The organism is Pleionea sp. WD8-19 (assembly GCF_055326765.1).
In genome coordinates, this window is record NZ_JBUZOU010000002.1 from 230687 (window position 1) to 288357 (window position 57671).

General features: G+C 40.0%; 49 protein-coding genes and 3 tRNA genes (1 of these 52 cut by a window edge). 4 read left to right on the forward strand and 48 right to left on the reverse strand.

All coding sequences use genetic code 11. The annotated features are described in order from the left end of the window. A protein-coding gene (locus tag ACTUJY_RS03580) for a nitrilase-related carbon-nitrogen hydrolase (protein WP_463614686.1) crosses the window boundary here: on the forward strand, positions 1-378 show its end. 1149 nt of this gene lie to the left of the window's left edge; 378 of the gene's 1527 nt are visible here — the last part of the coding sequence; its start codon lies off the left edge, out of view; its stop codon occupies positions 376-378. Positions 379-465: 87 nt separating this feature from the next. Beyond that, a complete protein-coding gene (locus tag ACTUJY_RS03585) occupies positions 466-1203 on the forward strand; it encodes a lysostaphin resistance A-like protein (RefSeq protein WP_463614687.1) in 738 nt (245 codons plus the stop codon). Between the two features lie 62 nt (positions 1204-1265). Here the strand turns inward: ACTUJY_RS03585 and ACTUJY_RS03590 are convergent. The 48 genes from ACTUJY_RS03590 to uvrB all read right to left on the reverse strand — a co-directional run bounded on the left by ACTUJY_RS03590 (position 1266) and on the right by uvrB (position 56340). Continuing rightward, positions 1266-1342: transfer RNA gene (locus tag ACTUJY_RS03590), tRNA-Pro, on the reverse strand. Positions 1343-1462: 120 nt separating this feature from the next. Then, positions 1463-1822 (reverse strand): MerR family transcriptional regulator, encoded by a 360-nt coding sequence (locus ACTUJY_RS03595; RefSeq protein ID WP_463614688.1) that lies wholly within the window; start codon positions 1820-1822, stop codon positions 1463-1465. Beyond that, positions 1803-2102 (reverse strand): integration host factor subunit alpha, encoded by a 300-nt coding sequence (gene ihfA, locus ACTUJY_RS03600; protein WP_463614689.1) that lies wholly within the window; start codon positions 2100-2102, stop codon positions 1803-1805. Before ihfA ends, ACTUJY_RS03595 begins: the two co-directional genes overlap by 20 nt. Positions 2103-2122: 20 nt before the next feature. Further along, positions 2123-4501, reverse strand: a complete 2379-nt coding sequence (gene pheT, locus ACTUJY_RS03605; protein ID WP_463614690.1) for a phenylalanine--tRNA ligase subunit beta — start codon at positions 4499-4501, stop codon at positions 2123-2125. 267 nt (positions 4502-4768) lie between these two features. Beyond that, a complete protein-coding gene (gene pheS, locus ACTUJY_RS03610) occupies positions 4769-5785 on the reverse strand; it encodes a phenylalanine--tRNA ligase subunit alpha (RefSeq protein ID WP_463614691.1) in 1017 nt (338 codons plus the stop codon). A gap of 403 nt (positions 5786-6188) precedes the next feature. Continuing rightward, the gene (gene rplT / locus ACTUJY_RS03615; RefSeq protein WP_463614692.1) at positions 6189-6548 is read right to left on the reverse strand and encodes a 50S ribosomal protein L20; all 360 of its coding nucleotides are present in this window, start codon (positions 6546-6548) and stop codon (positions 6189-6191) included. 15 nt (positions 6549-6563) lie between these two features. Continuing rightward, the gene (gene rpmI / locus ACTUJY_RS03620; RefSeq protein WP_463614693.1) at positions 6564-6761 is read right to left on the reverse strand and encodes a 50S ribosomal protein L35; all 198 of its coding nucleotides are present in this window, start codon (positions 6759-6761) and stop codon (positions 6564-6566) included. Between the two features lie 385 nt (positions 6762-7146). Further along, complete coding sequence (infC, locus tag ACTUJY_RS03625; protein ID WP_463614815.1) at positions 7147-7698, reverse strand: translation initiation factor IF-3; 552 nt, start codon at positions 7696-7698, stop codon at positions 7147-7149. Position 7699: 1 nt separating this feature from the next. Continuing rightward, on the reverse strand, positions 7700-9625 hold the full coding sequence (gene thrS / locus ACTUJY_RS03630) for a threonine--tRNA ligase (RefSeq protein WP_463614694.1): 1926 nt from the start codon (positions 9623-9625) through the stop codon (positions 7700-7702). 195 nt (positions 9626-9820) lie between these two features. Beyond that, the gene (locus ACTUJY_RS03635) at positions 9821-11209 is read right to left on the reverse strand and encodes a phosphohexomutase domain-containing protein (RefSeq protein ID WP_463614695.1); all 1389 of its coding nucleotides are present in this window, start codon (positions 11207-11209) and stop codon (positions 9821-9823) included. A gap of 88 nt (positions 11210-11297) precedes the next feature. Beyond that, positions 11298-13067, reverse strand: a complete 1770-nt coding sequence (locus tag ACTUJY_RS03640; RefSeq protein ID WP_463614696.1) for an SLC13 family permease — start codon at positions 13065-13067, stop codon at positions 11298-11300. Positions 13068-13198: 131 nt separating this feature from the next. Next, on the reverse strand, positions 13199-14911 hold the full coding sequence (locus tag ACTUJY_RS03645) for a bifunctional sulfate adenylyltransferase/adenylylsulfate kinase (RefSeq protein ID WP_463614697.1): 1713 nt from the start codon (positions 14909-14911) through the stop codon (positions 13199-13201). Positions 14912-15049: 138 nt separating this feature from the next. After that, on the reverse strand, positions 15050-16999 hold the full coding sequence (locus ACTUJY_RS03650; protein ID WP_463614698.1) for a polysaccharide biosynthesis protein: 1950 nt from the start codon (positions 16997-16999) through the stop codon (positions 15050-15052). 207 nt (positions 17000-17206) lie between these two features. Continuing rightward, positions 17207-18373: a nucleotide sugar dehydrogenase gene (locus ACTUJY_RS03655; RefSeq protein WP_463614699.1), complete on the reverse strand. Its 1167-nt coding sequence runs from the start codon at positions 18371-18373 to the stop codon at positions 17207-17209. Positions 18374-18388: 15 nt separating this feature from the next. Continuing rightward, a complete protein-coding gene (gene galU / locus ACTUJY_RS03660; protein WP_463614700.1) occupies positions 18389-19303 on the reverse strand; it encodes a UTP--glucose-1-phosphate uridylyltransferase GalU in 915 nt (304 codons plus the stop codon). Between the two features lie 293 nt (positions 19304-19596). Further along, positions 19597-20778: a DegT/DnrJ/EryC1/StrS family aminotransferase gene (locus tag ACTUJY_RS03665; protein WP_463614701.1), complete on the reverse strand. Its 1182-nt coding sequence runs from the start codon at positions 20776-20778 to the stop codon at positions 19597-19599. Between the two features lie 2 nt (positions 20779-20780). Then, positions 20781-21398 (reverse strand): acetyltransferase, encoded by a 618-nt coding sequence (locus ACTUJY_RS03670; protein ID WP_463614702.1) that lies wholly within the window; start codon positions 21396-21398, stop codon positions 20781-20783. After that, entirely contained in the window at positions 21395-21976 is a 582-nt protein-coding gene (locus tag ACTUJY_RS03675) for a sugar transferase (protein WP_463614703.1), read from the reverse strand. Before ACTUJY_RS03675 ends, ACTUJY_RS03670 begins: the two co-directional genes overlap by 4 nt. 23 nt (positions 21977-21999) lie before the next feature. Beyond that, a complete protein-coding gene (locus tag ACTUJY_RS03680) occupies positions 22000-23217 on the reverse strand; it encodes a glycosyltransferase family 4 protein (RefSeq protein WP_463614704.1) in 1218 nt (405 codons plus the stop codon). A 31-nt stretch (positions 23218-23248) separates the two neighbouring features. Next, positions 23249-25114, reverse strand: coding sequence for an asparagine synthase (glutamine-hydrolyzing) (gene asnB / locus ACTUJY_RS03685; protein WP_463614705.1), 1866 nt, complete (start codon positions 25112-25114; stop codon positions 23249-23251). 61 nt (positions 25115-25175) lie between these two features. Continuing rightward, complete coding sequence (locus ACTUJY_RS03690; protein ID WP_463614706.1) at positions 25176-26252, reverse strand: glycosyltransferase; 1077 nt, start codon at positions 26250-26252, stop codon at positions 25176-25178. 152 nt (positions 26253-26404) lie between these two features. After that, positions 26405-27403 (reverse strand): D-glucuronyl C5-epimerase family protein, encoded by a 999-nt coding sequence (locus ACTUJY_RS03695; protein ID WP_463614707.1) that lies wholly within the window; start codon positions 27401-27403, stop codon positions 26405-26407. A 31-nt stretch (positions 27404-27434) separates the two neighbouring features. After that, positions 27435-28328, reverse strand: coding sequence for a glycosyltransferase family 2 protein (locus ACTUJY_RS03700; protein ID WP_463614708.1), 894 nt, complete (start codon positions 28326-28328; stop codon positions 27435-27437). Further along, positions 28328-29611, reverse strand: coding sequence for an O-antigen ligase family protein (locus ACTUJY_RS03705; protein WP_463614709.1), 1284 nt, complete (start codon positions 29609-29611; stop codon positions 28328-28330). Before ACTUJY_RS03705 ends, ACTUJY_RS03700 begins: the two co-directional genes overlap by 1 nt. A gap of 6 nt (positions 29612-29617) precedes the next feature. After that, entirely contained in the window at positions 29618-30694 is a 1077-nt protein-coding gene (locus ACTUJY_RS03710) for a hypothetical protein (protein WP_463614710.1), read from the reverse strand. A 1-nt stretch (position 30695) separates the two neighbouring features. Beyond that, on the reverse strand, positions 30696-32657 hold the full coding sequence (gene asnB, locus ACTUJY_RS03715) for an asparagine synthase (glutamine-hydrolyzing) (RefSeq protein WP_463614711.1): 1962 nt from the start codon (positions 32655-32657) through the stop codon (positions 30696-30698). A gap of 171 nt (positions 32658-32828) precedes the next feature. Beyond that, on the reverse strand, positions 32829-33749 hold the full coding sequence (locus ACTUJY_RS03720; protein ID WP_463614712.1) for a glycosyltransferase family 2 protein: 921 nt from the start codon (positions 33747-33749) through the stop codon (positions 32829-32831). A 147-nt stretch (positions 33750-33896) separates the two neighbouring features. Continuing rightward, the gene (locus ACTUJY_RS03725) at positions 33897-35228 is read right to left on the reverse strand and encodes an oligosaccharide flippase family protein (RefSeq protein WP_463614713.1); all 1332 of its coding nucleotides are present in this window, start codon (positions 35226-35228) and stop codon (positions 33897-33899) included. A gap of 192 nt (positions 35229-35420) precedes the next feature. Then, on the reverse strand, positions 35421-36494 hold the full coding sequence (locus ACTUJY_RS03730; protein WP_463614714.1) for a glycosyltransferase family 61 protein: 1074 nt from the start codon (positions 36492-36494) through the stop codon (positions 35421-35423). A 191-nt stretch (positions 36495-36685) separates the two neighbouring features. Then, complete coding sequence (locus tag ACTUJY_RS03735) at positions 36686-37558, reverse strand: NAD-dependent epimerase/dehydratase family protein (protein ID WP_463614715.1); 873 nt, start codon at positions 37556-37558, stop codon at positions 36686-36688. A gap of 108 nt (positions 37559-37666) precedes the next feature. Further along, complete coding sequence (rfbH, locus tag ACTUJY_RS03740) at positions 37667-38980, reverse strand: lipopolysaccharide biosynthesis protein RfbH (protein WP_463614716.1); 1314 nt, start codon at positions 38978-38980, stop codon at positions 37667-37669. 25 nt (positions 38981-39005) lie between these two features. Continuing rightward, the gene (rfbG, locus tag ACTUJY_RS03745) at positions 39006-40079 is read right to left on the reverse strand and encodes a CDP-glucose 4,6-dehydratase (RefSeq protein WP_463614717.1); all 1074 of its coding nucleotides are present in this window, start codon (positions 40077-40079) and stop codon (positions 39006-39008) included. Positions 40080-40083: 4 nt separating this feature from the next. Then, the gene (gene rfbF / locus ACTUJY_RS03750; protein ID WP_463614718.1) at positions 40084-40857 is read right to left on the reverse strand and encodes a glucose-1-phosphate cytidylyltransferase; all 774 of its coding nucleotides are present in this window, start codon (positions 40855-40857) and stop codon (positions 40084-40086) included. 24 nt (positions 40858-40881) lie between these two features. Further along, the gene (locus tag ACTUJY_RS03755) at positions 40882-41850 is read right to left on the reverse strand and encodes an FAD-binding oxidoreductase (protein WP_463614719.1); all 969 of its coding nucleotides are present in this window, start codon (positions 41848-41850) and stop codon (positions 40882-40884) included. Positions 41851-41992: 142 nt separating this feature from the next. After that, on the reverse strand, positions 41993-43156 hold the full coding sequence (locus tag ACTUJY_RS03760) for a DegT/DnrJ/EryC1/StrS family aminotransferase (protein ID WP_463614720.1): 1164 nt from the start codon (positions 43154-43156) through the stop codon (positions 41993-41995). Next, entirely contained in the window at positions 43156-44073 is a 918-nt protein-coding gene (locus tag ACTUJY_RS03765) for a GDP-L-fucose synthase family protein (RefSeq protein ID WP_463614721.1), read from the reverse strand. The genes ACTUJY_RS03760 and ACTUJY_RS03765 overlap by 1 nt, the downstream gene beginning before the upstream one ends. Before the next feature lie 8 nt (positions 44074-44081). Beyond that, a complete protein-coding gene (gmd, locus tag ACTUJY_RS03770) occupies positions 44082-45212 on the reverse strand; it encodes a GDP-mannose 4,6-dehydratase (protein ID WP_463614722.1) in 1131 nt (376 codons plus the stop codon). 66 nt (positions 45213-45278) lie between these two features. Then, positions 45279-46340: a Wzz/FepE/Etk N-terminal domain-containing protein gene (locus ACTUJY_RS03775; RefSeq protein WP_463614723.1), complete on the reverse strand. Its 1062-nt coding sequence runs from the start codon at positions 46338-46340 to the stop codon at positions 45279-45281. A gap of 107 nt (positions 46341-46447) precedes the next feature. Beyond that, positions 46448-47956 (reverse strand): capsule assembly Wzi family protein, encoded by a 1509-nt coding sequence (locus tag ACTUJY_RS03780; RefSeq protein ID WP_463614724.1) that lies wholly within the window; start codon positions 47954-47956, stop codon positions 46448-46450. Between the two features lie 51 nt (positions 47957-48007). After that, entirely contained in the window at positions 48008-48358 is a 351-nt protein-coding gene (locus ACTUJY_RS03785) for a four helix bundle protein (RefSeq protein ID WP_463614725.1), read from the reverse strand. Positions 48359-48402: 44 nt separating this feature from the next. Further along, complete coding sequence (locus ACTUJY_RS03790) at positions 48403-50799, reverse strand: SLBB domain-containing protein (RefSeq protein ID WP_463614726.1); 2397 nt, start codon at positions 50797-50799, stop codon at positions 48403-48405. 245 nt (positions 50800-51044) lie between these two features. Next, the gene (gene rfaH, locus ACTUJY_RS03795; RefSeq protein WP_463614727.1) at positions 51045-51545 is read right to left on the reverse strand and encodes a transcription/translation regulatory transformer protein RfaH; all 501 of its coding nucleotides are present in this window, start codon (positions 51543-51545) and stop codon (positions 51045-51047) included. After that, positions 51542-52180, reverse strand: a complete 639-nt coding sequence (locus ACTUJY_RS03800) for an MlaC/ttg2D family ABC transporter substrate-binding protein (RefSeq protein WP_463614728.1) — start codon at positions 52178-52180, stop codon at positions 51542-51544. The genes rfaH and ACTUJY_RS03800 overlap by 4 nt, the downstream gene beginning before the upstream one ends. A gap of 273 nt (positions 52181-52453) precedes the next feature. After that, positions 52454-52530 (reverse strand) — tRNA-Val (locus ACTUJY_RS03805). 194 nt (positions 52531-52724) lie between these two features. Then, positions 52725-53735, reverse strand: coding sequence for a UDP-glucose 4-epimerase GalE (galE, locus tag ACTUJY_RS03810; protein WP_463614729.1), 1011 nt, complete (start codon positions 53733-53735; stop codon positions 52725-52727). A 12-nt stretch (positions 53736-53747) separates the two neighbouring features. Further along, entirely contained in the window at positions 53748-54050 is a 303-nt protein-coding gene (locus tag ACTUJY_RS03815; RefSeq protein WP_463614730.1) for a type II toxin-antitoxin system RelE/ParE family toxin, read from the reverse strand. Next, on the reverse strand, positions 54040-54234 hold the full coding sequence (locus ACTUJY_RS03820; protein WP_463614731.1) for an addiction module protein: 195 nt from the start codon (positions 54232-54234) through the stop codon (positions 54040-54042). Before ACTUJY_RS03820 ends, ACTUJY_RS03815 begins: the two co-directional genes overlap by 11 nt. Positions 54235-54336: 102 nt before the next feature. After that, positions 54337-56340 carry an excinuclease ABC subunit UvrB gene (uvrB, locus tag ACTUJY_RS03825; RefSeq protein ID WP_463614732.1) on the reverse strand — a complete coding sequence of 668 codons (2004 nt, stop codon included), beginning with the start codon at positions 56338-56340 and terminating at the stop codon, positions 54337-54339. A 334-nt stretch (positions 56341-56674) separates the two neighbouring features. On the opposite strand from uvrB, the gene ACTUJY_RS03830 reads away from it, so the two are divergent. Further along, positions 56675-56751, forward strand: a tRNA-Asn gene (locus tag ACTUJY_RS03830). Between the two features lie 306 nt (positions 56752-57057). Next, positions 57058-57645 carry a rhombosortase gene (rrtA, locus tag ACTUJY_RS03835; RefSeq protein ID WP_463614733.1) on the forward strand — a complete coding sequence of 196 codons (588 nt, stop codon included), beginning with the start codon at positions 57058-57060 and terminating at the stop codon, positions 57643-57645. Positions 57646-57671: the final 26 nt, after the last annotated feature.

The window sequence follows — 57671 nt, forward strand, 5'->3', positions numbered from 1 at the left end:
GCACGGTTGCTTGCAGAACAAGGGGTTCAAATTTTGTTTGTGCCTTTTTGGGTAGACACCAAAAATGGTTATTTGCGGGTACGACTTTGTGCACAAGCGCGCGCCATTGAAAATGAATGTTATGTGGCTATTGCCGGTAGTGTTGGTAACCTCCCTCGTGTCGATAATGTTGCTATTCAGTATGCTCAATCTGCTGTATTTTCTCCGAGCGATGTTTATTTTCCCCACGACGCGGTCATCGCCGAAGCCACTGCCAACGCCGAAATGATGATTTACGCCGATGTCGATTTGGATAAACTTAAATTGTTAAGTACTGAGGGTTCTGTGAATAACCTGAAAGACAGGCGGCTGGATCTTTACCGTATTGAAAAGAAGTAAAATCGTTTGGGTTGTGTAACAAAACAAATATCTCATATACTAAATACCGCATAAATTCACTCCATTTACACTCAGGTATTTTTTCAAATGGAACTCACACAAAATAACGCATTCGCTAAGTCCTTCACTTTCTGGTCGGCTATCGGTTGGTCAGCCTTAATTTTATTTGCCTTTTTGTCCGGTCAAGTTATCGCGGGTTTGATTTACGTTATATCCATCGCTATCGCCAACCCTGAGCAAGCCTTGCAGCTCACTCAAGAGCTAGTCATCAACTCAACGTTTCTTACCTTATCGATCCTCTCTGGTGGGATCGCGGGATTGATTTGCTTGAAGTTAGTCAGTCAATCGCAAAAACTCTCATTTAAGGAACATTTGGGCTATCAATCGGTTTCATTTAAGGCCCTTACAAGCTTTACAATTGCAGCAGTCCTATTAAACCTCATTGCTATTTTTATCTTTCAAGCGACAGGCTGGCAACCTGAAGAATCGATGGTAGCACTGATGAAGGAAGGTGCTCGCAACCCACTTACTTGGTTTGCCATTATTCTGGTCGCCCCCATTTTTGAAGAAGTGTTTTTTCGCGGCTATATGTACCATGCACTGCGACATACGCGTGCGGGTATCACCGGCGCCATTATCATAGCGAACGTGGTTTGGCTGTGTTTACACTTGGGGCAATACAACGTTTATGGAATGGGTTTAATTTTTATCGCTGGGCTACTTTTTGGAATTGCACGTTGGAAAACCAACAGTTTACTCACACCAATAATAATGCATATCGCGTTTAACTGTGTGGCGATGATTGCGAATCTTATCGTCGAATAATCAGGCTTAGATGGCGCTATTTGGAAATAAAAAAGCCGACAATAATGTCGGCTTTTTTAATTTGGTCGGAGCGAGAGGATTTGAACCTCCGACCACTTGCACCCCATGCAAGTGCGCTACCAGGCTGCGCCACGCTCCGAATATATCTTTTCGACCCGTCGGTCGATGGGAGGCGAAATAATACCGATTTATAAAAAAAAAGCAATCCTTTTACTGGATTGCTCTTATGTTTTATGGGATCGCTTAAGCTTTAATCGACTTAAGCTTTTAGAATACGAACCACGTCTTCCAGCTCGTGGATCAGTAAGCTTAGGGTTTCATTATTCAGACTAGATTGCGTACCGGAGTCCTCTTCCGACTCCAGTTGTTGACGGGCCCCACCAATGGTAAACCCTTTGTCGTACAGCAGTTCACGAATCTGTCTTATCACCATAACGTCTTCACGTTGATAGTAACGACGATTGCCGCGCCTTTTGATGGGATGCAACTGCGGAAACTCTTGCTCCCAGTAACGCAACACATGCGGTTTTACCTGACACAAATCACTCACTTCACCAATAGTAAAGTAACGCTTTGCCGGTATGGGTTTAAGTTCGTTATTATTGCTCGCTTCCAGCATACGCCTCTACCCGGGCCTTAAGTTTCTGTCCTGGTCTAAAAGTCACCACACGACGCGCGGAAATGGGTATTTCTTCTCCCGTTTTTGGATTCCGCCCCGGACGTTGATTCTTGTCACGTAAGTCGAAATTACCAAAACCTGAAAGTTTCACCTGTTCTCCCTTTTCCAGTGCGCTACGCACCTCTTCAAAAAACGTTTCTACCATTTCTTTGGCTTCTCGTTTATTCAAACCTAACTCTTCGAACAAACGTTCTGCCATGTCCGCTTTGGTCAATGCCATAAAAAAGTAACCTCTTAAGGTCAGTCTCGTAACACTGCTCCTAATTGTGTTTCGAGCTGTTTTACGGTTCGCTCTACAATCGCGCTGACTTCGGCATCTTTCAGTGTACGCGTAGCATGCTGTAAAATCATAGCCAGCGCAACACTTTTTCTACCAGAATCAACACCTTCGCCACGATAGATGTCGAATACATTAATATGTTTTAGTAGATTTCCAGCCGTTTGTCTAATTAAATCAATAAGTTGCGCAACTTCCATTTGCTCATCCATAACAAGAGCAAGATCTCGACGAATCGACGGAAATCTCGACAAATCGGCGAATTTTGGTAACTTTCGCTCTATTATCGCTTCGAGATCGATTTCGAAAAGGAACAGTTCTTGCTCTAATCCTAATGACTTCTTCGTATTAGGATGCAGTTTACCAATCCAGCCAACCGCTCGATCACCTTGATAAATACGCGCCGATTGCCCTGGATGCAAACTTGGATGACTTTCTAATTTAAACAGATAACTGTCTGAATTTACAGTTAATTTTAACAATGCTTCCAAATCGCCTTTAAGATCGTAAAAATCAACCGGCCGCGACTTGCCTTCCCAACTTTCATCCAACAAATCACCACCAATTACTGCAGACAGGGTAGGTGTTTGCTGAAGTCCGGACTCAAAGTTCTCAAACCGTAAGCCTATTTCAAACAGACGTACGCGCTCTTGCTGACGATTGAAGTTATACTCAGCGGCTTTGATTAATGCCGGCCATTGCGATGTACGCATCACCGATAATTCGGACGAAATGGGATTTAACAATGAAATGGAAGGTACGTCTGGATTAATAGCCTGTTGCAGTTCTGGCTCAACAAAACTGTAAGTGATAGCTTCCTGATAACCTCGCGCTACCAACAAATTACGAATCTGCGATTTCCGTATTTTATGTTCAGGCCGGGCTACCATTTGCATTTCGTTTTGTGGTACTCGACTGGGAACCTTGTTGTAACCGTAAATACGTACCAACTCTTCGATCAGATCTTCTTCAATTGCGATGTCGAAGCGGAAACTCGGCACTTCAACTTGCCAACCTTCTTCAAAAGACGATAACGACATTCCCAATCGAGTTAAAATGTCTTCTACTTGTTGCTTTTCGAGGTTGATCCCGAGTAATCGCTCAATACGCTGAAAGCGCAACCGTATAGGCTGCTTTTGCGGCATGTGCACTTCATCGGTTTGATCGATAATCGGCCCAGGCTCGCCGCCACAAATGTCAATCAGTAATTGCGTTGCTCTTTCCATAGCTTTCACTTGCAGTGTGTAATCGACACCTCGTTCAAAGCGAAAAGATGCATCGGTATGCAAGCCATAACTGCGCGCTCTTCCGGCCAAATGGAGCGGTTGGAAAAACGCAGCTTCCAGAAAAACATCTTTGGTACTACTGTTAATTCCAGAATGCTCTCCCCCCATTATGCCAGCAATCGCCAGAGGCTTTTTATGATCGGAAATTAACAAAGTATCAGGTTTGAGCTCAACTTCCTTTCCATCCAACAACACCAGTTTTTCATTTTCTTTTGCCCAACGAACTTGAATACCTCCTTCCAACTCATTCAGATCGAAGGCGTGCATAGGATGACCTAACTCCAATAACACGTAATTCGTTATATCGACGGATGGTTCTATGGCACGCACACCCGCGCGCTCCAATCGTTGTTTCATCCAGTCCGGCGTTTTCGCACTCAGATTAATATTGCGAACAACCCGACCAACATAACGAGGACAAGCTTCTGGTGCTTGCAATTCAATTGGAAAAGTATCATCGATTTTTGGCGCAACCGGATCACAAGTAACTTCAGTGACATCACATCCATTAAGCACACCGACTTCTCTGGCAATTCCCCGCATGCCCAAACAATCGCCACGATTGGGTGTTAAATCGACTTCAATAACGGTATCTTTTAACTTTAAAAATTCGACCAGTGACTTTCCGACTGGCGCATCCTCAGCCAACTCCATGATGCCATCGCTTTCTTCTGACAACTGCAACTCTTTTTCTGAGCACAACATGCCAAAAGAAGCGACGCCCCTCAACTTGGCCTTTTTAATTTTAAAGTCACCGGGTAAAACGGTACCAATGGTTGCGACAGCCACTTTCAACCCATCACGCGCGTTCGGTGCACCGCAAATGATTTGAAGGTTTTCAGCTGCTCCAACATTCACTTCGCATACGCGAAGCTTGTCGGCATCGGGGTGTTGTTCCGCTTTAACAATTTCGCCAACAACAACACCATTGAGTTCATCACCAAAATTTTCGACGGCATCCACTTCAAGACCTGCCATCGTCAATTGTACCGCTAATTCGTCGGTAGAAACTGAAGGGTTAACCCACTCTCTTAACCACTTTTCGCTGATTCTCATATGTTCTTTCCAAGGTTTTGTAGGATGGGTTTTCACCCATCTTTTCAATTATTGATGGGTTTCGCTTCGCTTCACCACATCCTACGAAAAAGTCTAAGTTCTAAGTTCTAAGTTCTAAGTTCTAAGTTCTAAGTTCTAAGTTCTAAGAATATTCTTTATCACATTGAAACGTTTCAACTCATTTCATTTAATGCTTAGCACTTAAAAAATTTGTTTTTTAAATCACGACTCGTAGCGTTCAACTCGTAACTCTAACGATGTAGTTGGTTAATTAAATTGCTTTAAAAAACTTAAATCGTTTTCAAAAAACAATCGTAAGTCATTCACACCATAACGCAGCATAGTCAATCGTTCGACACCCATCCCAAACGCATAGCCACTGTACTTTTCACTATCGATACCTACCGATTGCAACACGTTTGGATGAACCATACCGCACCCTAAAATTTCAAGCCAACCGGTTTGACTGCACACGCGGCAGCCATCGCCATTACACATGACACATTGAATATCCACTTCGGCAGAAGGTTCAGTAAATGGGAAATACGACGGTCGAAAACGCACTGCCAAATCTTTTTCAAAAAAGTGTTTTAAAAACTCATCGAGCACACCTTTTAGATCGGCAAAACTGGTTTTTTCATCCACTAATAACCCTTCGACCTGATGAAACATAGGTGTATGCGTTAAATCAGAATCACAGCGATAAACGCGACCGGGTGCAATAATACGTACCGGTGGCTTTTGTTGCTCCAGGGTTCGGATTTGAACGGGGGAAGTGTGCGTTCTTAACAGCATAGACTCGCTAAAATAAAACGTATCGTGCATTGCTCGCGCGGGATGATGGCCGGGAATGTTGAGTGCTTCGAAGTTGTGGTAGTCATCTTCAATTTCCGGTCCTTCCTCAACACTGAAACCAATTTGCGCGAAGTACTCTTCGATACGCTCCAACGTACGATTGACCGGATGAATACCACCGACTTCGGTATTGCGTCCTGGCAAAGTAACATCAATGGTTTCTTTTGCCAGTTGCTCTGCTATACGCGCATTTTCAAGCGCTTCTTTTTTCAAATCCAACGCGTGTTGCACTGCTTGTTTTGCAACATTCACTTGCTGGCCAAATGCCGGGCGCTCTTCTTTAGGAAGGTTACCCAGCTGTTTCATTTGCTGAGTGATAACCCCTTTTTTACCTAAGTACTCTACTTTGACCTGCTCTAATGCGTGTAAGTCTGCCGCATTTGCAACGGCTTTTTTACCTTCAATTACCAATGCTTCTAAAGATGACATATATTTCTTACCTACTCTGTAGGATGGGTGTTAACCCATCGATTTTTGATGGGTTAACACCCATCCTACAAACTGAATTCCCTTTTCAATCGAGACATCGAATTTCGAGCCGAAACGTCGGACCGTTCGAGTTTCGAGTTTCGAGTTTCGAGTTTCGAGTTTCGAGTTTCGAGTTTCGAGTTTCGAGTTTCGAGTTTCGAGTTTCGAGTTTCGAGTTAAAAATATTACGATTAGCGCTTCAATTGAAAAGAATTATTCGTAATATTTTTAACGTGATTAAGTTTTAAAACATGACAGCTTTAAAATAAACCTTTTAGCTTTCAAACCAAATAAAAAAAGGGGAAGGACGATAAGCCCTTCCCCTCGTAAGGTATCCAAAATAGTTTTTGGAGAAGTGTCTTACTTACGCAGACAGGGCAGCTTTAGCTTTTTCGGCTAGCGCTGCAAAAGCGGCTTTGTCGTAAACCGCAATATCCGCGAGGATTTTACGATCCACTTCTACTGACGCTTTTTTCAAGCCATTGATAAAACGGCTGTAAGACAATCCACACTCACGGCTGGCAGCATTAATTCGCTGGATCCACAGAGCACGGAATTGACGCTTACGTTGACGACGGTCACGGTACGCGTACTGGCCTGCTTTGATTACGGACTGCTTGGCAACACGAAAAACGCGACTGCGCGCTCCGTAATAACCTTTAGCGGCTTTTAAAATTTTCTTATGACGTTTGTGTGCGGTGACACCACGTTTAACTCTTGGCATGGTTCAACCCTCCACTTATAAGTACGGTAACTGACGATTAAGTTGAGCAACATCGGCTGCTGCGACCATCTTCAGATGACGAAGTTGACGCTTACGCTTAGAGCTCTTCTTAGTCAGTATATGACGTAAGTGAGATTGGCCATGCTTATAGCCACCTTTGCCTGTTTTTTTAAAGCGCTTGGCTGCGCCGCGATCGGTTTTGATCTTTGGCATGGTAATAACTCCGCATTCGTTACCATTGTTCTTGGTCGGAAACTGTATTTAAAGTAACACCGACTTCAAACGATTCTGTTGGCCGACTAAGAAAACCTTGGTTTTCCAGACTGTTCAACTGCGCACAACAGCGTTTAGTTATTGGAAGTAAAAGGTCAAAACCTTTGCACTTCCCCGTTTTTATCCCAGGTCGGTTGCGAATAGACCGCAAGGGACAAGTACCAACTTATAGTTGGTATTGCGAGGAACGAGGGTCGAGGCATAAATACCCGGAATCATTTCCTCTTACTCAATTACGAGTAGCGAACCTCAAATGGCAAGTTTATTAACTCGCTATTCGAAACTCGTCACTCGCAACTGAAAATAACCTTCATTTTAGTGGTGGTTATTTTTTCTTCTTTTTCGGCGCGATAACCATGGTCATTTGACGACCTTGCATTACCGGGCGGGACTCAACCTCACCGTATTCGGTAAGGTCACCTTCCAGTCGCTTCAGCAACTCCATGCCAATTTCCTGGTGCGCCATTTCACGACCACGAAAACGCATCGTGATTTTGCATTTGTCACCGTGTTCCAGAAACTTAACCAAGTTTCGCAACTTAACGTTGTAATCGCCAATGTCAGTACCTGGGCGAAACTTGATTTCTTTAATCTGCATCTGCACCTGCTTCTTTTTCGCAGCGGCTGCAGCTTTCTTTTGTTCAAACAAGAATTTGCCATAATCCATAATACGGCAAACTGGAGGTTTAGCATCGGGTGAAATTTCTACCAAATCCAGCGCAGCCTCTTCAGCGACTTTTAGCGCTTCCCGGCCACTCATAACACCGACTTGCTCTCCATCGGCCCCAATTAATCGAACTTCTCTTGCAGTAATTTCATCGTTCAGTCGGGTGGTTCGCTTTTCCTGACCGCCCTTGCCTCTTGGACCTTTAATAATCCTACTCCTCCAGGTTGTTTCTACCTAAGTACGCGATGTTCTCATTTAGCAGAGCTTCAAACTCATTTATTGTAAGGCTTCCGAGATCTTTGCCGGTACGGGTTCTCACCGCAACCTTGCCCTCTTCCATCTCGCGATCACCTACGACTAATAAAAATGGAACACGCGCCAGTGTGTGCTCGCGAATTTTAAAGCCGATCTTCTCGTTTCTCAAGTCTACTTTGGCCCTAAATCCTTTATTATTCAAAGAATTTGCTACTTTGGCCGCAAAATCGCCCTGATTATCGGTAATATTCATCACAACAGCTTGGGTCGGCGCCAGCCAAGGTGGAAATTTCCCGGCGTATTCTTCAATAAGAATTCCAATAAACCGCTCCAATGAACCTAAAATGGCACGATGAATCATCACTGGTGTCTTCTTTGTGCCGTCTTCAGCAACGTATTCAGCGCCTAACCGGCTTGGCATCGAAAAATCGAGTTGAACCGTACCGCATTGCCATACGCGATCCAAGCAATCTCGTAGCGAAAACTCGATTTTGGGTCCGTAAAAAGCCCCTTCACCGGGTTGCAATTCATATTCAATGCCTTTTGATTTAAGCGCCTCAGCCAGAGCCTCTTCGGCCTTGTCCCAAATTTCATCACTACCCACACGCTTTTCAGGGCGAGTTGATAATTTGATTTCAACCTTATCGAAGCCAAAATCAGCGTAAACCTGGTAAATAATGTCAATCAGAAGAGCGACTTCATCTTGTATTTGCTCTTCTGTGCAAAACACATGGGCGTCGTCTTGCGTAAACCCGCGCACGCGCATCAGTCCATGCAAAGCCCCCGATGGCTCATTACGATGGCAAGAACCAAACTCGGCAATGCGTAAAGGAAGGTCTCGATACGACTTAAGACCTTGATTATAAATAAGAATGTGTCCAGGACAATTCATCGGTTTCACCGCATAAGTTCGATTTTCCGATTCCGTCGTGAACATATCGTCTTGAAACTTTTCCCAGTGACCGGACTTTTCCCAAAGGCTGCGATCCAATACTTGTGGCGCTTTTACTTCCTGATATTCGTTCTTCTTTAAAACGTCACGTATGTAGGCTTCAAGCGTTTTAAAGATGCTCCAACCATCATTATGCCAAAACACCATTCCGGGTGATTCTTCTTGAAAGTGGAATAACTGCTGTTGTTTGCCGAGTTTACGATGATCACGTTTTTCAGCTTCCTCCAAACGATGCAGGTATTTTTTCAAATCTTTTTTATTGGCCCAACAAGTGCCGTAAATTCGCTGCAACATCTCGTTATTGGAATCACCACGCCAATAGGCCCCTGAAACACGCATTAATTTAAACGCTTTGATTTTTCCAGTACTGGGAACGTGAGGTCCTCGGCAAAGATCGATAAAGTCACCTTGCTTGTATAGTGAAATGTCTTCATTGGTTGGAATACTGGCGATAATTTCAGCCTTATATTCTTCGCCCATGTTGCGGAAAAACTCCGCGGCCTCATCGCGTGGCATAACCGATCGCACCACTTGAAAATCGGCTTTGGTTAATTCCATCATCTTGTTTTCGATGGCGGTTAAATCTTCAGGCGTAAACGGTCGCTCATAAGCAAAATCATAGTAAAAACCGTTATCAATCACCGGACCAATGGTCACTTGCGCTTCAGGAAACAACTCTTTAACTGCTTGCGCTAATAAGTGCGCACAAGAGTGACGCAACACTTCGAGCCCCTCTTCGTCTCGTTCGGTAATGATAGCCAGCTCAACATCTTCGGAAATGGTAAAACTGGTATCCACTTCTTTACCATTCACTTTGCCAGCCAAAGCCGCTTTGGCCAGACCGGGACCGATCTCGTGGGCCACGTCATAGACAGTGACCGGATTGTCGAAAGCTCGCTGACTGCCATCAGGAAGAGTGATTACGGGCATTGTTAAACCTTTAAAAGTTCTAAGTTCTAAGTTCTAAGTTCTAAGTTCTAAGTTCTAAGACAGATTATATAGGGGATACAGTAGGTACTAAGGATTCTTGCGACTCAGAACTTCGTTCCCCTTTAACTAATGAACCGGCGATTTTATATCAATCACCACGAGTCTGGCTAGCGGCCTATAGCGGATTTGGAAATATTATTGTCGGATTAGCGTCAATAACTCAGAAGTCTTCTTCTCCATCAGTGTTTTATCGCCCCGAGTTTCGAGGTTTAACCGAATCACCGGTTCTGTATTAGACTTACGAAGGTTAAAACGCCAGTTTTCAAACGTAACCCCGATACCGTCGGTATAATCGATCGATAGAGCATCATTCTGATAGGTCGAAAGCACGCGCTCAATCGTAGCGTCCGCATCTTCTACTTTACTGTTGATTTCACCCGGCGATGGATAAGCTGCCATTCTTTCACAGACCATCGTCGATAAAGGCTGTTGTCGACGACTCATCAACTCAATCACCAAAAGCCATGGGATCATCCCACTATCACAATAGGCAAAATCACGGAAATAATGATGCGCGCTCATTTCACCGCCGTACACGGCGTCTTCCTTACGCATGCGTTCTTTAATAAACGCGTGGCCCGTTTTTGACATCACCGGCGTCCCTCCATTATCACGGATAATGTCTTCGGTATTCCAAGTGAGTCGAGGATCGTAAATGACTTTTTGGTTAGCGTCTTTTTGTAAAAAGGCTTCGGCTAACAATCCGACAATATAATACCCTTCGATAAATTCCGCATTTTCATCAAACAGAAAACAGCGATCGAAATCGCCATCCCAAGCGATACCCAAATCGGCATTGTGTTCTTTAATGGCTGCAACCGTGTCGGCACGGTTTTCCGGTAACAAAGGGTTCGGTATGCCATTAGGAAACGTCGCATCGGGCTCATGATGCACTTTAATAAACTCAACGGGAATATTGCGTAGCTGGAAGACCGCTTCAATTGCGTCTATTACGTGCCCTGCAGCGCCATTACCACTGTTAACCACCAGCTTCATTGGACGCAGTAATTTTAAATCGATATAAGACAAGACATGCTCAACATAATCATCCAGCACCGATTTTTGGGTTAACTTTCCTTTCTCGAAACTCGCACGGTCCGAAGTCTCGGCTCGTAACTCGAAACGATTTTGTTCTACCAACTCTTTTATCGCATTAAGACCACTATCGCCACTGATAGGCTGTGCACCGGCTTTGACCAACTTCATACCATTGTAATCAATGGGATTGTGACTCGCCGTCACTTCAATTCCACCATCAACACCCAGGTGCCAAGTTGCAAAATAAATTTCTTCCGTACCGGTCATGCCAATATCAACAACGTCGACGCCCTCATCACGTAAACCTTCAGCTAATGACAACTTGAGTGCTTCAGAAGTCGCACGAACATCGCCGCCAATCACCATAGTTTTAGGTTTTAAATATTGGCCATAAGCACGACCAATGCGATAGGCGATGTCTTCATTGAGTTCTTCGCCGAGTTTTCCACGAATGTCGTAGGCTTTAAAGCAGGTTAGTTTATTCATGTTCGATTCGATTCAAGGTTAAAGTGGCAACGATAAAGGGATAGTCACCAAACTTCAACTTAGTATTCTTAAGAGCGCGTTTTTGAGTTCAAACTTTGAGCTCCCAAAAAATGGGTATAAGAACAAGGCTCAAGATCGATACAATAATACTCAACGGTAACCCAAACTTTAGATAATCACTGAACCGATAGCCTCCGACGCTGTAAACCATCAAATTGGTTTGATACCCCAAAGGGGAAATAAAACTGGCAGATGCAGCGATCATTATGGCAATTGCGTAAGGAACAAGGTTATACCCCAAAGACTCCACAATGCCTGTAACCAAAGAAAACGAAATTACTGCAGCCGCATTATTTGTGACCATTTCCGTCAATAATAAAGTCATTAAATAGACAGCAATTAAAAGTGCCATAGGTGAGTCTCCGAAAACGGAGAGGATTGATTGCGCCAATAAGCGGGCACCGCCCGACTCATTTAAAGCGCCTCCAATACCAAACGCAAGCCCAATCGTCAGCAACACTTGCAAGTCCAAACTTTGTTTGGCTTGATTCACATTGAGACAGCCACTCACGAACATTATTGCAGCAGCACTCATTGCGGCCAGTACAACAGGAACCAAACCACTCATAACCAAACCCAACAGAGCCCCCAAAGACAACCAGGCCCATATTGCTTTTTTGCCATTGGAAAAATTGAAATCATGGAGTCCATTAATTAATAAAAAGTCTCTAGAGTATCGAAACTGCTCAACAAAACTGCGCCTGGCAAGTAATAAAAGCGTATCACCGGTACGAAGTTGAATATCACCTGTTTTCTGCCGAACGCGCTGTCCATAGCGAACAACCGCAATTATCGCTGCGTTGTATTTTTTTCGGAACTGTCCCTGCTTTACCGTTTTACCGACCAGAGGATTATGATTACCAATCACCGCCTCTATCAAACGCGCTTTGCCGGTATTGCCAGTAAGCTTGAATACTTGCTTTTCGGCCAGAATTAACCCGGGAATATCAACGAGCTCTCCGATCGACTCCACTAATCCAGTGAACACCAGCCGATCATTCGCTTCGAGGTGTGTACCTGGACCAACTGCCGCTAATACGAGTTTACCGCGAATGATCTCGATAAGGTAAAGGCCATGCAAGTTACGTAGCCCTGCTTGCTCGATGGACTTACCGACCAACGGACTGTTCGCATCGACCAACATTTCTACACAATATTCGCGCGTTTTACCCAACGAAGCCTGAATAGAATCTCGTGGCTTTAATAACCGTTTCGAAAAAAAAGTAAGGTATAAAAGACCAACAATCGTAATGGGTAAACCAATATACCCGATATCGAAAAATCCAATCGCATCGGCAAATTGGGTTTGCTGAATAAAGCCATAAACAATCAAATTGGTACTGGTTCCGATAAGGGTGCAAGTGCCCCCCAAAATTGCCGCATAACTCAATGGCAACAAAAACTGGCTCGAGCTCCATCCTTTTCTTTTACACCACTTGGTCACTTCGTGGATAAGCGCGGCGACAATCGGTGTGTTATTTAAAATAGAGCTCAAAAATGCCACGGGAATGGTTAACTTCACCATTCCGAGTTGTTGAGATGAAACACCTTGGGTTAACCAACCCATCACCGGCTTTAATGCACCGGACTCTCGAATACCAGCAGCGACAACATACAAGCAAGCTACCGTAATGAACGCAGGATTGGAAAATCCAGACAAAGCGGTACTGATGGATACCGATCCAATGAGCATTAAAAACAGCAGGCCCGCTCCAAAAATAGCTTCGGGTTCTCGACGCGTGAAGAGTAACGCAAGAAAACACGCAAGTACCGTTGCTAAGACAATTGTTGGTTCCATAAATAGACCAGTTGCGAGTTGCGAGTTGCGAGTTGCGAAAAAATCCTAGCTCTTAAGATTAAAAAAGCCGATAAAATCGGCTTTTTAGTTTTTAACTCGAAACTAGTAACTCGCAACTCGGAGCTATTTTTTTACTTGATATAACCCATATGCTCCAACTTTAATAAGATTTGCTGAGCGGCTTCATCGGGCGTGCAATCAATGGTGTCGATGCGAATTTCAGGGTTTTCCGGCTCTTCATACGGATCACTGATCCCCGTGAACTCCTTAATAATGCCTTGCCTAGCTTTGGCATAAAGCCCTTTACGATCGCGTTTTTCACATTCTTCCAATGATGTTGCAACGTGAACTTCAACAAAACCGCCTTCTTGCTCGATCAATTGTCGCACTTCGCGACGGGTTTGGCGGTAAGGCGCAATTGGCGCGCAAATAGCGAACCCGCCATTTTTGGTGATTTCACTGGCCACATAACCGATTCGTAAAATATTAATATTGCGATGCTCTTTGCTAAATCCCAGCTCAGACGATAAGTGCTTGCGTACTAAATCACCATCAAGCAAGGTGACGGCACGCCCGCCGAGTTCAAGCAACTTAACCATTAAAGCGTTCGCAATGGTGGACTTTCCTGCACCGGACAATCCGGTAAAGAACACCGTAACGCCTTGCTTATGACGAGGAGGCTTGGTTTTTCGCAACTCTTCCACCACATCGGGATAGGAAAACCATTCGGGAATGTCTAACCCCTCTTGCAGACGTCGTCGAACTTCGGTACCAGAAAGGTTCATTACGGTCATATTTTCGGGCACATCATCTACCGGCATATACTCCGCTTGTTCTTTCACATACACCATCATATGAAACGGCACCATTTTGATACCAACCTCATGTTCAAATTCTTTTAAAAGATCCTGAGCATCGTAGGGCCCGTAAAAATCTTCACCGTTGGAGTTTTTGCCCGGACCGGCATGATCACGTCCAACAATTAAGTGAGTACATCCGTAATTTTTACGAATAATCGCATGCCACAAAGCTTCACGCGGCCCCCCCATTCGCATCGCCAACGGCAATAAACTCAACATGGTTGTTTGCTCGGGATAGCGCGAAAGAATATGTTCATAACAGCGCACCCGGCAGTAGTGATCGATATCGCCTGGCTTAGTCATTCCCACTACTGGATGAATCAACAGGTTGGCTTCTTCTTGCTTTGCAGCACGAAACGTTAACTCCTGATGGGCTCGATGCATAGGGTTACGAGTTTGAAAAGCTACAATTTTGTTCCAACCCCACTTTTCAAACTTAGCGCGTAATTCAACAGGTGTATCGCGAAGCGATTTGTAATCGTAATGACTTGGCAATTCCAGCCCTTTAAGTGTCCCACCTATATAAAAATCACCGGCTTTATTGAACAAATAATCAACAGCGGGATGCAACTCATCCGTAGTTCCGTACACCTTTTTCGCTTCTTCAGTTTTATCAGGCAACCAAATATCTGAAACTTGAAGAATAGCAATTGCGACCCCTTCCGGATCTCGCAAGACCACTTCTTCACCGGAGTTCACCGAGTCAGCAAACTTAGCTGTCACATCCAAAGTCACTGGAATTGGCCAAAGCGTACCGTCATTCAAACGCATGGAATCCAATACCGATTGATAATCCGACGGCCCTAAAAAACCGTTTAGCGGAGAAAAACCACCGTTCAATAACAGTTCTACATCGCACAACTGCCGATGCGACAAATCCCAAGACGGTAACGAACGTGTCCGTTGTTTTATCTCTAACCGTTCCTGTTCGGAAACCAGAAGATTAACCAACTCTCCACCGTGCGGTGTAATTAAATGCGTCATTTAGCGACCTCGTAAACCAGAAGGTTTAAGGTAAATTTGGATGGGAAGTATTGTAAGGGAAGGAAATTAGAAAGGCGTATGCCGATTAGCTATTTTGGGATAACTAATCGGGATAAAGTGTTTATAGAGTCGGGTAGCTTATGAAAGGGTTTTGAAGTTAACGACTTTTTCAGACTCTACAACACGTTTGTCTCTATCGATCATCCATAATAAATCACAAACAGCATGTTGGGGATTATACCCCGTTGGCATTTTCAAAAGTAACTGAATAATTTTGTCACAGTCCATCTTCGAACAGAAACTATCGAGTATTTTGAGAGCTTTATCCATTTCCGGCCACGATAAATACTCTTCTTGGGCTGTCATAATTCGAGGGTGATCCGTTCCCTCAACATTCTCGCCTATCAAGAGCTCTTCATACAGTTTTTCACCTGGCCTTAGACCGGTATATTTAATTTCAATATCTCCATTTGGATTATTTTTAGACTTTACGGAGCGCCCCATTAAGTGAATCATTTTTTCTGCTAACTCAGTAATTTTTACTGGCTCCCCCATATCCAAAACAAAAACATCGCCGCCAACTCCCATTGCACCGGCTTGAATGACTAATTGAGCCGCTTCAGGAATGGTCATAAAGTAACGAATAATATCTTGATGAGTTACGGTTAATGGGCCACCACTTTTAATTTGCTCTCGAAATAAAGGTACAACAGAGCCAGATGAACCCAATACATTCCCGAACCGAACCATGGTGAAAATGGTTGAGACATTTCTTTGATTTATTGCTTGTAATACTAGCTCTGCAAGTCGCTTACTTGCCCCCATAACATTAGTTGGCCGAACAGCCTTGTCGGTAGAAATTAAAACAAACTTTTCAACACCCGCTTCAATAGCTGACTCTGCCGCATACCAAGTACCAAAAACATTATTCCGTACACCTTCAACAATATTATGCTCCACAATAGGTACATGTTTATAAGCAGCGGCATGATAGACAGTCTGCACTTTAAATGAACTCATTGTCGAAGTTAATCGATTTTTGTGTTGTACAGAACCAATCAAAGCAATAATTTCTGTCTCTATATCAAGCTCTTTCTTTAATTCAACCAACTCCTGTTCGATTTTATACAACCCATACTCAGATATCTCATAAAGCAACAAAGTTTTTGGGTGTAAGCTCAATATTTGCCTACTCAGCTCCGAACCAATGGAACCCCCTGCTCCAGTTACCATTACCACTTTACCAGCAATACAAGCACTTAATAATTTTGAATTTGGTTTAATAGCGTCTCTTCCCAATAAGTCATCTATATCTATTTCTTTTAACTCTTCAATTCGTACCTTTCCACTTACAATATCTTCCATTCCAGCAATAGTTTTTACTTTAACTGGAAACGATTCTAGTTGATTTAATATCTCACTGCGCCTAGCGTGCGATACCGATGGTAAAGCTAAAAATACACAAGTAACCTTGTGCTTTTTGAGAATGTCAGATAACAACAAGGGTGAATAAACTTTCAGCCCTTCAATTTCTAATTGAAAAAGTGTCGGTTCATCATCGATGAAGGCGACCGGAGAGTAACGATCCCCATACCTTAATGCCGACGCAAGTTGTCTACCTGCCGCACCAGCTCCATAAATAACGACATGACTACTCTTTTTATTCTTACTTTCAATATAGGCTTTAAAAATTAACCTAGAACCACCAATACAAATGGTAAGAAACGCCCAGTAGAACAATATCTGAGAGATAGAGAAGCTCCCATGAACATATCTATAGCTCACCCCATACACTGCAGAACTAAGAGAAACACCCAGTAAAATCAATGATATAGATGCAACCCCAATATACCTCAAAATCGCTCTATAAAAACCTAGTTTGACAAAAATAAGAATTGAGCAAACTATTGTAACAAATGCAATCAACACATCGGAAAGTTGCCATATTACTGCATAACCTTTTTCTACCCACAGAGTTAAAGCAATACAAAAAGGCAAACAGAGCGTGTCATACCCTAATGTTACAAGCCTCTTAATAGGACGCGGAGACTCGAGTAACGAGGAGGCTATTTCTGAGATTATGTTCAAAGTTGTTCCTTTTTTAAATTCTAAATTCTAAACTCTGCATAAATGATAGACTATTATATTGATTACGCTAGCGAGTAACCTGTTTTTAAGGTTAATTTACTCATCATCCACACTAAACTCTTTTAAACTCGAACAGCCATCTCTAAAAATCAAGCATTCAGAGTCACTTTGTGTAGATGTTTCAGCCGACCACACAATGAATGACCTCTAATTATTTCCAAACAAATCTCGTGTATAAACCTTATGCTCTACATCCTTTAACTCATCAACCATCCGGTTTGCAATGATTACATCACAGGTTGACTTTAACTCCTTTAAACAGTTTGTGACTTTAGAGTGGTAAAACTCTTTCTCATCAAGACCCGGTTCATAAACAATAACCTCTACACCTTTCGCTTTAATTCTTTTCATTATTCCTTGAATCGAAGAAGAACGAAAGTTATCTGATCCAGTCTTCATAACAAGCCGATAAATACCAACTTTTACAGGTGCCCGTTTTAAAATCGACTCTGCTATAAAGTCCTTTCTTGTGGAGTTGGCATCTACAATTGCTTTTATCAAATTGTTTGGTACATCTTTATAGTTTGCTAATAATTGCTTCGTATCTTTAGGTAAGCAATACCCGCCATATCCAAAAGATGGGTTATTATAATGATCACCTATCCGAGGATCTAAACTTACACCTTGTATAATATGTCGGGTGTCTAAGTTATGGGTTTCTGCGTATGTATCAAGCTCATTAAAATACGCAACTCTCATTGCTAGGTATGTATTAGAAAAAAGCTTAATTGCCTCAGCTTCAGTTGAATCAGTAAATAAAACAGGTATATCGTTCTTTTCAGCTCCTTTCACCATTAATTCAGCGAATTTCTTCGCATTCACAGAGTTATCTCCAACAATAATCCTAGAAGGGTATAAGTTATCATAAAGAGCTTTACCTTCTCGGAGAAACTCAGGTGAAAAAAGTATGCAGTTACGGATAAACTTTTTTCTAATATTTTTAGTAAAGCCCACAGGAACAGTTGACTTAATAACTACACACGCATTTTCATTTATTTTTTGAACATTTTCAATTACAGCCACAACAGAGGCTGTATTAAAATAATTAGTTTCAACATCATAATTAGTAGGTGTCGCTATAATGACAAAGTCTGCGCTTCGAATAGCTAAGTCTGGATTTGTAGTCGCAGACAAATCCAAGCTTTTTCCTTTTAAAAAAGACTCTATTTCATCGTCCTCAACTGGAGAAATTTTATCATTTATTAAATCTACCTTCCTTTGATCAATATCCAACGCAACCACTTGATTATGCTGAGCTAAGAGAACAGCATTAGCAAGCCCAACATAACCTGTACCAACTACAGCAATTTTCATTTTTACACCATGTTTTTATTTCTGGGTTAAAGAAAGTTCTTCAATAAACTTGGAAAAAACCACCCCTATACCTTTATGCTTCATGCCATATTCTACAATAGCTTTCATATAGCCTAGTTTATCTCCACAGTCGTGGGATTTTCCTGTCATATGGAAAGCTTCCACCTTTTCACTATTCATTAAAGAGTCAATGGCATCCGTCAATTGAATTTCATCACCTTTTCCTGGAACTGTTTTATCAAGTAGCTTCCAAATTTCTGCAGATAAGACATATCGACCAACAACAGCCAGGTTAGAAGGCGCATCTTCAACACTAGGCTTTTCTACAACACGAGTCATTGGAGCAGATTGTCCGGCTATCAATTTGTAGCCATTGCAATCAGCAATCCCATAATTCGACACTTTGTCTTTCGGAACTGGCTCAACTAAAACTTGTGAGGTTCCAGTTTCATTAAATCGCTTTAACATTGCAGATAGATTTTCTTCTTTCAAATTACAAGTCGACTCATCAATTAATACATCAGGGAGAACAACAACAAATGGATTTTCGCCTACAAGTGAGCGTGCAACTGAAACTGCATGACCAAGACCTTTCGCCTCACCCTGACGAACATGCATTATTGTAACGTCTTTTGGACAAATTGATTGAATTTCTTCAAGCAACTGTCTTTTAACTCGTTTTTCAAGCGTGGTTTCAAGCTCAAAAGACTTGTCAAAATGATTTTCTATAGCATTTTTTGAAGAGTGAGTAACTAAAATAATTTCTTTTATATTGGCAGCTATACATTCACTTACTATATATTGTATTAATGGCTTATCTACTATAGGAAGCATTTCTTTTGGTATAGCCTTAGTTGCGGGAAGCATTCTAGTCCCTAAACCTGCAACAGGAATTACTGCTTTTGATATTTGATAATTATTATTTGCCATTGTAGCCTCTAACAATTTACCTCAATTGTATGCCGCATAGTATAGTCACATCCGTTTAAAATGGTCAGAATTCCTAAAGCAATAAGCTTAATTATAACCGATTACTACTCAACCCAAAGCAACTCACTTATTAATTAATAAGCTCTGATCAACTAATTATATTTATTTACAATAAAATATATCTAAGTAGCACATCTTTACATTTAACATTAATTCAATTTTTCAACAAACTCATAAATCCGTTTTAAACCAGTGCGTGAAGTGTAGAACAAATTTATAATGTTGTCAGTTTGTTAAATTTTTTTAGACGCTTGAGCCAAAACTGCATCTAAAACTTCACAACTCTTCCCCATCTCTTCTTGAGTTATAGTTGGATGTACGAGCATCATAATACTCTGCTCGCCAAGAAGTTTCGCATTGTTGAGCCTTTGATGTGGTCTAAATGCTGTATTGTCGAATGCTTTTTCTAAATAAACTTCAGAGCAACTTCCTTGAAAACATGGCACTCCCAACGAGTTAATCTCCTCGACGATCCGATCACGACTCCAACCTTCAGCAAGTTTCTCCGGCCGAATAAAGAAGTAATGTTTATATTCGGCATGTTCAAAGCCATCAGGAACAATAACTGTTCGAATCAACGGATGACTATTAGCAACAACATCCAACATCAACGCATTTGACCGTCTCTTTTTACTCCACTCACCTATTTTTCGTAATTGGATACGTCCAATAACTGCTTGTATTTCCATCATACGCCAATTGGTTCCAAAGCTTTCATGTAGCCATCGAAATCCAGGCGGATGTGCTCGCTCATAAATTGCGCTCCAATTCTTACCGTGATCTTTGTATGACCACATTCTAGACCAAAGCTCCTTGTCATTGGTTGTCACCATACCGCCTTCACCACCTGTTGTCATTATTTTGTCCTGACAAAAAGACCAGGCGCCCACATGACCAATCGAGCCTACCGAACGATCTTTATATTTAGCGCCATGGGCTTGAGCGCAATCTTCAATAACATAAATATTATGCTTGTCTGCCAACTCCATAATAGGCTCCATGTCGGCTGGCATACCAGCCAAATGCACAACAATAATAGCCTTCGTATTTTTAGTAATTTGAGGCTCGATGGTATTTGCCTCTATATTTTGACTGTTAAGATCAACGTCCGCAAATACAGGTTTTGCACCAGCAATCACAACACTTGATACTGATGCTAGAAATGTCCTTGGTGTGACAATTACTTCATCTCCAACACCAACTCCTAAAGCATGTAGAGCCAAATCTAGAGCTACAGTTCCATTTGCTAACGCAATCGCGTATTCAGAGTCCGAAAATGAAGCAAACTCTTTTTCAAATTCACGACACTCTTGCCCAGTCCAATAATTCACTTTATTTGAGAGCAAAACATCACGAATAGCTATAGCTTCTTCTTCAGTGAAGCTTGGCCAAGGGGAAAAAGGAGTATTTAACATAACTATTTTTTCAGCTCTTTGGCCGGGTTGCCAACTACTGTGACTCCCGGTTGAATATTTTCAACTACGACAGAACCAGCACCAACAACCGCCCCGTCACCTATTGTAATTAGTTGCTTTGCGCAGCTACCTAAACCAAACCAAACATGCTCAGATATGCAAACCCGCCCCGCAAGACTCGCATTTGGACAAATATGTGAAAAGTCACCAATAATGCAATCATGCTCTACAACTGCAGATGAATTAACGATAACACCCCTACCAATTCGAGCGTATGAATTAATTACAGCATTTGCCATTACAACACACCCACTCTCTAAACTAGCATAACGACTAATAGTCGCCTGAGGATGTATCAAATAAGGTAATGAAGCATTCGCCTGATAAAGCAAATGAAATTTCTCAGCTCTAATTTTACTATTACCTATTCCAATCACAACACCAGCAAACTTTGTAAGAGATTCAATTAGATCATAGGTATTACCAAGAATATCCCAATGCCCCACATTTTTTTTTTCTGTGAATGCATCATCGAAAAAAACAACTTCATAACCATTTAATTCAGCAATCTCAGCCACGACTTTTCCATGACCACTAGCGCCTAATATAGCAAGTTTCATTTGGTTCCCTTAAAGCGCTCTATAGTGACATGACCTTCAGCGTTAATACCTTCTCGTTTTAATACTTTAATCGCTGTCATCATTAGAATTTTTAAATCGAGCCAAAATGTCCGATTTTCTACATACCAAACATCGAGTTGAAATTTCTCTTCCCAGCTAATGGCATTTCTACCGTTGATTTGTGCCCATCCAGTTATTCCCGGACGTACATCATGCCTTCTAGCTTGCTCGCTTGAATAAAGAGGCAAGTACTCAACAAGTAATGGTCTTGGGCCAACTAAGCTTAAATCACCCTTTAATACATTCCACAATGCAGGAAGTTCATCAAGACTAGAAGCTCGTAATTTGTTTCCAAATGGGGTTAATCGTTCATTGTCAGGTAACGACCTTCCCTGCTCATCTACTGAGTCTTTCATACTACGGAACTTGATCATTTTAAAAAGCTTCCCTTTTAGCCCAGGTCTTTCTTGAATAAAAAATATAGGCGTTCCTAGGTTAGTCGCGACTTTCCAACACACAATCAAAATTATGGGTAACAAAACAACTAGTGCAGACAAAGCCACTGTAAAGTCAAACATTCTCTTAATCATGACTACTAATTTTACCTAGCATTAAGTAAGACGGCTTCAAACTTACGCGCCAAAAATTCTCGGCTAAAATCTGTTTCTGCAAGCTGTTTTGCAGCAGCACCGGCCCGTTTTACCCAATCTTCATCTCCAATCCGATCGGCAAGAAGTCGAGCGGCTCTTTCTATATCATCTGGGTCAAGCAACAATCCTGCACCCGAATTTTCAATTATATCTTTTTGCCAACCAAGATAATTTATAGCAATTGGCGTTCCAGAAGCTAATGTATCAAAAAACTTATTTGCTGAGTTATTCCACATTTCTTTTATCGGTAAAAACAAAGACAATGAGATATCTGCTGCTTTAAAAACATTGACCAACTGTTTTTTGGGCATCGGAGAAAGCAAAAAGAAGTTATTATTATAAACTTCAACTTCCTTCGCTCTATTTATTATTTTGTCCTCTTCCATGCCAGTACCAACCACAACAACTCTAATTTCCGAATTGATCGCTTTCAATTTAGCTGCTAAGTCGACAAGATAGCTAACACCATTGATAATCCCTAACGTTCCAGCATAGAGAACCATTGGACGAGACTGCAACCAATCAAAGCTTTGCCGGAACTTAATAGCTTCTTCGTTGTTGACGTCGAAAAGTTCATTATCACAACTATTCGGAATCACAGTAACTTGCCTTGCTGGATAACCAGTAGATATAACACCTTCAGCCATACCTGGAGAAAGAGCTATTATTTGTCTAGAGTTTCGATAAGCCCATTGTTCGAACAATTTTAAAAGCTTTACCACAATTGGATTTTGGATAGCCCCAACAGCTACAGGAAGTTCCGGCCACAAATCTCTCACCTCAAATACCATCGGGACTTTATGCTTTCGAGACGAAAAGACACCTGGTAAGGCGATAGTTAAGGGTGTACTCGTCGCGAAAACCAGGTCACAAGGAATTTGACGCGACTTCTTCCAACAAGCGATCGAGAACTTTACAAACGTAAGCAACCGTTTATAAAAAGCTTGTTTGTTTGAATAAGGCAAATGTAAAATATTTAACTTAATCCCATCACGTTCAATAGTTTGCCAGCCTTCAATCAGCTTCCAGTCCTTAGGTAAAAAAGCAGATGTGGTAACCATTTCCACGGAGTGACCTTTCTTAACTAACCTCCGCGCCATTTCAAACGAGCGAGTTCCACCATTTGACTCTGGTACCGCAAAATATTGGTGTAAATATAATATTTTCATTCCTTACCTCAGGTACACAAGGAAACACAGATTAAGATATGTATTTTTCATTGTGTCTTAACCACATTTCAAGAGTAATTGGTGCAAATATATCCCTAAACCAAATTTTACCTCCATTTACAGGTTGATTACAAAACTCCTTATAAGAATTTAGCAACGCACTTCGGTCAACAAGTCCATGTTTAAATATTAAACTTTCGCTACCAAAGTACTCAAGTACACTGCTTTTAAGATCCGACTTTAGCCACTCACTTTGTGGATTGATAAAACCTTGTTTATCTTTCCTCCACGTTATTTCTGAAGGCATATAAGGCTCCATTGCCTTTCTAAAAATGCTTTTAGTCCAGCCAGATTTAAGTTTGAGATTTACTCTAAGTGGAATAAGCTTTTCCATGAGCCGATGATCTAAAAACGGTAATCGTATCTCGCGAGAGCTAGCCATAGACATCCTGTCTTCATAGTGTGTAAGCGCCGGAACTGAAAATCTCTTCACATCTAACAATTGCCTTTGTTGTACAGTCATACCTTTTGGCAATCCGACAGTTTGAGAAATAACGCTTTCTAACTTATTTCCAAGAAGAGAGACTCCAGACTTTGAAAAAAATGGTAAATATCGCTTCGCCTCAGCAAATGAAAATTGATTAATTACAGTCCCGTTACGTATAAATTCAAATAAAGTTCGGCTTAAACTTAAATAATTTTTATTCCGCACTAACTGAGTAGTATAAAAACCAAGGTATTTTTTATAACCACAAAGCAATTCATCAGCTCCTTGACCACTTTGTATTACGGTAATACCTAATTCTTTAGCCTTTTTCATTAACTGAAAGTGAGCGACAGTGGAAAAACTTGAAACAGGTGAGTCATTAAAATAAATAGCTTCATTCAGTTCGTTAAAAGAAGATATGGGATCGGATTTGAGTACAAGCTTATCGACTGGCTGCCCAATATACTCAGACATCTTGTCGATAAAGTAAGATTCATCAAATCTTTTATCTTCACTGACCGCCGATAAAAGCCTTAATGAAGAGTCTGGATTTAGTTCTTTGGCAACCGCGGCAATTGCTGATGAGTCAATCCCTCCAGAAAGTAAGACCCCTACAGGAACATCACTTCTAAATCGAATTTTAACAGAGTCAAAAAATAACTCTCTAATCTCTTCAACTAGCGTAGCCTCGTCAACTTCAGTAATTTCTTCTACAGGGCATTGCCAATAACACCACTCGTTGTATTTCAACTGAGTGCAATTTAAATCTATCGTTAACACATGAGCCGCAGCCACTTGCTCAATGCCTTTGAAAAATGTTTCTGTTGACGCGCCTAGTAAGGATTGAGACAAATACTCACCCACCGTTTGATAATTTAAACCCAATCGTTTTCCAATTAAATGGAGTAAGACCTTAACTTCAGACGCGAAATAAAATTCATCTTCCTGGCGATATATATAAAGCGGCTTCTCTCCTGCACGATCTCTACTCAAATTTAGTAGTCCAGCTTCCATATCAACGTCACAAAATGCCCACATACCATTAAAAAATGAAATTGCGTCTTCAATTCCCCAATGGTGTAACGCTGCTAACAAAACTTCCGTATCAGAATTTGATTCAAATTCCCGACCCTTTTTTAGTAGTTGCGATTTTATCTCCTTATAGTTATATAGTTCGCCGTTATATACCAACACCCGATTTTCGCCATGCCTTTCCATAGGCTGGTGGCCCGCGTCAGATAAGTCAATAATAGAAAGTCTTTGATGGGCCACTTGAACATGCCAGCCATTAACTTTTATCGACCTAATCCCTGAATCGTCTGGTCCTCTATGACCTTGTATTTTTGTTGCTTCAGCTAACACACTCTCAGATAGTGGAGTTTTTCCTACATATCCAAAAATCCCGCACATATTTTTTTCTCTTAAATGTTTATTACTTTGCGTTTAGGAAAATACTGCTACAAATAGTTAACTAAGACTTCAATGCAGTGTTATATGTGTTTAGCAATGCTTCATATTCGGCTTCCCAACTAAACTTTGACAAAACGTGATTTCTCGCAAATTGTCTCATCTTTAAATATTCATCAAAAGATGAAGTCAGTTTTAAAATTGCGCTCGCAACTTCTTTTGAGTTATCAGGCTTAACGATTATGCCGGAATGCCCGTCGACGACATATTTTCTTGTTATAGGAAAATCACTTGCAATACAAGGTAAACCTGCAAGGTTATATTCAAGCAACTTTGTTGGCAAGCTTCCTCTATAATTTGGGTCATCATGCAACGCTGAAAACCCAATGTGATAACTTGTTAAATTATCTAGTATATAACCGTATTTTTTTTGCCCTAATAGCCTTACTCTATTAGTCAGTTTGTAGCTAGAAATTTTCTGTTCCAATCTCTTTAGAAAATCAGAACAATGGACCGGACCGATGAAATCCACTTCAAAATTGACTATAGCCTTATCATTGAGAATTTTTACAGCCTCAATCAAATTAAGAGCACCTCTATCCTCTGTTATTGTTCCAACATAACACAATTTATATGATTGAACTTTTGTTCCCGCATCTATTTCCGTATATTTTATTTGTTTGCTCAATGGGTAATTACGAACAATGTTTGTGTTCTTATAGCTAAGATAGTTTTCTTGATAACTATCTTCAGCAAGAATGATACCGCTTACTAATTTCAAAGTTATTTTTTTTACTAATTTGTAACCAAACAAAAAAATGTATTTCATTACTAATGACAAATAGTGTTTCGACATCAGTTCAGACTCAAAGTCTTCATGAAAATCTATTATAACCTTCTTCTTATTAAAAGTAGCTAACAATATAGCAACAAGCATTAGCGGTGTTTCATGTACGTGGTATATTTCTGCATTCTCATTTTTCGCTGCTTTATAAACTTTCAACAACGACTTGGCCATATCTAACCTAGCTAATTTCTTTTTTGATATACTGACGATTTTTACATCATTGAATACCGTATCGTCGCTATTAGATGTTACTATCGAAACCTTATGGCCATCTTGAGCAGTCGTCGCAGCCATTTTTTCCATTATCCTCGAATCGCTGAAAACGTTATGTATTATAGCCAAATGACAAACTTTCATAAATCACAATCCTAATGTTCTTATGTCTCATTACACATGCCGATTTAATCGAAAGTAATTCGTGCTTGAATCATATTAAATCAATAGCGCTATCTTTTTTTATAGATTCTTTTATATTTAATTAAATTACACAGTACTAACTTTGCAAATAGAGCAAAAAGTCTACAGCTAGCGCTCTCAAGTTGCTTTTGAAATTTTGTGCTACTCTCTGCAAACAATCTTCGCCCAGTAACAAGCTTAAGAGAATCCAAAAAGGCAATATGCAATCTATGATAATGTATACTGCAAATATTTTGTGCCTTTTTAGGTAAATTGTATAAAGACCAGTAACCAATATCATACTCTTGAACTTTCAAAGCTAATGTTTCAATACTTTTATTCAACAAATCTTTCTTTTCTTCGACAAGCTTATCATTCAGTTCAGTTTTCTTGGCAAACTCTAGATAATCATATAGACCTAAAACCGAAGTTATCCATCCATTTAGCACATGTCTTGCAAAATGTTGGAATCTTGGATATTCCTCAAAGCACACTTGATTATCATTTCTTAGTACGAACCCATTAGGATTTTCAAAATCCACCAAATAAGAATTTGAAATCTGGATTAAAATATCATCTAATTCTTCTTCTCTATTGAGAAGAGAGTGTCGAGTAAGAAGAGATAAAAGTTGCCCTTGCCCCATCCCATGTACATAATACTGGTCCGAGTCACTAGAAATATAAGTTTCCCAATAGGCATATTTAAAGTTTCTTTCTGTGTCTTCAGCTTTTATTAGTTCGGACTTAATCAGCTCAATTACTGCCTTTCGCTCCTCAAATCTGTTTAACTCTTGCAAAGCGAAGCAGTATTCACAAAGCCCAGAAACATGAACACGTCTTTTAAGAGGCAAGTTAAGTTCTGAAGTGTATAAGCCGAGAGGTATATCATTTTCAACTTTCCACTTTTTGCCAATTAAATCCTCTGAAAAACCTTCGATCCAATAATCAACCGACAGCTCACGAGAACTAATGCTCTTATTAATAGTGTACTTATTGTGCGTCGAAAAGTACGGCCTCAAATTATGCTTTACTTTGTATAGGAAATTCATTTTTACTGCCAATTATCCTTAGTTTATTTAGTTAACCAGACTTCTGATTTTTTAATACAGTTACAATAATTTTATACCGTTGAGAGACCCCAACCCAATAACATAATTTCAGCAAGCGGCTCACTTCAACAACAGTCAACTTTTCACTCGCGAGTATTCTGAAGAAAATTCTAGCTTGATGCAGTGGAAATATTATATTAAGAAACTGTTTAATCAAAAATACAAATTTAGCGACTATATTTGAAGAAATAGCTAAGTGTATCTGACCATGACCAATACCTAACCTCTTAGACTTCTTAATATGCTCTTCAAAGTTAGCTCTAGGAGGGTGAAGAACTTTCAACTTTTCATAAAATTCAATTAGAAAACCTAATTCTTTCGCCTTTTTACAAAACCGATTGTCTCCACCGGAAGTAATTTCATCAAAGCCTCCAATCGCGTTAAACGAATCACGGGAAACAACCAGATTTGCAGTTGCCGCGTAACTATTTTCAACATAGTGTTCTTGTTTTAAGTAAGTATATTTATCAAAAATCTCATACACATTCTTATCCACATAAAATATTTCAACGCTCCCCGTAATTAATTTTGCACCAATATTTTGTTTGGAAAGCTCTTCTAACCCTTCAAAATATTCACTTGTTAAGATACAGTCGAAGTCCGTAAACACTAAAATATTGCCTTTTGCTTTAGAGGCTCCATGATTTCGAGCGGCGTAAGAACTTTGCTTTTCCGAATACGAAAGAACTCTTAAATAAGAGTACTTATCTTTTAGTGCTTGTAATTTTTGAAGTGTACTGTCTGTCGAACTATTATCAACAACTAGAAGCTCAAAAAAAACTTCTCCTTTTAAACCTTCAAAACCTTTGAAAAAGCTTTCTATAAATGAAGTTCCATTGTATACAGGGACAATAATACTAATCATTAAACTTTTCTCTTTACGCCGTAAATTCTATTTAAATTATGTAGGCTCAAGTATGCTACGCCAAGCATAATCCATAGTGGCACTACATAATTAAATTCATAAGTGCCGTGCCCTACAAACAAAACGATTAGCAGCGACAATACAAATGCTATCCGATTCTTTTTAACCAACCTTAACCCATCAGTTCTGCGATCCAAATTCCGAAGCAATAAAACAGCCTTTATCACTAAAATGGCAAACAACATGTTAAAAACAACAAACCCCCAAATACCTTTTTCAACGAGAATTGTCAGCGACGTCATATGACTGTGTAAGCCAGGATAATTTCCAACACCTATTCCAAAGAGCTGAAATATAAAGTCTTGTTCAAAAAAAATCTTTAGAGCATTTAGTCTAGCACTTAAATGTGAGTCTCTGGAGGTTGTTGAGTAATCAGCAGTATCAAATAATCGATCTGCAACCAGAAGAATCATCTCATTCTCAGTTATTGTTAGAATGAAAAGTGCTAACAACACTACCAGAGTTAACTTCAAAAATGGATATAAACTTCTCTTTCCACCTAGAACGAACATGTAAGCTAACCCACCGGCCATCAATGATAATGCACCACTTTTAGAAATCGTCGTTAAATTGATAATGATTGACAACACAAATAATATTACCAATGGAAGCACACTACTATTTGCATCTAATAATCTCTTTTCCTTAGTTAGGTAAAAGAAAAAAATTGTATAACTCGCCATGACAATCGAAAGGTGCGGAGGTGTCGAGTGTGGAAACGACAACCTTGGTATAATTGAATACGACTTAGATATTTTTTCAGCATGCTCCAATGTAGAACTTTTCAAAAAAGGCATGTAGTCAGAGAATGGAATTTTTATTACCGCACTGCCCTCTGAAATCCAATGATATATACCGTGAATAGTGAAAATAATATAAAAACCAAACGCAAAAACTAGCGCTTTGATTACTGTGTCTTGCCTGTTTTCAGATTGTGAAATCACTAACAGAGTAATAGAAGTGTATATCGCCATCAAGAACGTCTTGTTCTGTGGTTGAATGGCAATGACTCCGCCAAGCAAAACCAATAATACATTCAGCCAAGCTAAAGCTGTATACATCGATATGTGTAATTTAGGCTTCAGTAATTGCGACAGTACTAAAACACCGACTAAAGCAATAAAAAAAAGCCGGTCAAGTGATAAACCAACGGGGCCAAGAGCTATGTTATACTGAAACAACGGTGTAGTTAATATAAATAAAAATAGTAGTCGCTTCTTCATACAAGGCTAAAAAATACGAGCTAGTTCATATACTCTAGCGGCATTAGTTTGAGGATCATGACAATTGTCATTCATTATCCCTTTGGTTTGGTCGAAACCGTGTTTTAGCTGATATGCTAACAAGTCATTAACGAGCTCTGAACTAATTTCAAGTCCTTCAGCCGAAAATACCTGCTGAGTTAAGAACACTTCGAAACCGGGCGGGTTATACTCAAAACCATATTTAGTTTCATAAATAAAGCGCCTATACTCTTCGCTGTTTAAGTAGTCAATAAGCTTTTTAAGTGGTTGAGTTTTCCAAAACTCACTGTTGGGAAGGGTAGTCTTAAGAATTGCAAATGCAAAGGTATTAAACGCATGATATCCAACTTCTTTAAGCTTCATATAATTCGACTCCGAGGGCCTAACAAGTAGTTTTATACTGGGTTTAATAACAGATTCAACGAAACCTAAATAAATCTCTTGTCCAATCCTTCCATTATTTCTCAAAACTAAATTACTCGGAATATTGGCGATAAACACTTCTACTTTTTCACGAATATTATCATCTTCGCCAATAAGCAAAGCGCCGGCCATTGCAAACCAAAGTTGGTGGTTAAAAGTTGTGTCGAACCCAAGTACTTTGTCGTTAGGTTCTTTCCGTTTCCACAAGCCTTTTCTTTCGCAAAACGGATGCGCATTGAACAAATTAACAGCAACATCTATACATTCTTTCTCATTAAAAAGATGATAAGCTTCAACTAAAGCTTCAATTGTCCATGCCTGCCCTATCAGCCCATTACACTGGTCTTTTCCTTCTTTCAATCGATGTAAAAAAGTTCTTCCTCTTTTATCACCGTTCGTATCCATAATAAATTTTTTACAATTTTTTGCAGCCAGGTAAAACCGCTTATCGCCTGACACTTTATAGGCCCTTGAGAAAGTAATTAGCCAATGCCCAGTATTTCTAATGGGAGTTTCTTCATCTTTATAGGGCCCATTATGCCCAGAAGGCATTGCGCCAGATTGACTATCCTGAAGGGCTAACCCGGCATTTGCTGATTTTAACAGTACTGACTTTAAGTACTCTTTATTTGATGACATACTATCCTCTAAGTCTATGAATTCTTAGCCACTTGGAAAAGTTTATTATTCTCCATATGTGATCTACCGGGATTTTATCCAAATTACTTTTAAAATAATTGGTATTTATAAACTCACTAAGTTCATCACTATCGAAAACATCTTCAAAAAGCTTCCTATTCTTTGAAATCCACTCTCGCTTGGGTACGGAAAATCCAGTTTTAACTTTATTCCAAAGAATATGCTTCGGAAGCATTCCCTTTAGGCTTTTTCTTAATAGAAATTTTGTTGTCCCATTGTGATAGTGATAATCAACCGGCAATTTAAAAGCAAAATCTACAAGATTATGATCTAAAAAAGGCATTCTGACTTCAACAGGAATACTCATCATACTTTTATCCATAAAATTGCACCAATAAGGAATTCTTAATTGCTCGAAGTCTGCTCGCATTCGGGAACCACCGCTAGTATTAGCTTCGGCAAAATAAGATTCAAATTGTCGATTTATCTGAGCAGTCTCTTCGATAAAATCTTTTTTGAACAAATCCATAACAAGAGTATTTTCAGTCGACTTTTTGCTCTTTCTTTGTGTCACCTTTGGAAAAATAGTACCGTTCAATGACCACTTCGCCAAACGCCCCAAGCTCTTATAGGAAAAAATATATTCTCCCTGCATTTTCATAGGAAAGCGAAATTGGTTTATTTTATGAACGTCTTCAATTTGTGCTAAGTAACTATACCCCATCATTAGCTCATCATTAGCTGAGCCGTGCAAAATAACTTTGAAACCTTCTTCAGCAATGGATTTCCAAGCCAACCATTGGACGTATGAAGCCATTGAATGTACTGGTTCTTCAATTGCATCAATTAAGTAATCTAGTTTTTTCCAGGCATCGTCAGAGGAAATCGTAATTTCGCTGTGATCCGCATTAGCAAAATTAGCGATATCTCGAGCTCCTTGAGATTCGTCAAGTGAACGGTTATTCTCATACCGAATTGTATGAGTTCTTATTTTTCGGGAACTACCAAGGATACGACTCGCGTGAGCAACTATCGCACCGGAGTCTAAACCTCCACTTAAATTTGCCTCGATCGGTACATCTGCCCTTAAACGTATCCTTACAGCGTTCGAAATCTTTTCCTTTAATTCTTCGGAGGCTTTCTCAATGCTAATGTCTTGTTGCTTGTACCGTTCCTTGGGCAGGCTCCAGTACTCGCCAACCTTTGACTCTCCGGTATCCATATTTACTAACATATAACTAGCCCTTGGAATCTGCTCAACTCCTTCGATCATGCTATGGTGAAATGAATCTCGTCTATCGTGCTGCAAATAAAGGAATGCAGACTCACGATTGACACTACTTAAAGACTGTCCGGCCTCTGCAACACCTAACCTCAACGACCTAATTTCGGAAGAAAAGTATAGCCCTTGGTTGTTCTGGAAAATATAGAGAGGTTTTTTACCTACTCTATCCCTTGATAGGCACAACCGATTATTTTGCTTATCATATATTGCTACACTCCAAAAACCGTTAAACCTTTTAAAGCATTCTTCTCCCCATACACGAAACGCCACTGCCAATACTTCAGTATCTGAATTTGAAATAAAGGGGCCTTCTCCCTTGGCTAAAAGCTCTTTTTTTAACTCGATATAGTTATAGATTTCGCCGTTAAAGACTATAACATTTCCAGACTTTTGATCTAGCCAGGGTTGGTGTGCTTCATGGCTCACATCTATTATAGAAAACCTTCTATGTGCCAGCGCTAAGTTAAACCTTTCTTGATAATACTCTTCTATCTGCGGTAGCTTATCTTTAATAAGTGAATTGCTATCATGACCGCAAGCAAACTGTATCCCGTCTTTCCGTATAAGGGCATACCCTTCGTCGTCAGGTCCTCTATGATGAATCGCATTGTTCATTCGAACAATAGATTCTACTCCAATATATTTTTCTCTACTGAAAAATCCCACAATGCCGCACAAATTAAAGGCTCTCCAAAAGATAAAAACTCGAACAAAAATACTTGATGAACGATTATGAAAAAACTGAAACTAGCCCCCTTAATGACTCACTAATATGAGCTCAAAACTTTAAGGGTAGGCTTAAAAAATCAGGATCAATTCATTTAATCATTTCTAGATAATGTGTTTACTTTAGCCTTCTAGGCACTTTTTTCTTCTATATTTACCGACGTTAAAAAACATAGAAGAAAACACATACAACGCGAAAGAAACAGTAATGATCGATGAAGTTAAAAAGTATCTCGTAGCTTTGAAAAAGCTATAGCTGATGTAAAAATACTTAGCTGAGTCAATTAAATTACACGTGCTTCTCCTACCAAACATTATCACCCAAAACTTACTGAACGCATTTGTTCCACCTATATTGTCTTCCTGAGTGTCAAGCACTGTCTCCGTTACTGCGGTAGGTGTAACAACGACGGAAAATCCTTTTCTTTTTGCCCTAAGAGCAATTTCGTGATCAGCCTTATATTGAGGTAGTCTCTCTTCTAAGAGTCCAACAGATTTGATCATCTTTATAGTAAATGCCTCACCTCTCCCTTTTAGTACATCACTCTCCAACGCCGCGCTCCCTAAACTTGAAACATCTTTTCCTCGGTGTAGATAGGTGTAATTGGCTTTTTTGGGATTAAAGACCATATTCGCATGAATAATCTTTTGAGAATCTCTGTTCACACCTACAGCCCCTACAAATGCATTTTCATTGCATACAGCTAACGAGAGATTTCTCACGAAATTAGAAGAAAACGTAGAGTCGTCGTTTTGCAAGATAATAATATCATCGTCTGTCGAATCTTCGTGATCTAAAACGTAATTTATGCCGACATTAGACGCCGCAGTCCACCAATGTTCTGGTGAAGCCTTAACTAATTTTACATAATCAGGCAAGATAATATTAGTTTCCACAGGGATCGTTCCATGGTCAACCAATACCAATGAGAAATTTTTAAAGCATTGTAAATCCAAACATTTAAAATATCTTTTTAAAGTCTCAAACCTATTAAAAAATGGTGTCACAATCCAAACTTTTCTTGTAAGAGTTTCACTTTCCACTCAACTATTCCTCTAAGTTTTCATCTTCACACACTCAATTAATACCCAGCAGCCAAACACAGACTATTATCAAATTAGTATGAATGTGAAAGAAAGGCAATTTCTTCGAGTACAATTTTATCAAAAGAGATAATTACGTAACTCACCTTATGAATAAGTTAGTTGCTTATATGACCTCTGATAGGAGCTAAGAATATAAATACATCCCGATAATATCGCAATGCCATATGCTAGAACAACCCCCACAAATCCAAGTTCAAACTGGAAAACAAAGTTTACTGCAATTCCTATTACCAAAGAGACTACAGTTGTGATAGATGACATTAACAACACTTCTGTCTTTCCTAAGCCTATTAGCATGTTCAATTTCAAGTGTGAAAATACATGAACAAAATAAATAGGAAGTAATATCTTGAGGCTAAGACTCATTGTGCTACTGAAGGAGTCGCCAAGCCAAAGCGTCAGTATTTCTTCAGAAAAAATGAAAAAGATCACAAAAACGGGGAGCGTATAAAATAAGAGGAATTTCGATAGGCGAGAATTTATAGATTCAAGTTTTTGATGAACATCAATCCCCTTTCCATCTATACTACTTATCTTAGGCATAACACTACTAAATGTAGACACTGGAATTTGCGTTAGAAATCCTATAACCTTACTTGAAACGTCGAATGCACTTACTCCGTTCAATCCCACATACTTCGCTAAGATAATCCTGAGTAAGGGGTCACTACCCAAGGAAATAAGTCTTGCCAGTACAGTTTTATATCCCATCTTAAATAGTTCAAGTGCTCTAAGACTTGAAAATCGATTAAGTTCAAACAAACGAATATCTGTTTTCACAACGACATAACAAAAGGTTATAGTAAGTGAGACCAAGTTGTAGACACCTAATCCATATAAAACAGACCAAATACCTTGCCCAAACTGAAACCCAACCCACACTACTAATAATTGTAAGACTCTTCCCAAACTTTTTGAGTTATGAACAATATCTATTCTACCAATTCCAGCTAATATCGAACTAAAAATGACATTAACCAAAAAACAAATCATTACAACGACAACGGCCTTGATTAATTCTTCTGCTATAGTGCCATACTTTTCAGGAATGCCTAGAAGGCTTACAAAGTCATCTGCAAATGATGCAAATAAAACAGAAAATAATAAGCTTATAAATACTAAGATTGCCACCGAAGTGGAATAATATTCCTGCATGGCCACCTTGTCTTTCTTAGCATAAGAAACCGCTATGTGGCGAACTATCGGAACTCCTAACCCCTGGTCACCTATCGTACCCACTAACATTATCATTATTATCAAAGTCCATAGGCCGTATAACTCTGAGCCGATATTATTAATAGTAATAGCGGTCAAAACTAGAGCAACAAAACTCGATATAACAACAAACAAAATACCGAATGATATGTTCGTTCTAAACTGTGACGTTAAAAGAGATTTTAACAAACGTCTCAACACAATTACTCAACTTTTACAAAACTATTAATAACAAAAAATGTACCCAGCCAGTACTTTAATATTGTCAAATAACAACACTTAATTTGAAAAGCCAAATATCTTCATCACATTGCAAGAAGTTATCATCTACAATTAAACCTAAACTATAAGTTAAAAAAATTAGCAATAAAGTTGAGGTAATAAATATAAAATTTAATTCGCTAGAGAAATTCTTTCATAATCAGAAAGAGATAGATCGATCAGGAATTGTAAACGATATATGTCATCATTAGAAAACAAGTATTTATCATCATTGGAAAATAGCTTTATCGGAATTGCGAAAAACATATATGATAAGCCACAAATTTTGGCCAGATTACAATAATCTTCTTTTACCCAGCGTCCATGATGTATTTCTAAAATTCTTGCTCCAGCGGGGAGAAATACCATGTTAGTCATTCCTGCACCATACTGCCCGATAAGTAAAATCGTTTCTGATAATAGTTTCTGCCTTTCAGAAAATGACAAAACAGAAAAATCGACAACCTCTATTCCCATGCCTTCAAGAACAGAACATAATTCGGCTTCGTTTCTAAAACTTCTCCTTGCCCCTCTCCTTGCAATATAAACTTTTCTCCATGGCTCAGGACATTTAACGTTAATAGCATCTCTTAGTAACTTAGCGTTTGAAGGGTCCCATTTTGATTCTATCAGATTAAGTTTTAATTCATTGCAATGTAACGTTCTATTACCAAGCTCTATACGGTTGACAATGCCAAGCCGCTCCAGCACTTCCTCTTGAGTCTTATCATGAACATCATTAATCACATACATTTCACTTCGATTGACTTCTTTTTTAGGCAGGTTTGCTATTAAGCTGTCAACAAGAAAATGAAACATATTAAAGGTACTAGAGTAATTGCCACACATCATTACGACATCACCCACAGATTCAACATCCGTATATTCTTTACGAAGGTCGGCAAGTGAATATAAGAATTGATAGTACCAATAATAGTCTCTTAAATAGAATACATCTTTAGATATTCTGATTATCCCATCTTTAAACAAGTGCACGTCAGAAAATAATATGCCCTCTTTAGTCATTCTAATTTTTTGAGGAAACTTTTCTTGCAACTCTTGTACATCCTCGCCAATATATATATTTATCCCTACTGAGTTTTTCACATACTCGAAATACTTAGACATAAACCAGTCTTTATACTTTTGAGTTGAGAATAACTTATATAAAACCCTAAAGAAAAACCTAGGTAAAATCAATTTCACGTAAACACCTAATTATCATCAGTCAATTTTTATTGTTGAAAAAAACCTTTTGAACATATAGCGTCCAAGACATTATTGGTCCTGAAATAAAAAATAAGTAAACTCAGATTGCCGTATCGTAACTGCAAGAAAAGAAAACAGACATTATTTTTAATATAATCGAATATTTTTCTTTAAACACTATGCTTAACTTACAATATTTTGTTCTTCTTATCACAAAGCATAATTGTTTTTTCCATACCGGTATTTAAGTTATAGCGGCATTCCCAGCCAAGCGACTTCAATCTTTCAGTATTCGCACAACTATGCATCGGTTCGTTTTCGCGCTCAGGAACTTTGCCAAAATTTAAAGCCGATTTAGAATTTGTAATATTTGCAATAGTCTGCACTATATACATAACTGTATGAGCGACACCAGAACCCAACGGTATATTTTCACCATTGGCTATTTCATCCAAGTTATCGATTATTGTACTAAAAGCAGAAAGAACGTCTTCGATGTATACAAAGTCACGCTTCTGGATTCCGGAGGTTAAATTTAAATCCTTGTCTTCTAAACAACTATTTATTACATAAGTGGAGAACTTACTACTATCATCATTTGGCCCATAAAAATGTTCCAGAAAAACATTGACGAATTTCAAATCGTCGTCGCATTGAAGATTAGCCAATTTCACAAACGTGTTTTTTGTCAGAGCATAAGTGGACACGTTATCAGCAAGAGAAGTCCCAATATTTAAGAAACAACTAACCTTATATTTCTTACACAATTCGTACAGTCGAGTAGGAAATAATATATTGGCCTCAACTAATTTTGACATATCCTCATCATTACGACCATAGTTAGCTACAGAATTAATAACCAGGTCAGGTTTAATTTCGCTAAACGCACTTGCCAAAACATCTTCGCTTTCAATACCCCTAATAATGTTTTTATCAGAACATTTCAATCGACTTATATGAGAGGCATTTCGAACAAGCGCAAATACCTCATTATTTTTTTGAAGAAAGTTGACCAGGTTACTCCCAAGATAACCAGATGAACCAAAAACAAATATCTTCATATAACTTTTTTAGCTCTTTAGACCGTAAGGTTAGCTAACGATCTTCACGCAAAATAGTTGAATCAACTAATAATAAAAATAAGGAACCGGAAAAACCAAATAACATATTTAGAAGTTTAATCCGAATATTTCTTCAAACTTACTAATAACATAATCTAAATGTTGATTTGATAATCCTGGATAAATACCAATCCAAAAAGTTTGATTCATAATCCTATCAGTATTTGTAAGTTCTCCAACAACACGATAATTAATATTTTCAAAATAGGGTTGTCGAGTCAAATTGCCAGCAAAAAGTAAACGAGTACCAATTTTCGCTTCGTTTAAAAACCTCAGTAACTCGGCGCGAGAAATGCCACTATTCTCTTTTAGAGTAATAGGAAAGCCAAACCATGATGGCTCTGAGTTTGGTGTCGCTTCAGGTAATTCTAAAAATTCAGAGCACGTTTGCAAACCTTTTTTTAAATATGCGAAGTTAGCCTTACGTTGTTCAACGAAATTTTCGAGCTTATCCAGTTGAGCCAATCCACAAGCGGCCTGCATGTCAGTTATTTTCAAGTTGTAGCCTAAGTGCGAATATGTATATTTATGGTCGTACCCATGAGGTAGTGAACCTAACTGTTGATCAAACCTTTTACCACAAGTATCGTCACATCCAGGCTCGCAATAGCAATCTCTCCCCCAATCTCTAAAAGATTCAACTAATTTCTTTAACTCCTTCGAATTTGTAAAGACAGCCCCCCCTTCCCCCATTGTAATATGGTGTGCCGGATAAAAACTCACAGTAGATATATCACCAAAAGTACCTACTAGCTTACCATCATAAGTGGAGCCTAATGCGTCGCAGCAGTCTTCAATTAACCATAGATTATACTTATCAGCAATGCGACGGACTTCCGTCAAATCAAATGGGTTACCAAGAGTATGCGCAACCATTATCGCGCGAGTTTTCTCACTTACTGCAGCTTCGATTATACTTGGTTCAATATTATATGTCGGAATATCGACATCAACAAAAACAGGAATTAATCCGTTATGAATAGCTGGGTTCACAGTAGTAGGAAACCCCGCTGCTACGGTAATTACTTCATCTCCTGCTTTTAACTGTCTAGCGCCTAATGAAGGTGACGTTAAAGCTGTAAGAGCTAACAAGTTTGCAGATGATCCGGAACAGGTAGTCAAGACGTACTCTACACCTAAATATTTACCTAAACGTTTCTGAAACTCTTCGTTAAACCGACCTGTTGTAAGCCACGCATCAAGAGAAGCTTCGACCATTAGTTGTCGTTCCTTAACGCCTACAACTTTACCTGATGGGGGGATTACAGTTTCACCGGATACAAACAGTTTTTGAGCGTCCTCTAATTTGGAGTATTCAGCCACTAACTCACTGATTTTGGAGCGCAATTCTTGTTGACTCATTATCTTACCTTTATAAATTTCAAAATTAGTGCTCGGAGTCTACGAATAGACCAATTTCATTTAACGTGTAATCACGCATGTCTTGGCCCGTTAGCCAAGCTTTATGCCAAGCAACTATCTTATTCAGTGTATGCTCCAAAGACCATCTCGGCTCCCAATGCATACGTACTTTAGCTTTAGAACAATCAAGTTTTAAATAGTTAGCTTCATGAGGCTGTGCTGATTCATCAAGACGCCAGCAGGTATTATTACTCCATAAATTTACAAGCCTTTTTACTATCCATTCAACAGGCTTTGCATCTTCATCTACAGGACCAAAGTTCCATGCTTCTGCATATCCATCACAATCCGAGTATAAATTTTGGGCCGTTAATAAATACCCCGATAACGGTTCTAAAACGTGCTGCCACGGACGTATCGAATGCGGACTTCGAATTTCTACAACTTCTTCGTTTTCAAAGGCTCTTAGAATATCGGGAATAAGCCTATCCATAGCCCAATCACCTCCCCCAATAACATTTCCTGCTCGCACAGAAGCGATACCACATTTACTGCCGAGCCCTTGTTCGTAAAAATACGATTTTCGAAATGCGTCAGTTATTAATTCGGCGCATCCTTTGCTGTTACTGTATGGATCGTGTCCGCCCATAGGCTCATTTTCCCGATACCCCCATGGCCACTCATTGTTTGCATAACACTTATCGCTTGTAACATTAATAACAGCTTTTACTCCACCAATTCTTCGTACACAATCTAAAAGATTTACTGTTCCCATAACATTTGTAGAATAAGTATCCACTGGTTCTTTATAAGAAAGTTTAACAAGTGGTTGGGCCGCCATGTGAATTATAATTTCAGGTTGAAACTCTTCGATACTTTTATATAGCGAGTTATAATCGCGAACATCAGCAATCACCGACTCCATTCCTCTTCCTACATCGGCTACCTCAAATAAGTTTGGCGTTGTTGGAGGGGCTAATGCAAATCCTTTTAATATCGCCCCCATGTCTTGCAACCAGAGTGACAACCAACTTCCTTTGAATCCTGTATGCCCTGTTAGAAATACTCGCTTATCTTTCCAAAACTGATTATTTATCACTACTCTACTTCCAAGTTTTCCATGGTGCTTTACCAGATTCCCACAATTCTTCGAGATACATTTTATCCCGCAGAGTGTCCATAGGTTGCCAGAATCCATGATGCTCGTAGGCCATTAACTGTCCATCTTGAGCCAATTTTTTTAATGGGTATTGTTCCCACGTTGTCAAGTCATTTTCAATATAATCTATAACCTTTGGTGACAAAACAAAAAAGCCGCCATTTATCATAGCTCCATCTCCTCTAGGCTTTTCTTGGAAACTTTTCACCTGCGCGGCCTGAATATCTAGAGCGCCAAACCGACCAGGAGGAGAAGTAGCGGTTAAGGTCGCTAGTTTACCGTGATTATTATGAAACTCAATTGATTTGGAAATATCGATATCACCAACTCCATCTCCATAAGTAAAGCAAAAAGCCTCTTCTCCTTTTAAATACTCAGAAACTCTTCTTAAGCGCCCACCGGTCATAGAAGCTTCCCCAGTATCAACTAAAGTAACTTTCCACGGTTCAGCCCGACGATTGTGAATGTGCATTTGATTTTCTTGCATATCAAACGTTACATCGGACATATGTAAAAAATAGTTCGCGAAGTACTCCTTAATTAGATATCCCTTATACCCGCAGCAAATCACGAAATCATTAATACCGTGCTTCAAATACATTTTCATAATATGCCAAAGGATAGGCTTACCGCCGATTTCTATCATCGGCTTTGGTTTAAGTGCAGTTTCCTCGCTTAGACGAGTACCAAATCCCCCTGCTAAAATAACCGCTTTCATATTATCTCCTAATATCTAGAATATTTATTTTGCAGCTGTAAACGCATCAAAAAAGAAATTTTGAGCATCAAGCCCTTTTTCTAAAAATGATTTTTTCGCTGTTTCAATCATAATAGGTGAACCGCATGCATAAACTTGATACTTTTCTAACGATGCGAAATCTTCAACTACAGCTTGATGGACATACCCAGTTCTGCCCTGCCAAGTATCATCAACTTCTGAAAGCACTGGAGTATATTTGATGCTTTCATATTCCTTTTCCCAATGTTCAGCTACGTCACTATAAAAGGAGGCAGCTTTAGGCATCCCCCAGTAAATGTTAATTTCTCGAGAATCTTGTTCTGCAATCAGACCTTCAACCATTGCTTTTACTGGCGCAAACCCTGTCCCTCCGGCAAGAAAAATTAATGGTTTGTTATCATTGCGGACAAAAAAAGAGCCTTTGGGGCCTTCTATTCTCATTAGTACATCATTTTTGACTCCGCTAAATAAACTACTAGACATCATTCCCCCATTAACTTTTCTAATGTGAAGTTCAATTCGCGACGGTACAGTTTGAACGTTAGCAATAGAGTAACTCCGAACAATTCCATTAAAAGCTAAGTCGATATATTGACCAGGCAAATAGGAAAACTTTTTTGTAGGCGGCAAACGAAACGTAAGTAGAATTATATCATCGGATACAATACTAAATGTATCCACTTTGCACGGCACAACCTGTGATTTAATACCAACTAACTCAGGATGATATTGGGCGCGGAGAGTTAGATCAGATTTTGCCTTACTACAACAAGTTAAGATTTCACCGGATGTAACCGATTCACCATGTTCATTTTCAATTACTCCTGAAAGTAGCTCTGCTTTACAAACACCACAGCTCCCATTCTTGCAACTATATTCAAGAGGAACTGACTGCGATAGAGCATCGTTCAGTAAGTTATCTTCGCTAGTAAAAGTTACTTTAGAAGGTATTATTTCAATTGTATACGCCATGAACTATTTTTTTAGATTTTCAAATATTATCTTTACGTGCTTAATAGTAAACATTAGGCAAAAATTTTTAGCTAAAGCTTTCTTATCTTCTTTGAAGATCGTTTATGCAAAGACCATAATTAAAATAACTCTTATGTGTTGATTATGAAGTAGCTTTTCTAATTATTCCAGCAATAGTTTCTAGTTCATTTTCTATCGAAAAATGATGATTGCCAATAAAAAATCCTTGCTCATGAATATAATCACTATTTTCTAATTCTCCATGAACTGTATAATCAAAATATTTAACCACCGAATTACGTAAGAAATTCCCAGCTACAATAGGACGACAATCAACTCCAACTTCTGACAATTTATTTACCAATTCGTCCCTCACTTTTTTACCTCCCTTAACTAGAATAGCAAAGCCGAACCAACTTCCCTCCCCCATTTCTTTCTGAATAGAAATCCCCGGTATATCTGAGAAATACTTTTTAAACGAAGTTGCATTTCTTCTTCGGCCTTCGATTATACTAGGTAACTTTTTAAGCTGCTCAATCCCCAGAGCACCAGACATTTCGAGCGGCCTCAAATTATAACCTGGTACAACAAAACGAAACGACTCGTCAAATTGGTTATCACTTTTTTTGCACACCTGGTTCTCTTTTGGTAAGTGACGTGTCCAACCATGGGATCGGATGGACAACATCAAGTGATAAAGTTCTTCATCGTCGGTAACAACCATCCCTCCCTCCATAGTTGATATATGATGGCTAAAAAAAGTACTATAAGTCCCCATTAAACCAAATGTTCCAGTCTGTTTTTCGTTGAGTGTTGCTCCCAATGACTCACAATTATCTTCCAATAGTAAAATATTTTTTCCACTAATAATTTTGTAAACCCTATAATAGTCAACAGGGTTGCCAAGCAAATTAACGGCAAATATCGCTCTAGTTTTGTCGCTAATTGCATTTTCAAGGTCATCTAAATTTAAGTTTAGAGATTCTTTATCAATATCAATAAACTTTAATTTTAAACCATACTGCTGTAACGGGTAATAAGTAGTTGACCAGGAGACCGCAGGAACAATTATTTCATCACCCTGCTTAAGAGAATTTTCTTTAGTATAAAATAAGGCCGCAACAGCCAATAAATTCGCAGATGAGCCGGAGTTCACCATAACACAATATTGACTGCCGACAAATTTTGCAAACTCTTTTTCAAATTGAGCTACTTTATCACCCATACTAAACATGCCACTTTCGATAACACCCTGCAGTGCTTGTAGCTCTTTTTTGTCCCATGTAGTTGTTGCAAGGGGTAACATCAGAGAACCTCTCCTTTATAAAATTGATATGTTTTTGAGAGCCCACTTAGAAGTTCAGTTTTAGGTCTCCACCCTAGTTGATTCTGTAAGCTCGTATCCACTAACTTCTGCTTCATCCCTGCAGGTTTGGTTAGATCGTGCTTAAACACGCCACTATATCCAACTACTGATGCTATCGCTTCGTAATATTCATTAATAGAATAATCCAAACCTAAGCCCACATTAATATTTTGTGGAACACTTTCAAACTTAGAAAGTGAAAATAAAATAAAGTCCGCAAGGTCTTCAGCAAACATGAATTCGCGACGTGCTAGTCCATCTCCCCAAATATCGACAACCTTAGAACCACTAGTCATTGCTTCATCCAACTTTCTAATGACAGCTGGAATCATATGCGACCTATTGATATCAAATTTATCCCAGTAACCATATAAATTACATGGAATAATTGTTTTATAGTGCACGTTATGCTGCGTCGAGATATATTCCGCTAACTTTGCCACTGCGACCTTAGCAATTGCATACCCCTCATTAGTAGGCTCCAGCTCTCCGGTAAGAATCAACTTCTCTTTTAGCGGATTTTCCGCTGATCGAGGATACATACATGAGCTACCTAAGTTAATCAACTTATCAATACCAACCTGGAACGCAGCATTAATCACATTTAGCCCAATGGTAAGGTTAATGCTACAAAAGTCATAAGGAGCGGCAATATTAGCCTGAATACCACCAACTCGCCCAGCCGCATGAACGACTACATCAGGTTTAGCCCTATCAAAATAGTCTCGGACATGGTCAAAGTTACTTAATTCCAACTCTTTGCGCTCGGGGGCTATAACCTCAACATTGCGTGTTTCGGCAAGGTTCCTTAAATTACGTCCCACCATTCCGTTACCACCAGTTATCAGTATCTTCATAGCCTTGGTTAATTCTCCTTTGCAACTGAAATATCAAATCCATGCGCTTGCAAAAGAGCAAACCGTTTAGCTACCTCTAGATCTGAAGCCACCATTTCAGTACACATTTGTTCAACCGTTATTTCAGGTTCCCAGCCGAGTTTTGTTTTAGCTTTAGACGGGTCCCCTAAAAGCGTTTCCACTTCTGCTGGTCTAAAATAACGAGGATCTACTTTTATGATAACATCGCCGACATTAACTCCAGGAGCATCTTCACCTTCAACTGCAACTACAGTTCCTACTTCGTCAACTCCTTTTCCATTAAATTCAATCGTAATTCCTACTTCATTTGCGCTCATTGCAACAAACTGCCGTACAGAAATCTGCTTCCCGGTTGCGATTACAAAATCTTCGGGCATATTTTGTTGTAGCATCATCCACTGCATTCGAACATAGTCCTTTGCATGCCCCCAATCTCTTAATGCATCCATGTTACCTAGGTATAAACACTTCTCAACACCCTGCGCTATATTCGCAATACCACGAGTGATCTTTCGAGTTACAAAAGTCTCTCCCCGGCGAGGAGACTCATGGTTGAACAAAATACCATTACATGCGTACAAACCATAAGCTTCTCGATAGTTAACCGTTATCCAATATGCGTACATTTTTGCTACAGCATACGGCGACCGAGGATGAAAAGGTGTGGATTCATTTTGAGGTACTTCTTGAACCAATCCATAGAGCTCAGACGTTGATGCTTGATAGAATCGAGTTTTTTCCTCTAGACCCAAAAATCTAATTGCCTCCAGTAGTCTTAGTGTACCAATCGCATCAACATCCGCAGTGTACTCGGGCGACTCGAACGAAACAGCAACATGTGATTGAGCTCCCAAGTTATAAACTTCATCAGGCTGGACTTGTTTCAATATTCTAGTTAAATTTGATGAGTCAGTCAGATCTCCATAGTGTAAGAAAAAGTTGGCATTTTTCTCATGCGGATCTTGAAAGATATGATCAATTCTCTCTGTATTAAAAGAAGAAGCTCTCCGTTTTATTCCATGAACCTCATAACCTTTTTTTAACAGAAACTCTGCAAGATAAGAACCATCCTGTCCTGTAACTCCAGTAATCAAAGCTGTTTTATTAGCCTTGCTCATAATTTATACTCCACAAATTTCTTCTACTATCTTTTTTGATAAAGAACAAAAACCTTCTTAAAAAAATTAGTTCGTTTTGTCATTCGACATAAACAACCTCATGACTAACACATACCCGACGGACACAATACCTCCTAAGATGGTGCTTAAAATTACGATCAAACTCCTTATAGGTTTTGATTTTCTTTCTGGTACTTTTGCAGGACTAACCGTTTTTAAAACAAATTCGTCATTTATCTCTGCAAGCATCAATGATTTAGTCTGCTCTTCAATTAACTGATAAAATACCGATTGCATATCCGCAACGTTAGTTTCCTGAATTTGTTTATTTAAATAGTCTATACTTTTTAGAGCCTCTGACTTATCTTGCTTTTGAATATGCCTGTTAATTGCAATAACTAGTTTATCTACCCATTCCTTTGCAATTTTTGGAGAGTAATATTCTACAGACAAACTTATTAAGCCGGATGTTTTATCTTGGCTAATACTAATTCGGTCTTTTAATTCTTCATATAACCGCCAACTGCTTGGCTCCGCTACTTCTCCTTTACTCGGGTCAAAACTTCTAACCCACTTTTTATTCTCGACATCATATATATCAGAATCATAAATCAAAGTATTAGTAGCTCGACTCCAGCTTTTGGCGGCAAATACTTCTGCCTCAATAGAGTTCTCTTTAATAAAATCTTCCAGAAACCCCCAGGTCTTAATAATTTCCATGGCAATAGTTGCCTTATCATCAGCCCACCCTCCTCCAAGATTAATTCCAGCTAGAGAAGCTAAGCCACCAAATTGACCTGCTAGCTTTGATAAATTAGATGAGCTTGAGGAGGAAGCTGGAGCTAAAATTGCAGTTGACTTGTATTCACTAGGAAGCGACAGTGCATAAAGAACGGAGCCAAGAGCAAAAATAGAGGTAATAATAAAGATTATCCACTTTCCTTTCCATATCGCATTCCATAATTCAGTTAAGTTAATCTCGTCAGACGAGTCAAATTGAGGAGAGAGGTACGAGTTATGAGATGCGAGGATAGAAACTTCAGCTTTAAGTTTCTTGTTTTGTAATTCAAGATCACAAATTCGGGTTTCTAGCTTTGAGCTGCAGGTAACAGTTTCTTCGTTTGACATAGAATATTTTTGAGTTTCAAGTTTAAAAGTATTAGAGTTTTAGATTGAATTAACAATTTCCGATTGCGCGAAATTCGCCACTAGGAAACGTCGTCTAAAGTTTATACTTAAAATCGAATAATCCAGTCAACACCAAGAGACGTTGTTTCATAAAAACCAAGCTTTGTTGATAAGTCTTCATCTCTCGACGCGGCAATAAAGATAAAATCACCAAACTGCTGCGTTGGATATTGCCATTTAAATATCACTTCAGAAAATTTAACGGATTGCTGAGTAATCGAATGACCGCCAGGCGATGGAACACTCGCGCCATCTTTATTCAATCGAACACTCGAATTACCTAACGTGACCTTGCCCCATTTTGAAGTTTGATATACTGCTGTAACTCCGATTGATTTTGAGTCGTTATCGATAGTGCTTCCCATAGAGCGACCATAATATCGATAGCCGTGACGATAAAGGTAATGCTCATATAGCGTGTTATATCCTTCAAATGGAATTTCTAGGTCATTACCATCCCCATCGACGGTAGTTTCTAATGTTTCCAAATTAATTAGCAGTGGGGAGTCAAAAATTGAAGTATTAAACGATAAGCCGTAGAGGTAAGACTTTTTCGAAGGAAAATATCCAGCTTCATCTTCACCGACCATTTGAACATAAAGTTTCGTAGGAATGCCAAAGTTGGCTCGCCAAGTTAAGTCAATTCCAGCTAATTGGTTTCCCGGCTCATTACGGGTACCTTCACACGACAAATCTCCTTCATCGCAATTGTCTAACCCTATAAACATATCAATTAACGAGTCGAAGGTTTCTGGTCGATTATCACCACCCCACTGCGCGGTACGGCGAAAACCTACTTCCAACGACTCCAGAGGTTTAAGTGTTACCGACATGCCAAGTAACTTTGCATCATTAACAGTTCTTGCGTCATCTAACTGACCAACAAAAGCTTGAAAAGACCACGGACCGATCCAGTTTAACAAAGGAGACTCGAAAGCTTCGGCGTAATTGCGTTGAAAGTTAATCGCTGGAATTGGCTTCGCATTATTAGAAAGTATGAGTGAGTTTTGAAAACCGGGGCCCCACCATTTTTCTACTTCACCTGCATAGAAGATCCAATTTCCACCAATACCTGCGATATAGCTGCCATCAAACCGCTTTTTTTTGTTATTTCCAGTGACTTCAGGAACGGCTGTAATTTCAACGTTCCAAGCAAAATTACTCGTCATACCGGCGTTACGTGTAGAGAACTCTCTTTTTTCCCGCGATTTATCTCCAAAATATCGAAATAATTGGGGTTCCTGATTTAAACTCAGCCGAACTTCAGTAAAAGTACTCTCTTTACCGGTTTCTAACCGTCCTTTTCTTAAAACACGAAAATAGGCACTGTGATACTCTTCTGGAATCGACGTTAATTTCGCGGCGCGCAAATCTTTTAAAATGGGCCCCCAAGTTAACGGCCAGGTGGAAATTGGTGTTTTAATGACCCCTAGGTTTGCCAAGGTTTCGATATCTGAGCGTAACCATAGGTTGTCTGTTTTTATAAACGGTTCGGAGTTCGCTAGAACTCCCCACAGCATTACAGCCAAGATAATTATGTAACGTACTTGCTTCATTATTCCCTAAAAGTTTTAAGTTGCTAGTTGCTAGTTGCTAGTTGCTAGTTGCTAGTTGCTAGAAGATTTTAGTTTAATTATTAAGGCTGCAATCATTTTTGCTAACTCTTCAGCTTCTTTAATCCAATGCAAACCTTTATTTAAATCTATGTATTCGATCTCTATACCAATTTCGGTTTGAGTTATAAATTCGGCCAATGAGCCTTTGGAGATGGCAAGAAATCGAATTTTTTCTTTTGTGTAGTCTTTTTCAAATCCCTCAGCGATATTGGAGGGTACTGACAAAGCACATCGAGTAATCTGATCTCTAAACCCATAGTCTTTCATCTTCGATGCTAATTTATAAACATCAACAGATAAAGCTTTGCTACGTTTCCAGATTTCTAATTGTCGGAATTGCATTTAACTAGAAACTATTAACTCGTAACTAGAAACTGATTACCCGACTAAAGTCGGGTAATCGCTGCAGCGCCAAGAGCCAACTGATAAATAATCTGACTCACCTGTGTCCATAACGCCAAGCTATTCATGGAATCAACATCAAGTGGAACGACAATGGTATCGCCCGGCTCAATTTGAACACCGAGAGCATTCACCCAACCAGATTTGTACGGCAATACGACTGAGCCATCGGCTTTCACGATGTAAATGCGTTCGTCGTCAGCTTTCTCGGTTTCACCACCGCTTCGTTCGATGTACTCTTCAAAGGTAATGTATGGATCAAACAAGTGAGATGCAGGATGCTGTACTTCTCCGACTACGCTGACTTCCTGACGAAAGGCTGGTACAATTAATTGATCACCGTCTTTTAGGATTACGTCTTCAGATTTTTCGGCAAGTATGGACTTGATATCGACGACCAAACGCCCAAGCGCTTCTGTCGCATCCAATGATTCCGACAATTGCTCAAGTCCACTTAAATTGGTACTTTTACCCACATTCGACTGTTCGAGCTGTGCATTGGCAATATCCGATTTTAGTTTTTCTTTCAATTCGCGCAGTTGTTTTTCTTCGCGTTCTTTGAGCTCTTGTCTGGTAAAAACAGATGCTTCAATGTGTGCAAAGTCAGTAAACCCGCCCACTCGTCTCATTAAATCTTTTAAGGTTTCACCTTTTTTGATTCGGTACGTTCCAGGGAACTTCACTTCACCTTTCACTTCAACTAGAGCAAATTCGCGGTATTCTGGGCGCTGACGTACATTGACTACATCCCGCGATTTTAACCTAAAATTGTTCGACGCATTTGTTGAATTCACGTCAAAAGAAATAGAAAAATGTTGAACATCGGTTTTTTCGGGATCGTCCATTGAAACACGAGTAATTTCGCCCGTTAAGGTGTAAGCAGATTCTGCTAATCCTCCAGCCAGTTCGATAAGGCTTTGAGCAGTCATGTTTTTCGCCAACGGGTATTGACCGGGATAACGTACGGTTCCACTAACAGCAACCACTTGAGAATGTTCTGTTGAACTGGCTTGTTTAAACAGCTTATCGATCAGCTCCATAAGTTGCTCTTCGCGTTCCTCTGTGTACCCCAGCACAATCAATTCGTCTTGCGGTTTTAATGTAATATTGGCTTCACTTCTAGGGTTGTCCAACGCTTGCTTTAAGTCAACCAGTTCAATGTAGAGGTTGCGCAACGGCTGTTGCTCACGCACTAAAATCGCACTATTGATTTGCGGTAAGGGCTTGAGCTCTTTGTAGCTTTTAATCAAATCCGAAACTTTCAAACCGCTTCGCCAGGCCATCTCTTTTTCTCGATAAACATGTCCGGAAAGCTTAACCCAATTACGCTTCACTTCGAGTCGTTCAGTCACCAATAAAAGATCACCAGCTTCCAACTTTGCGCGATTATCAGCACTGGACGTTAAATCCAAATCAATGACACGCGTGAAGCCATCATCGCTAATCCGAGTCAGTCGAGAGTCTTTTTTGTAAGCGGTGGTTCGATACCCGCCCGCTAAACGAACCAAGTCGCCAACCGAAGACTCAGACGTTAACTCGTAGATACCAGGACGTTTAACGGCACCATCAATGGCAGCCGTTTTACCGACAGGTGGAATATAAATGACATCACCTGGAAGTAACCGTGTATCACCCGAGGTATCACCTTTAAGCAATAAATCGTAGAGATCGAGCGTTGTAACCAGCTTACCTTGACGCTTTAATTGTATATTACGCAATGAGCCAATCGTTTTTACGCCCCCGCTAACAAAAAGCGCATTGGTCATCGTAGACAAGGATGAAACCGTATAGGAGCCTGGTCGATAGGCTTCGCCCAACACAAACACTTGAATGCTCCGCAGTTCTCCCAAAGAAATACTGGCATCAACCCCTATCATTTGCTCTTTAACGCGTTTTAATAGCATGGTTCTAGCTTCTTCGAAGCTTAAACCGATCACCGAAATAGGTCCCAACTCCGGAAACTGAATATTCCCATCTCGACTCACCATCAAAGACAGTTGCGAGCTGACTTTTCCAAAAAGCTGAATGCGAATTTCGTCTCCCGGACCAATCACATATTGAGCAGGGACGGGTATTAAAGTCGCGGGAGCAAAAGTTGTTGGAGCTCCTTCAAATAAATCATAACCAAAGGGTTCTAACGCGACTTTTTCCTGTGCTAGTTGTTCCTTGGCTACTTCCTCTTCTTCCTTCTTTTCCAATTCGGTCATTGCGTCTCTTGCGACTACCAAAGGTTTATCCGTCGCTTGAAGCTCTTCTACACTTTGCTGGGAGATCTCTAGAGACGCACACAAAGAGTCCAAATCGTATCCGGCAGCTTTCGCCATTTGCTTTTGCTGTGGCGTTGCTTTCGAGCACATTTCCTTTGCCTTTGAAGTATCCATTTGCTGAGCCGCAAAGACACTACTAAGCCCAACAAAGAATAAAATACTTGCTTTTATAATTTTCATGAATCAATGAATACGTGTTATGGATGAGATTAAGCACGCTACCGCCCCTGAATTCAGGCTTTCAGTGTGCCTAGATATGAAATCCGTCGAAATTTTGAGAGCCGCTATTGTAATGAATGTTTTATGACATTGAAACGAAAAGCAACACTTTATTTTACGCTAAGTGCTTGACTTGGTTATTAAATCGCCACATCAGTCAACTCGACAATTAACCTCTGTTGCTTACCTAATATATCCAAAAGAATAATAGCCCGGTGCTCACCATCTAAGGTGCTAAAAATAGCTTCAAGCCCTTTAAACGGCCCTTCTTTTACCTGAACTTTTTGACCTTGTTTTGGTATTTTCGAGAGCGAGATTTTTTGACCGTTATCTCCGAATCGTTGCTGAATACTTTTGATGATTGGCGTTTGAACTATCGCCGGTTGTCCCGCAAAACGCACAAAGTCCCGAACGCCACGTGTTGAGCGAATTTTAGACCATTGTATAGAGTCAGCCGACAACCGCACAAAGACATAACCAGGAAAAAGTGGCTCTGATTTAATTTCGCGTTTTCCACGCACTATTTTTTCCACTTCAGCGATGGGTAATAAATGTTCAATTTGTTGGTTGTTAAGATGCTCCTGGGCGCGTTGTTCTTGCCGGGGCTTAGTAGCCACCAGGTACCATTGATAGTCACTCATGATGGATCCGCAAGTTGGCTTCTATTCAATGATTGAAAAAATGCCTGGTTTTTTGATGATAAGTCGCTGATTAGGTGCTCAACACCTTTTTGTTTCAGCAACGTTTGGAAATAGTTTCGTTTCATTTTGGTATAGCGGATCCCTTGAAACCGCAAATCTCGAAACAACCATTTTTGGTTTTCTTTTATGACGCTCAAATCGACGGTGATATCGGGCATATATTCAAGTTTTATTTTCAAAGTGATCCAGCCTTTGTCTTCTTCCGGGTTCAACTTAACGCTTTCAAGCGAAACCGGTTGACCGGTGTAATAAGCGTGCGTTTCCATAAAGTAACGCACCAAAGTATCTCTAAAGGAGCCCCTTAGGGAGTTTTTTTGATCGCTTTCAATCAAAGACCACTGACTGCGTCCAATTAACAACAGTAACGTTGAGTCAATATCCCAATATTCGATAATTTCTTTTTCAGCCAACGACCTGAGTTGGACGGGATCTTTGTATTTATCAGGGTATTGCTGCAGTTGATCAAAAACAGCCGCCATGCGCGTCTCGAAATAGGTTCGAACGCCACCATCTGCACTTAAATTATTGATAAATAGGAAAAAAGAAAAAACACAGCTGAGCCGAGCTAACTTCATAGTTCATTTCTTTTCTTAGCTTCAATGAGACGGTTGAATTATACATTAAATCAGTTGCGAGTTGCGAGTTGCGAGTTGCGAGAAAATTATGATTTTTTTAATGGGGGTAAATTGGTAGGCGCGATCGGATTACAGCCTACGTCCTGTAGACTGCCCCTTTGGGGCCATAGCTATCGCGATGTTCAAATTTGTTCCCGACAAATTTGTCAAACCAACTTCGTTGGTTCTCATCGTTCGCGCTTAGAGAATGTGCTTATTTCAAAAGAGGAAGATTGGTAGGCGCGATCGGATTCGAACCAACGACCCCCACCATGTCAAGGTGGTGCTCTAACCAACTGAGCTACGCGCCTATTTTGAGAAGTGTCTCAAAAAGAGGCGCGTATAGTAACGAGTTCATATGCCCAATGCAAGCGTAAAATCAACACGATTGATTTTAAGGTTCGAGGTTCGAGGTTCGAGGTTCGAGGTTCGAGGTTCGAGGTTCGAGGTTCGAGGTTCGAAAAGATTTTACCTCGCTCCTAGTTACCCGCTCCCTCACTCCCGATTAATAGCCTTCAGGATTTTGAGACTGCCAACGCCAAGCATCCTTCAGCATTTCTTCCAATCCACGATTTGCTGTCCAGCCCAACTCTTTTGCCGCAAGTGAAGCGTCGGCCCAACACTCAGCGATATCTCCCGATCTACGGTCGGTTATCTGGTAGTTCACTTTTTGTCCAGTTACTTTTTCAAAGGTGTTAACGATATCCAGTACCGAATAGCCCTGACCAGTGCCCAGGTTATAGATTCGCGTGCCTGATAGCCCTTCGAGTTTTTGTGCCGCTTTAACATGAGCTGCAGCCAAGTCTTCGACGTGTATATAATCGCGAACACCCGTACCATCGTGCGTTGGGTAGTCGTTACCGAATACGGAGAGTTGTTGCAGTTTTCCTACAGCAACTTGAGTCACATAAGGTAATAGGTTGTTAGGAATGTCTTTCGGATCTTCACCAATGGTACCGCTTTTATGGGCTCCGATAGGATTAAAGTAGCGTAGCAATATCACAGTCCATTCAGGATCCGCTTTTTGCATATCGGTTAGAATATTTTCCACCATCAACTTACTGGCGCCGTAGGGGTTGGTCGTACTGGTAGGAAAGTTTTCTTTAATTGGGACCGAAGCCGGATCACCATATACAGTTGCCGATGAACTGAAGACAATATTTTTACACCCGTGTTCTGCCATTACCTGACACAAAGTTATTGTGCCAGCAACATTATTTTCATAATATTTAAGCGGTAACTCGGTTGATTCGCCAACCGCTTTTAAGCCCGCAAAGTGAATAACCGAGTGAAATGCATATTTATCGAATAATTCATTTAATGCCGCTCGATCTCGAATATCGCAAAGATAAAACGCTGGGCGTATATCGGTAATTGCCTGAATACGATCCAGTACCAGTTCTTTCGAGTTGCTTAAGTTATCGATGATAACTGCTTCAAAGCCAGCTTGTTGCAGTTGAATTACGGTGTGACTGCCTATAAAACCGGTCCCTCCGGTTACCAGTACTTTTTTCATTCTAATATTATCCTAAGTTTTAAGCCTTTCGGTATGCCTTTGGGGATTTTGTCTTGTATCAAGTATCGCAACTACGATTGCAGTTAACTCTTGCACTTCATAGTAAATAAAGTAAGGAAATCTCTTCGACTGCATTCTATAAAAACCGAAGTGTAACTCATGAACCCCCGCATAAATTCTTAATGATTCAATATCCGAAATTATACAATCAAAGAAGTAATCGCCAATATTTTGTTCAAGTTGATTATAAAAATCTCTGGCGCTCAAAAGGTCGCTTTCCACTTCCTTGAGTAATAAAATTTCCTTAATGTTCACTGTTATTATTTTTTATCTCATCCAACGTGACATATTCAGCATTACCAGAATCCATAACTTTCTTACGCTCATTTAGTACTTCCTTATGCCAAGATGGTGAGCTTAATTTAGACTTATATAATGAAGTCCACAAATCTTCCATTAATGCAATTTTTTGATGTAATGACATTTTTTCGATGTTCATGCGAAACTCGTATGGTTTACCTAATGTTAAAAAACCTGTTACTGAAAGCATACACGCTATAGCAACAATTTGCCAATTACCCACCCCTCCGACAAAGTCGTCCTAATTCACATAAGCCTGTTCGCGAAGCGAAGTGATTTTATCACGAATTTTAGCGGCTTCTTCGAATTCGAGGTTTTTCGCACACTCGTACATTTGCTTCTCTAACATTGCAATTTCTTTTTCCGCTTGAGCCGGAGTCAAAACTTGATACTTCCCCTTCTTGTCCGCCACTTTCGTCAGTTTCACTTTACTGCGTCGCGAAGCGTTTCCAAGATCCATCACGTCGCCAATGGCGCGAGAAACTCCTTTTGGCGTTATGCCATGTTGTTGATTGAAAGCCGCTTGTTTTTCGCGACGACGATTCGTTTCATCAATCGCTTTTTGCATGGATTTGGTGATTCGGTCGCCATAAAGTATCGCTTTGCCTTGTAAGTTTCGAGCGGCTCGGCCGATGGTCTGGATCAGGGAACGTTCTGAGCGTAAAAAGCCCTCTTTATCGGCATCCAATATCGCAACAAGCGACACTTCGGGCATATCCAAACCTTCACGCAACAAGTTGATCCCAACCAGCACATCAAACTCTCCCAATCGCAAATCGCGAATAATTTCCATGCGTTCGACCGTATCAATATCTGAGTGTAAATAACGAACGTTTACACCATGCTCCATCAAATATTCGGTTAAGTCTTCTGACATTCGCTTGGTCAACGTAGTCACTAATACCCGTTCATTTTTCTCAACACGCAGGTTAATTTCGGACATTAAATCGTCCACTTGAGTGGCCACCGGACGAACTTCGACTTCCGGATCCAGTAGCCCTGTCGGTCGCACCACTTGCTCGACAATTTGTCCGGAATGCTCTTTTTCATAATCCGCCGGCGTCGCGGAAACAAATACCATTTGTGGCGCCAAACGCTCAAACTCTTCAAACTTCAATGGCCGGTTATCGAGAGCCGAAGGCAGTCGAAATCCGTAATTGACGAGCGTTTCCTTCCGTGAGCGATCGCCTCGAAACATGGCGCCGATTTGAGGCACCGTAACGTGACTTTCGTCAATGATCATCAACGCATCTTCAGGTAAATAGTCAATCAATGTCGGAGGCGCTTCGCCCGTTTTACGTCCTGATAAATAGCGTGAATAGTTTTCTATACCTGAGCAATAGCCCAGCTCCATCATCATCTCAATATCGAATTTTACGCGTTGCTCCAATCGTTGTGCTTCAACTAATTTGTGCTCTTTTTCGAAAAACGTCAGCCGGTCTTTTAACTCTTCTTTGATGTCTTCAATGGCATCCAGTACGGTTTGTCGGCCGGTGACGTAGTGACTTTTGGGGAAAACCGTTGCTCTTGACAACTTTTTAATCACTTCACCAGTCAGAGGATCAAACTGACTGATTTGTTCGATTTCATCATCAAACAGTTCGACTCGAATAGCGTCACGCTCGGACTCAGCAGGGAAAATATCGATGACATCTCCACGAACCCGGTAAGTTGCCCGTTGCAAATCGAGATCGTTTCGCGTGTATTGCAGCTCCGCCAATCGCCGAAGTACCCCACGCTGATCAATTTCATCGCCGACCTTTAAGTGCATCACCATGGCGTGAAACTTCTCCGGATCACCCAATCCATAAATCGCTGAAACCGATGCCACAATAATGGCATCGCGTCGCTCTAATATGGCACGCGTGGCGGATAGCCGCATTTGCTCAATGTGATCGTTAATCGAAGCGTCTTTTTCGATAAAGGTATCGGTCGTGGGTACGTAGGCTTCGGGCTGATAGTAATCGTAATAAGAGACAAAATACTCAACGGCGTTATTAGGAAAAAACTCTTTCATTTCGCCATACAGTTGCGCCGCAAGAGTTTTATTCGGAGCCATGATTAATGCCGGTCGATTAGAGCGAGCAATGACATTGGCCATGGTATAGGTTTTCCCTGACCCAGTAACCCCAAGCAATGTTTGGTGTGCGTAACCGTTTTCCAATCCTTCCAACAACGCTTCGATGGCAGCTGGCTGGTCACCCGCAGGTTTGAAAGGTGTGTTCAATTGGAAGGATTTTGACATAATTGAGCCAAATTGACTTAGGGATTGCAATTATACACAAGCCAGAGGTTGAGTTGCGAGTTGCGAGTTGCGAGTTGCGAGTTGCGAGTTGCGAGTTGCGAGTTGCGAGTTGCGAAAATAATGAAAATTCATAATTTTCTGTCAAGTGAAACTTGACGATTTTTTACTCGAAACTCGTCACTCGCGGCTCGAAACTGAATTTTGCTCATCTTTTCAACAATTTGCCGATAGTTAATACAATCCGTTAATTTTTTTAAATTTTTCCCATATTCCCTGTTGACCGACTCACATTGTTCTTATAATATTGCGCTCCGTTCCGAGAGGGACGGACTATTCCCCCTTAGCTCAGCTGGTTAGAGCGACGGACTGTTAATCCGCAGGTCCCCCGTTCAAATCGGGGAGGGGGAGCCAAATTAGGGTAATCGAAAAGGCTACGAGAAATCGTGGCCTTTTTTCGTTTTCAAGTTCTAAGTTCTAAGTTCTAAGTTCTAAGTTCTAAGTTCTAAGTTCTAAGTTCTAAGTTCTAAGTTCTAAGTTCTAAGTTCTAAGTTCTAAGTTCTAAGTTCTATAAATACATTGTATTGAGCTTACCAGGATATCAATCGTTTTTTTTGCAACCTAGTACTTTTACATTCTGCCCTGCACCTCGTACCGACTACCCCGCTCCATTTTCTTTTTCAGCTTGCAGCCAAACCAAAGATGATTACAATAACCGCCATGAAAACAATTATTTACCGATACTCAATCCCGATCGTTGTTGCTGTTATTTGCCTGCTCTTGCATTTATTTAACGAACAGTTGGAACAATGGTTAGCTTACCAACGAAGTGCCATTCTGGATGGTGAGCTGTGGCGTTTATTTACCGCTAACTTGTTACATACCAACTGGAATCATCTGTTATTAAACATGGGAGGTTTGTTTTTAATCTGGTTGATATTTTGGGACATAGGTAACGCCCGCTGGCAATCGTCATTCCTAGTCTGGCCGATGCTCGTTAATACCCTGCTCTTGTTAATCTTTAGCCAGAAAATGATGAATTACGTTGGTTTATCGGGCGCATTGCACGGAACAATCGTCGCATTCGGAATTGCCGATATCCTCAAAAACCGTTTCACTTCGATAGGTTTGCTGATAGGGGTGAGTATCAAGCTGGTTTACGAACAAATTTACGGCAGTTCAGAATCGGTAAAACAAATGATAGCCGCGGAAGTCGCCATTGATGCGCACCTTTGGGGCGCTGTGAGTGGAATCGTGATTGGCGTTATTTTTCTTCTCTTTCATAAGCGGGATACTGAAGAAAAATAAGGTTCGAGGTTCGAGGTTCGAGGTTC

Bases quoted from the DNA above. Each gene is read 5' to 3' on its own strand.
- rfbH (WP_463614716.1), bottom strand. From the start codon at position 38,980: ATGAGTCAACAAGAATTGCGCTCCAAAATCAGTGAGTTAGTGGCTGAA.
- pheS (WP_463614691.1), bottom strand. From the start codon at position 5,785: ATGTCATCTTTAGAAGCATTGGTAATTGAAGGTAAAAAAGCCGTTGCA.
- rplT (WP_463614692.1), bottom strand. From the start codon at position 6,548: ATGCCAAGAGTTAAACGTGGTGTCACCGCACACAAACGTCATAAGAAA.
- ACTUJY_RS03735 (WP_463614715.1), bottom strand. From the start codon at position 37,558: ATGAAGATATTTGTTTTTGGTTCATCTGGTTATCTTGGGAGTAACCTG.
- asnB (WP_463614705.1), bottom strand. From the start codon at position 25,114: ATGTGCGGGATTTTTGGATATGTAGGAAAAACTCCACTATCTGAGAGT.
- ACTUJY_RS03775 (WP_463614723.1), bottom strand. From the start codon at position 46,340: ATGTCAAACGAAGAAACTGTTACCTGCAGCTCAAAGCTAGAAACCCGA.
- ACTUJY_RS03595 (WP_463614688.1), bottom strand. From the start codon at position 1,822: ATGCTGGAAGCGAGCAATAATAACGAACTTAAACCCATACCGGCAAAG.
- ACTUJY_RS03785 (WP_463614725.1), bottom strand. From the start codon at position 48,358: ATGCAATTCCGACAATTAGAAATCTGGAAACGTAGCAAAGCTTTATCT.
- ACTUJY_RS03645 (WP_463614697.1), bottom strand. From the start codon at position 14,911: ATGACGCATTTAATTACACCGCACGGTGGAGAGTTGGTTAATCTTCTG.
- ACTUJY_RS03820 (WP_463614731.1), bottom strand. From the start codon at position 54,234: ATGAACATCGAAAAAATGTCATTACATCAAAAAATTGCATTAATGGAA.
- rpmI (WP_463614693.1), bottom strand. From the start codon at position 6,761: ATGCCAAAGATCAAAACCGATCGCGGCGCAGCCAAGCGCTTTAAAAAA.
- ACTUJY_RS03760 (WP_463614720.1), bottom strand. From the start codon at position 43,156: ATGTTACCCCTTGCAACAACTACATGGGACAAAAAAGAGCTACAAGCA.
- ACTUJY_RS03790 (WP_463614726.1), bottom strand. From the start codon at position 50,799: ATGGATACTTCAAAGGCAAAGGAAATGTGCTCGAAAGCAACGCCACAG.
- ACTUJY_RS03635 (WP_463614695.1), bottom strand. From the start codon at position 11,209: ATGAATAAACTAACCTGCTTTAAAGCCTACGACATTCGTGGAAAACTC.
- ACTUJY_RS03765 (WP_463614721.1), bottom strand. From the start codon at position 44,073: ATGAAGATACTGATAACTGGTGGTAACGGAATGGTGGGACGTAATTTA.
- rrtA (WP_463614733.1), top strand. From the start codon at position 57,058: ATGAAAACAATTATTTACCGATACTCAATCCCGATCGTTGTTGCTGTT.
- ACTUJY_RS03690 (WP_463614706.1), bottom strand. From the start codon at position 26,252: ATGGCTGCGACGACTGCTCAAGATGGCCATAAGGTTTCGATAGTAACA.
- ACTUJY_RS03755 (WP_463614719.1), bottom strand. From the start codon at position 41,850: ATGGCGTATACAATTGAAATAATACCTTCTAAAGTAACTTTTACTAGC.
- ACTUJY_RS03780 (WP_463614724.1), bottom strand. From the start codon at position 47,956: ATGAAGCAAGTACGTTACATAATTATCTTGGCTGTAATGCTGTGGGGA.
- ACTUJY_RS03665 (WP_463614701.1), bottom strand. From the start codon at position 20,778: ATGTTAAATACTCCTTTTTCCCCTTGGCCAAGCTTCACTGAAGAAGAA.
- ACTUJY_RS03695 (WP_463614707.1), bottom strand. From the start codon at position 27,403: ATGAATTTCCTATACAAAGTAAAGCATAATTTGAGGCCGTACTTTTCG.
- ACTUJY_RS03680 (WP_463614704.1), bottom strand. From the start codon at position 23,217: ATGAAAATATTATATTTACACCAATATTTTGCGGTACCAGAGTCAAAT.
- ACTUJY_RS03700 (WP_463614708.1), bottom strand. From the start codon at position 28,328: ATGATTAGTATTATTGTCCCTGTATACAATGGAACTTCATTTATAGAA.
- thrS (WP_463614694.1), bottom strand. From the start codon at position 9,625: ATGCCCGTAATCACTCTTCCTGATGGCAGTCAGCGAGCTTTCGACAAT.
- pheT (WP_463614690.1), bottom strand. From the start codon at position 4,501: ATGAGAATCAGCGAAAAGTGGTTAAGAGAGTGGGTTAACCCTTCAGTT.
- ACTUJY_RS03670 (WP_463614702.1), bottom strand. From the start codon at position 21,398: ATGAAACTTGCTATATTAGGCGCTAGTGGTCATGGAAAAGTCGTGGCT.
- galE (WP_463614729.1), bottom strand. From the start codon at position 53,735: ATGAAAAAAGTACTGGTAACCGGAGGGACCGGTTTTATAGGCAGTCAC.
- uvrB (WP_463614732.1), bottom strand. From the start codon at position 56,340: ATGTCAAAATCCTTCCAATTGAACACACCTTTCAAACCTGCGGGTGAC.
- rfaH (WP_463614727.1), bottom strand. From the start codon at position 51,545: ATGAGTGACTATCAATGGTACCTGGTGGCTACTAAGCCCCGGCAAGAA.
- rfbF (WP_463614718.1), bottom strand. From the start codon at position 40,857: ATGAAAGCGGTTATTTTAGCAGGGGGATTTGGTACTCGTCTAAGCGAG.
- ACTUJY_RS03675 (WP_463614703.1), bottom strand. From the start codon at position 21,976: ATGTTTGACTTTACAGTGGCTTTGTCTGCACTAGTTGTTTTGTTACCC.
- gmd (WP_463614722.1), bottom strand. From the start codon at position 45,212: ATGAGCAAGGCTAATAAAACAGCTTTGATTACTGGAGTTACAGGACAG.
- ACTUJY_RS03705 (WP_463614709.1), bottom strand. From the start codon at position 29,611: ATGAAGAAGCGACTACTATTTTTATTTATATTAACTACACCGTTGTTT.
- ihfA (WP_463614689.1), bottom strand. From the start codon at position 2,102: ATGGCATTGACCAAAGCGGACATGGCAGAACGTTTGTTCGAAGAGTTA.
- ACTUJY_RS03585 (WP_463614687.1), top strand. From the start codon at position 466: ATGGAACTCACACAAAATAACGCATTCGCTAAGTCCTTCACTTTCTGG.
- ACTUJY_RS03640 (WP_463614696.1), bottom strand. From the start codon at position 13,067: ATGGAACCAACAATTGTCTTAGCAACGGTACTTGCGTGTTTTCTTGCG.
- ACTUJY_RS03800 (WP_463614728.1), bottom strand. From the start codon at position 52,180: ATGAAGTTAGCTCGGCTCAGCTGTGTTTTTTCTTTTTTCCTATTTATC.
- ACTUJY_RS03710 (WP_463614710.1), bottom strand. From the start codon at position 30,694: ATGTCATCAAATAAAGAGTACTTAAAGTCAGTACTGTTAAAATCAGCA.
- galU (WP_463614700.1), bottom strand. From the start codon at position 19,303: ATGGCAAATAATAATTATCAAATATCAAAAGCAGTAATTCCTGTTGCA.
- ACTUJY_RS03655 (WP_463614699.1), bottom strand. From the start codon at position 18,373: ATGAAAATTGCTGTAGTTGGTACAGGTTATGTTGGGCTTGCTAATGCT.